Origin of the sequence: Phytohabitans maris (genome assembly GCF_031085175.1) — a bacterium.
Taxonomy (GTDB): domain Bacteria; phylum Actinomycetota; class Actinomycetes; order Mycobacteriales; family Micromonosporaceae; genus Phytohabitans; species Phytohabitans maris.
This window is the reverse complement of record NZ_JAVHUY010000003.1, coordinates 1-57,671: the sequence shown is the minus strand read 5'-3', so window position 1 is coordinate 57,671 and position 57,671 is coordinate 1. Positions and strand designations below refer to the sequence as shown.

The 57,671-nt window shown below is 75.5% G+C and carries 51 protein-coding genes (1 of these 51 running past the window's edge); 42 read left to right on the top strand and 9 right to left on the bottom strand.

Translation table 11 applies throughout. The annotated features are described in order from the left end of the window. The 6 genes from RB614_RS03640 to RB614_RS03615 all read left to right on the top strand — a co-directional run. Positions 1-434: the end of a non-ribosomal peptide synthetase gene (locus RB614_RS03640; protein WP_308710884.1), read on the top strand. The gene continues 2,338 nt to the left of window position 1, outside the view; only the last 434 of its 2,772 coding nucleotides appear in the window; its start codon lies beyond the left edge, outside the window; it ends in the stop codon at positions 432-434. Between the two features lie 50 nt (positions 435-484). Beyond that, a complete protein-coding gene (locus tag RB614_RS03635; protein ID WP_308710883.1) occupies positions 485-817 on the top strand; it encodes an ArsR/SmtB family transcription factor in 333 nt (110 codons plus the stop codon). Further along, positions 817-3,105, top strand: coding sequence for a heavy metal translocating P-type ATPase (locus tag RB614_RS03630; protein WP_308710882.1), 2,289 nt, complete (start codon positions 817-819; stop codon positions 3,103-3,105). The genes RB614_RS03635 and RB614_RS03630 overlap by 1 nt, the downstream gene beginning before the upstream one ends. 122 nt (positions 3,106-3,227) lie before the next feature. Then, positions 3,228-3,983 (top strand): 3-hydroxybutyrate dehydrogenase, encoded by a 756-nt coding sequence (locus RB614_RS03625; RefSeq protein WP_308710881.1) that lies wholly within the window; start codon positions 3,228-3,230, stop codon positions 3,981-3,983. After that, a complete protein-coding gene (locus tag RB614_RS03620) occupies positions 3,980-4,840 on the top strand; it encodes an alpha/beta fold hydrolase (protein ID WP_308710880.1) in 861 nt (286 codons plus the stop codon). Before RB614_RS03625 ends, RB614_RS03620 begins: the two co-directional genes overlap by 4 nt. Next, positions 4,841-5,893 carry an alpha/beta fold hydrolase gene (locus tag RB614_RS03615; RefSeq protein WP_308710879.1) on the top strand — a complete coding sequence of 351 codons (1,053 nt, stop codon included), beginning with the start codon at positions 4,841-4,843 and terminating at the stop codon, positions 5,891-5,893. A 113-nt stretch (positions 5,894-6,006) separates the two neighbouring features. On the opposite strand, the gene RB614_RS03610 is transcribed toward RB614_RS03615, so the two are convergent. Continuing rightward, entirely contained in the window at positions 6,007-6,420 is a 414-nt protein-coding gene (locus tag RB614_RS03610) for a DUF2267 domain-containing protein (RefSeq protein WP_308710878.1), read from the bottom strand. A gap of 182 nt (positions 6,421-6,602) precedes the next feature. Between RB614_RS03610 and RB614_RS03605 the strand changes: the two genes are divergently transcribed. The 21 genes from RB614_RS03605 to RB614_RS03505 all read left to right on the top strand — a co-directional run bounded on the left by RB614_RS03605 (position 6,603) and on the right by RB614_RS03505 (position 29,235). Then, on the top strand, positions 6,603-7,598 hold the full coding sequence (locus RB614_RS03605; RefSeq protein ID WP_308710877.1) for an ABC transporter substrate-binding protein: 996 nt from the start codon (positions 6,603-6,605) through the stop codon (positions 7,596-7,598). Positions 7,599-7,638: 40 nt separating this feature from the next. After that, positions 7,639-8,499: an ABC transporter permease gene (locus RB614_RS03600; protein ID WP_308710876.1), complete on the top strand. Its 861-nt coding sequence runs from the start codon at positions 7,639-7,641 to the stop codon at positions 8,497-8,499. Continuing rightward, entirely contained in the window at positions 8,492-9,301 is an 810-nt protein-coding gene (locus RB614_RS03595; protein ID WP_308710875.1) for an ABC transporter ATP-binding protein, read from the top strand. Before RB614_RS03600 ends, RB614_RS03595 begins: the two co-directional genes overlap by 8 nt. Beyond that, positions 9,298-10,392, top strand: coding sequence for a zinc-dependent alcohol dehydrogenase (locus RB614_RS03590; RefSeq protein ID WP_308710874.1), 1,095 nt, complete (start codon positions 9,298-9,300; stop codon positions 10,390-10,392). The genes RB614_RS03595 and RB614_RS03590 overlap by 4 nt, the downstream gene beginning before the upstream one ends. A 3-nt stretch (positions 10,393-10,395) precedes the next feature. Further along, the gene (locus RB614_RS03585) at positions 10,396-11,748 is read left to right on the top strand and encodes a Rieske 2Fe-2S domain-containing protein (RefSeq protein WP_308710873.1); all 1,353 of its coding nucleotides are present in this window, start codon (positions 10,396-10,398) and stop codon (positions 11,746-11,748) included. A gap of 2 nt (positions 11,749-11,750) precedes the next feature. Next, on the top strand, positions 11,751-12,011 hold the full coding sequence (locus tag RB614_RS03580; RefSeq protein WP_308710872.1) for a hypothetical protein: 261 nt from the start codon (positions 11,751-11,753) through the stop codon (positions 12,009-12,011). Positions 12,012-12,168: 157 nt separating this feature from the next. Further along, positions 12,169-12,894 carry a glycosyltransferase family 2 protein gene (locus RB614_RS03575; protein ID WP_428982920.1) on the top strand — a complete coding sequence of 242 codons (726 nt, stop codon included), beginning with the start codon at positions 12,169-12,171 and terminating at the stop codon, positions 12,892-12,894. A 2-nt stretch (positions 12,895-12,896) separates the two neighbouring features. Beyond that, positions 12,897-14,186, top strand: coding sequence for a lipopolysaccharide biosynthesis protein (locus RB614_RS03570; protein WP_308710870.1), 1,290 nt, complete (start codon positions 12,897-12,899; stop codon positions 14,184-14,186). Continuing rightward, positions 14,183-15,115, top strand: coding sequence for a glycosyltransferase family 2 protein (locus RB614_RS03565; RefSeq protein ID WP_308710869.1), 933 nt, complete (start codon positions 14,183-14,185; stop codon positions 15,113-15,115). The genes RB614_RS03570 and RB614_RS03565 overlap by 4 nt, the downstream gene beginning before the upstream one ends. Further along, entirely contained in the window at positions 15,105-17,456 is a 2,352-nt protein-coding gene (locus RB614_RS03560; RefSeq protein ID WP_308710868.1) for a glycosyltransferase family 2 protein, read from the top strand. Before RB614_RS03565 ends, RB614_RS03560 begins: the two co-directional genes overlap by 11 nt. After that, positions 17,411-19,657 (top strand): hypothetical protein, encoded by a 2,247-nt coding sequence (locus RB614_RS03555; protein WP_308710867.1) that lies wholly within the window; start codon positions 17,411-17,413, stop codon positions 19,655-19,657. The genes RB614_RS03560 and RB614_RS03555 overlap by 46 nt, the downstream gene beginning before the upstream one ends. Beyond that, positions 19,658-19,957, top strand: a complete 300-nt coding sequence (locus RB614_RS03550) for a hypothetical protein (RefSeq protein WP_308710866.1) — start codon at positions 19,658-19,660, stop codon at positions 19,955-19,957. It abuts the gene before it with no gap. Further along, positions 19,954-20,757, top strand: a complete 804-nt coding sequence (locus RB614_RS03545) for a glycoside hydrolase family 16 protein (RefSeq protein WP_308710865.1) — start codon at positions 19,954-19,956, stop codon at positions 20,755-20,757. The genes RB614_RS03550 and RB614_RS03545 overlap by 4 nt, the downstream gene beginning before the upstream one ends. Before the next feature lie 192 nt (positions 20,758-20,949). Next, a complete protein-coding gene (locus tag RB614_RS03540) occupies positions 20,950-23,019 on the top strand; it encodes a YncE family protein (protein WP_308710864.1) in 2,070 nt (689 codons plus the stop codon). Position 23,020: 1 nt separating this feature from the next. After that, positions 23,021-24,166, top strand: a complete 1,146-nt coding sequence (locus RB614_RS03535) for a COG1470 family protein (protein ID WP_308710863.1) — start codon at positions 23,021-23,023, stop codon at positions 24,164-24,166. Then, positions 24,159-25,145, top strand: coding sequence for an iron-siderophore ABC transporter substrate-binding protein (locus tag RB614_RS03530; RefSeq protein ID WP_308710862.1), 987 nt, complete (start codon positions 24,159-24,161; stop codon positions 25,143-25,145). Before RB614_RS03535 ends, RB614_RS03530 begins: the two co-directional genes overlap by 8 nt. Further along, complete coding sequence (locus tag RB614_RS03525; RefSeq protein ID WP_308710861.1) at positions 25,142-26,251, top strand: hypothetical protein; 1,110 nt, start codon at positions 25,142-25,144, stop codon at positions 26,249-26,251. The genes RB614_RS03530 and RB614_RS03525 overlap by 4 nt, the downstream gene beginning before the upstream one ends. Before the next feature lie 3 nt (positions 26,252-26,254). Further along, positions 26,255-26,977, top strand: a complete 723-nt coding sequence (locus tag RB614_RS03520; protein ID WP_308710860.1) for a hypothetical protein — start codon at positions 26,255-26,257, stop codon at positions 26,975-26,977. 50 nt (positions 26,978-27,027) lie between these two features. Then, positions 27,028-27,996 (top strand): FecCD family ABC transporter permease, encoded by a 969-nt coding sequence (locus RB614_RS03515; RefSeq protein WP_308711147.1) that lies wholly within the window; start codon positions 27,028-27,030, stop codon positions 27,994-27,996. Then, positions 27,993-29,021 (top strand): FecCD family ABC transporter permease, encoded by a 1,029-nt coding sequence (locus RB614_RS03510; RefSeq protein WP_308710859.1) that lies wholly within the window; start codon positions 27,993-27,995, stop codon positions 29,019-29,021. Before RB614_RS03515 ends, RB614_RS03510 begins: the two co-directional genes overlap by 4 nt. Before the next feature lie 7 nt (positions 29,022-29,028). Further along, positions 29,029-29,235 (top strand): hypothetical protein, encoded by a 207-nt coding sequence (locus RB614_RS03505; protein ID WP_308710858.1) that lies wholly within the window; start codon positions 29,029-29,031, stop codon positions 29,233-29,235. A gap of 394 nt (positions 29,236-29,629) precedes the next feature. Here RB614_RS03505 and RB614_RS03500 read toward each other — a convergent pair whose 3' ends face one another. Then, entirely contained in the window at positions 29,630-30,310 is a 681-nt protein-coding gene (locus RB614_RS03500) for a FadR/GntR family transcriptional regulator (RefSeq protein WP_308710857.1), read from the bottom strand. Between the two features lie 34 nt (positions 30,311-30,344). Then, positions 30,345-32,870, bottom strand: a complete 2,526-nt coding sequence (locus RB614_RS03495; protein ID WP_308710856.1) for an alpha/beta fold hydrolase — start codon at positions 32,868-32,870, stop codon at positions 30,345-30,347. A gap of 112 nt (positions 32,871-32,982) precedes the next feature. Here RB614_RS03495 and RB614_RS03490 point away from each other — a divergent pair, with 112 nt between their 5' ends. From RB614_RS03490 to RB614_RS03450, 9 genes are all read left to right on the top strand, one after another. Next, a complete protein-coding gene (locus RB614_RS03490) occupies positions 32,983-33,978 on the top strand; it encodes a glycosyltransferase family 2 protein (RefSeq protein WP_308710855.1) in 996 nt (331 codons plus the stop codon). After that, positions 33,975-35,351, top strand: a complete 1,377-nt coding sequence (locus RB614_RS03485) for an amidohydrolase (protein WP_308710854.1) — start codon at positions 33,975-33,977, stop codon at positions 35,349-35,351. The genes RB614_RS03490 and RB614_RS03485 overlap by 4 nt, the downstream gene beginning before the upstream one ends. Then, positions 35,339-36,607, top strand: a complete 1,269-nt coding sequence (gene fes, locus RB614_RS03480; protein WP_308710853.1) for an enterochelin esterase — start codon at positions 35,339-35,341, stop codon at positions 36,605-36,607. Before RB614_RS03485 ends, fes begins: the two co-directional genes overlap by 13 nt. Before the next feature lie 123 nt (positions 36,608-36,730). Beyond that, on the top strand, positions 36,731-37,498 hold the full coding sequence (locus RB614_RS03475; protein ID WP_308710852.1) for an SDR family oxidoreductase: 768 nt from the start codon (positions 36,731-36,733) through the stop codon (positions 37,496-37,498). Then, entirely contained in the window at positions 37,495-38,622 is a 1,128-nt protein-coding gene (locus RB614_RS03470; protein WP_308710851.1) for an isochorismate synthase, read from the top strand. Before RB614_RS03475 ends, RB614_RS03470 begins: the two co-directional genes overlap by 4 nt. Further along, positions 38,619-40,277 (top strand): (2,3-dihydroxybenzoyl)adenylate synthase, encoded by a 1,659-nt coding sequence (locus tag RB614_RS03465; RefSeq protein ID WP_308710850.1) that lies wholly within the window; start codon positions 38,619-38,621, stop codon positions 40,275-40,277. Before RB614_RS03470 ends, RB614_RS03465 begins: the two co-directional genes overlap by 4 nt. Beyond that, entirely contained in the window at positions 40,274-41,194 is a 921-nt protein-coding gene (locus tag RB614_RS03460) for an isochorismatase family protein (protein WP_308710849.1), read from the top strand. The genes RB614_RS03465 and RB614_RS03460 overlap by 4 nt, the downstream gene beginning before the upstream one ends. Next, the gene (locus tag RB614_RS03455; protein WP_308710848.1) at positions 41,191-45,030 is read left to right on the top strand and encodes an amino acid adenylation domain-containing protein; all 3,840 of its coding nucleotides are present in this window, start codon (positions 41,191-41,193) and stop codon (positions 45,028-45,030) included. The genes RB614_RS03460 and RB614_RS03455 overlap by 4 nt, the downstream gene beginning before the upstream one ends. 7 nt (positions 45,031-45,037) lie before the next feature. Beyond that, positions 45,038-45,322, top strand: coding sequence for an iron dependent repressor, metal binding and dimerization domain protein (locus RB614_RS03450; RefSeq protein ID WP_428982919.1), 285 nt, complete (start codon positions 45,038-45,040; stop codon positions 45,320-45,322). A 160-nt stretch (positions 45,323-45,482) separates the two neighbouring features. Here the strand turns inward: RB614_RS03450 and RB614_RS03445 are convergent, their stop codons facing one another. The 5 genes from RB614_RS03445 to RB614_RS03425 all read right to left on the bottom strand — a co-directional run bounded on the left by RB614_RS03445 (position 45,483) and on the right by RB614_RS03425 (position 49,886). Beyond that, positions 45,483-45,947, bottom strand: a complete 465-nt coding sequence (locus RB614_RS03445) for a hypothetical protein (RefSeq protein WP_308710847.1) — start codon at positions 45,945-45,947, stop codon at positions 45,483-45,485. Positions 45,948-45,974: 27 nt separating this feature from the next. Further along, entirely contained in the window at positions 45,975-47,402 is a 1,428-nt protein-coding gene (locus tag RB614_RS03440) for an amidase (RefSeq protein ID WP_308710846.1), read from the bottom strand. After that, entirely contained in the window at positions 47,387-47,593 is a 207-nt protein-coding gene (locus RB614_RS03435; protein ID WP_308710845.1) for a hypothetical protein, read from the bottom strand. Before RB614_RS03435 ends, RB614_RS03440 begins: the two co-directional genes overlap by 16 nt. Positions 47,594-47,596: 3 nt before the next feature. After that, on the bottom strand, positions 47,597-49,084 hold the full coding sequence (locus tag RB614_RS03430) for a hypothetical protein (RefSeq protein ID WP_308710844.1): 1,488 nt from the start codon (positions 49,082-49,084) through the stop codon (positions 47,597-47,599). Between the two features lie 97 nt (positions 49,085-49,181). Further along, entirely contained in the window at positions 49,182-49,886 is a 705-nt protein-coding gene (locus RB614_RS03425; RefSeq protein WP_308710843.1) for a GntR family transcriptional regulator, read from the bottom strand. A gap of 205 nt (positions 49,887-50,091) precedes the next feature. Between RB614_RS03425 and RB614_RS03420 the strand changes: the two genes are divergently transcribed. The 6 genes from RB614_RS03420 to RB614_RS03395 are packed head-to-tail and all read left to right on the top strand — an operon-like array spanning position 50,092 to position 55,802. Then, positions 50,092-51,150, top strand: coding sequence for an ABC transporter substrate-binding protein (locus tag RB614_RS03420; RefSeq protein WP_308710842.1), 1,059 nt, complete (start codon positions 50,092-50,094; stop codon positions 51,148-51,150). After that, a complete protein-coding gene (locus RB614_RS03415) occupies positions 51,147-52,007 on the top strand; it encodes an ABC transporter permease (RefSeq protein ID WP_308710841.1) in 861 nt (286 codons plus the stop codon). The genes RB614_RS03420 and RB614_RS03415 overlap by 4 nt, the downstream gene beginning before the upstream one ends. Next, positions 52,007-52,852: an ABC transporter permease gene (locus RB614_RS03410; protein ID WP_308710840.1), complete on the top strand. Its 846-nt coding sequence runs from the start codon at positions 52,007-52,009 to the stop codon at positions 52,850-52,852. Before RB614_RS03415 ends, RB614_RS03410 begins: the two co-directional genes overlap by 1 nt. Next, positions 52,849-53,901, top strand: coding sequence for an ABC transporter ATP-binding protein (locus RB614_RS03405; RefSeq protein WP_308710839.1), 1,053 nt, complete (start codon positions 52,849-52,851; stop codon positions 53,899-53,901). Before RB614_RS03410 ends, RB614_RS03405 begins: the two co-directional genes overlap by 4 nt. A 41-nt stretch (positions 53,902-53,942) precedes the next feature. Beyond that, complete coding sequence (locus tag RB614_RS03400) at positions 53,943-54,710, top strand: amidohydrolase family protein (RefSeq protein ID WP_308710838.1); 768 nt, start codon at positions 53,943-53,945, stop codon at positions 54,708-54,710. A 39-nt stretch (positions 54,711-54,749) separates the two neighbouring features. Beyond that, on the top strand, positions 54,750-55,802 hold the full coding sequence (locus RB614_RS03395) for a succinylglutamate desuccinylase/aspartoacylase family protein (RefSeq protein WP_308710837.1): 1,053 nt from the start codon (positions 54,750-54,752) through the stop codon (positions 55,800-55,802). Here the strand turns inward: RB614_RS03395 and RB614_RS03390 are convergent. Then, positions 55,733-57,671 (bottom strand): IS1182 family transposase (locus RB614_RS03390; RefSeq protein WP_308710836.1); only part of this gene is annotated, 1,939 nt, incomplete at its 5' end. The two genes, RB614_RS03395 and RB614_RS03390, sit on opposite strands and share 70 nt — an antisense overlap.

Sequence of the window (57,671 nt, the reverse complement as noted above, 5' to 3'; positions counted from 1 at the left end):
GCTTCGAGCTCCCCGTGTCGTACGCCGCCGGGCACGACGAGCGGGGCCGCCCGCTGGCCGGCGGCTACCGCCTGCGTACCGCCGTGGCCGGCAGCGGCCTCTGGTCCACCGCCGGCGACCTGGCCCAGCTCGCGGTCGAGGTACGCCGCGCCCAGCACGGCGAGTCCGCGCTGCTCTCCGCGGCGTCCGCGCGGGTCATGCTGACCGAGGCGCACCCGGGCAGCTTCTACGGCCTCGGCACGGTCGTCGACTACACCCGCCCGGACCCGGAGGTCGGCCACAACGGCGAGACACCGGGGTACCGCGCGATGACCGCGATCCGGCTGGGCTCCGGCGCCGGCTGCGTGGTGCTGACCAACGGCGAGTCCGGCAAGGAGCTGCACAAGGTCGTCGCCGCCTCGCTGGGGGGTGTGGCCGCCGCTCCCGCCGCGTAGGCGTTCAGTACATCTTGTGCTGTATTCAGGATCCGCTGTACCGTGCCCGGGTGGAGACGATCGCGTACGGGCAGGTGCTGGCCCGGTTCGGGCACGCCCTGTCGGATCCGACCCGGGCGCGGCTGCTGCTCGCGCTCCGTGAGGCCCCGGCCCATCCGGCCGACCTGGCCGATCTGCTCGGCGTGTCCCGGCAGACGGTCTCCAACCACCTGGCCTGCCTGCGCGGCTGCGGCCTGGTCGTGGCGGTGCCGCAGGGCCGGCGCACCCGCTACGAGCTGGCCGACCAGCGGCTCGGGCACGCGCTCGGCGACCTGCTGAGCCTGGTGCTCACCGTCGACCCGGCCTGCCCGCCCGGCGGGGCGGACGTCGAGGTGGGACTCTGATGGGCGCCGACTGCTGCGGCGACGAGGCCACCACCGCCGAGCCGCCGGCGGACGCCGGGCACGACCAGGAGCGGGGCCGCTGGTGGCAGGTCCGCGAGCTGCGGCTGGCCGCGGCCGCCGCGCTCCTGCTCGCCGCCGGATGGGCCGTGGGCCGGGCCGGGGCCGGCACCGCCGCGACCGTGCTGGAGCTCGTCTCGGCCGGGGCGGGCGCCTCGTCGTTCGTGCCGGGGGCGGTGCGGCGGCTGCTGCGCGGCCGGATCGGTGTGGCCACCCTGATGACGATCGCCGCGGTCGGCGCGGTCGTGCTTGGCAAGGTCGGCGAGGCGGCGATGCTCGGCGTGCTGTTTTCGATCGCCGAAGGGCTGGAGGGGTACGCGGTCGCCCGCACCCGCCGCGGCCTGCGGGCCCTGCTCGACCTGGTGCCGCGCACCGCGACCGTGCTGCGCGGCGGGGTCGAGCTGGCAGTCGACCCGAGCCGGTTGCGGGTCGGCGACGTGCTGGTGCTGCGACCGGGGGAGCGGGCCGCGACCGACGGCGTGCTGCGCTCCGGCGGCACGGTGCTCGACCTCTCCGCGATCACCGGCGAGTCGATGCCGGTCGAGGCCGGCCCCGGCGACGCGGTCCACGCGGGGGCGATCAACGGCGGCGGCGTGGTGGAGATGCGGGTCACCGCGGTCGCGGCGGACAGCTCCCTGGCCCGGATCGTGCACCAGGTCGAGCAGGCGCAGGAGCGCAAGGGCGCCGGCCAGCGGCTGGCCGACCGGATCGCCCGCCCGCTGGTTCCCGGGATCATGCTGCTGGCCGCGGTGATCGCGGTGGCCGGGAGCCTGCTGGACGACCCGCGGGTGTGGCTGGAGCGGGTGCTGATCGTGCTGGTCGCGGCGTCGCCGTGCGCGCTGGCGATCGCGGTGCCGCTGACCGTCGTCGCCGCGGTCGGCGCGGCCAGCCGCACCGGCGCGCTGGTCAAGGGGGGCCTGGCGGTGGAGCGGCTGGGCCGGGTCCGGGTGGTCGCCCTGGACAAGACCGGCACGCTGACCCGCAACCGGCCCCGCGTGGTCGAGGTCGTCCCCGCCGCCGGCAGCGGCCGGGAGGAGGTGTTGGGCGTCGCCGCCGCGCTGGAGGCACGCAGCGAGCACCCCCTGGCCAGGGCGATCCTCGCCGAGGTCGGCAGGCCGGCCCCCGCCGCGCAGGTGCGGGCCGTCGCCGGCTCCGGGCTCACCGGAACGGTCGGCGGGACACCGGCGCGGCTGGGCCGCCCCGGCTTCGTCGACGCCGGCGGGCTGGACGGCGAGGTGCGGCGGCTGCAGGCGGCCGGCGCCACGGTGGTCGTGGTCGAGCGGGCCGGCCGGCCGCTCGGCGTCCTCGCGGTCCGCGACGAGCCGCGCCCCGAGGCCGCCGGCGCGGTCGCCGCCCTGCGCGATCTCGGGGTGTCGGTGGCGATGCTCACCGGCGACAACCCGCGGACCGCGCACGCCCTCGCCGCCCAGGCGGGCATCGACGCCGTCCACGCCGACCTGCGCCCGTCCGACAAGGCCGCGCTCGTGGCCCGGCTGCGCCCGGCCGGGGCCGGGATCGCGATGGTCGGCGACGGCATCAACGACGCGCCCGCGCTGGCCACCGCCGACGTCGGTATCGCCATGGGCGCGATGGGCACCGACGTGGCCATCGAGACCGCCGACGTCGCGCTCATGGGCGAAGACCTGCGCCACCTGCCGCAGCTGCTCGGCCACGCCCGCCGGGCCCGCTGGATCATGCTGCAGAACGTCGGCCTGTCCCTGCTCATCATCGGCACGCTGATCCCGCTCGCCGCCACCGGCCTGCTCGGCCTGGCCACCGTCGTGCTCGTGCACGAGCTCGCCGAGGTGGTCGTCATCGCCAACGCCGTCCGCGCGGCCCGTACCGTCCCGCTACCGCTGCACGAGACGCGGTACGCGGCCGCCCTCGCGCACTGCCGGCTCGCGCTGGAGCTGCACGAGAAGACCCGCGACCGGCGCGGCCAGGCCAACGCCTGGCACAGCATCGGGTACGCCCACTTCCAGCTCGGGCAGCACCCGGACGCGATCGCCTGCTACCAGCACGCCCTCACCGGGTACCGGGACGTGGGCGACCGCTTCCACGAGGCGGACACCCTGATCCACCTCGGCGACGCGCAGCTCCCGCTGGACCCGGGCGCGGCCCGGACCAGCTGGCAGCGGGCCGGCGCCATCCTGGCCGCGCTCGGCCACCCCGACATCGACCAGGTCACCGCCCGGCTGGCCAGCACCGCCGCACCGGCCCGCCCCGCCTGAGGTTCGTCCAGCCCCGGGCCGTCGGTACCGGCAGGTCTGGCGTGGCGGCGGTGGCCGAGGTGGAGCCGCCAGCTCGGCCCCGTGTTCCACCTCGTCGGCCGCCGCCGCCGTAGGATCCGGTCATGGCGCAGGTTGATCTTTCCGGGCGGGTCGCGCTGGTGACCGGGGCGGCGTCCGGCATCGGGGCCGCGTGTGCCCGGGCCCTGTCCGCGGCCGGCGCGCGGGTGGTGCTCGTGGACCGGGACGAGCGGGTACACGGCGTCGCGGCCGACCTCGGCGGGGCGAGCGAGGGGCGGGTGGTGGACCTGACCGACCTGCCGCGCCTCGCCGAGCTGGAGGTCTGCGCGGACATCCTGGTCAACAACGCGGGCGTCCAGCACGTGGCGCCGGTCGAGGAGTTTCCGCCGGAGATGTTCCACCGCATGCTCACGCTGATGGTGGAGGCGCCGTTCCTGCTCGTCCGGCGGCTGCTGCCGGGCATGTACGAGCGGGGCTGGGGGCGGATCGTGCACATCTCCTCGGTGCACGGGCTGCGCGCCTCGGCGTACAAGAGCGCGTACGTGACGGCCAAGCACGGCGTGGAAGGGCTATCCAAGGTGCTCGCGCTGGAGGGCGGCCCGCGCGGCGTCACCTCCAACACGGTCTGCCCGGCGTACGTGCGCACGCCGCTGGTGGAGAACCAGATCGCGGCGCAGGCGGCCACGCACGGCATCCCGGAGTCCGAGGTGGTGGAGAAGATCATGCTGACCGAGCCGGCGATCAAGCGGCTGATCGAGCCGGCCGAGGTCGCCGAGGCCGTGCTGTACCTCTGCTCCGGCGCCGCCTCGTTCGTCAACGGCACCTCGCTGGTGCTCGACGGCGGCTGGACCGCCCGGTGACCGGGTACCGCCGGATCTCGGTCCCGGCCGACGGCGGTGACCTGACCGTCGGGCTGTGGGGCGACGGCGGTCCGGTGCTCCTGGCCGTGCACGGCATCACCGCGTCCCACCTGGCCTGGGCGGTGGTGGCCGAGCGGCTCGCCGGCGCCGGCACGCTCGCCGCGGTGGACCTGCGCGGCCGGGGCGGCAGCGCGCAGCTGCCCGGGCCGTACGGCCTGGCGCGGCACGCGGCGGACTGCGTGGCGGTGCTGGACGCGCTCGGCGTGCCGAGCACGGTCGTCTGTGGACACTCGATGGGCGGGTTCGTGGCACTGGTGCTCGCCGACCGGTACCCCGACCGGGTCACCCGGCTGGTGCTGGTGGACGGCGGCCCGCCGCTGCCGCCACCGCCGGGAGGTACGCCGGAGGAGCAGCTGGACGTCGCGCTCGGGGCGGCCGCCCGGCGGCTCTCCATGCGGTTCGCCGACCGCGCCGCGTACCGCGAGTTCTGGCGGGCGCATCCGGCGTTCCGCACCTGGTCCGCCGCGATCGAGTCCTATGTGGACTACGACCTGACCGGGGTGGAGCCCGAGCTGCGCAGCCGCGTCTCGGCCGAGGCGATGCGGCAGGACTACCTCGACCTGAGTGCCGGCGAGGCGCCGGCGCGGGCGTGGCGGCGGCTGCGCCGTCCCGCCGTCTTCCTCCGCGCCGAGCGCGGCATGTTCGACGAGCCGACGCCCCTGTACCCCGAACCGGAGGCGATCGCGGCCCGGATCCCGCTCCGCACGGTCCCCGGCACCAACCACTACACCATCGTCCTCGACGACCCGGGCGCCGCCGAGATCGCCGCCGCCCTCGCAGACCCTGGAGCACACTGAATGTCCACATTGCTGCCCGGCCTCACCGCCCAGCGGGTACCCACCGTGCGCCTGACCGTCAACGTCCTGGAAGTCGACGGCCGCAGCGGCCCGCCCGTGCTGTTCGTGCACGGCAACGTCTCGTCCAGCCCGTTCTGGCAGCCGACCATGCTGGCGCTGCCCGAGCGGTACCGGCCGCTCGCGCTGGACCTGCGCGGCTTCGGCGACACGGACCCGGCGCCGGTGGACGCCACCCGCGGGCTGGGCGACTTCGCCGACGACCTGGCCGCGCTGGTCGAGGCCCTCGACCTGCCACCGGTGCACCTGGTGGGCTGGAGCATGGGCGGTGGCGTGGTCATGCGGTACCTGCTCGACCAGCCGGCCCGGGTGGCCTCGCTGACCCTGGTCAACCCCGTCTCGCCGTACGGCTTCGGCGGCACCCGCGGCCTCGACGGCGAGCTGGTCGCGCCGGACGGGGCGGGCTCCGGCGGCGGCACGGCCAACCCGGAGTTCGTCAGCCGGCTGGCCCGCGGCGACCGCGGCGACGACTCCCCGCTCTCGCCCCGCCAGGTGCTGCTCGCGCACTACGTCAAGCCGCCGCTGGTACCCGACCTGACCGACGCCTACGTCGAGTCGATGCTGTCCACTGTGGTCGGCGACGACAACTACCCGGGTACCGGCGGGTCCAGCGACAGCTGGCCGGGCATCGCGCCGGGCGACCGGGGCGTGCTCAACACGATGGCCCCGACCCACCTGCGGCTGGACGGCCTGCCCGGGGTGGACCCCAAGCCGCCCGTGCTCTGGATCCGCGGCGCCGATGACGTCATCGTCTCCGACACCTCGCTGTACGACCTGGCCTACCTGGGCTCGATCGGCGCGGTACCGGGCTGGCCGGGTGCGGACACCTGCCCGCCGCAGCCGATGGTCGGGCAGACCCGGGCGGTGCTCGACCGGTACGCGGACGCCGGTGGCCGGTACCGCGAGGTGGTGCTGGCGGACGCGGCGCACTCCCCGCACCTGGACCGGCCGGACGAGTTCCTGGCCGCGCTGGTCGACCACCTGGACACCGTCTGAACCAGGCGCCCGCCGACCCACCGGCGTCCGATCCGCCGGTGAAGCCCTGATCCTGGCGGTCGCCGCGGCCGGAGGAGCGCCGCGGCGACCGTGGTGACACGTACCGGTGCGGGTCAGCCGTGCATCTGTCCGGTGCTGCCGGCCACGACCAGGGACTGCACGTCGTCGGGCAGGGCCTCGACGACCTTGCCCATGACCGTGCCCTGGGTGGCCTCGTCGACGACCTCGCACACCGCCCGCGCCGCGAACGCCGCCTGGGGCCCGTCGAAGCCGGACCTGCTGGAGACCCGCGCCACGAACTCGTCCCGGTCGAAGCGTTCGCCGCTGCCGTAGCCGCCGTACACCTCGGTGCGGCGCAGGTGCTCGCCGACCTCGGTCGGCAACTGGGCCGCCAGGTTGTCCGCCAAGCCCTCCGGGATGCGCTCGCCCAGCGTCTCCAGCACCGAACGGGTGGCCCGCTCGGCCTCGCCGCGGCTGGACAGGCGAGCCCGTGCCTGTATCTGACCGATGAAGTGGTCGTGTTGCATGGTGTTCTCACCTCCGCGGATGGGATGGGCTCAACCCATCGGGTACCCAGCCGAACGCCACCTACCCATCGCGCCGCCGGCCCCGGTCCCGGTCGTGGCCTAAAGATCACTTACCCATTGCGCAAACATCTGACCATGGTTAGCCTGCCCTAAGTAAATCGGGTGGGGCAGGGGGCCTGGCGATGAGAAGTTGTGTCCGGCGCGGGATCGCCGCGGCCGCCGCGATCGTCCTGCTGGCGGTGGTGGGCGGCTGTGCGGGGCGGGACGCGCCCGGCGGCGCCGGGCCGGCGGGGCGGTGGTCGCTGGCGTTCGCCGACGGGGCGGCCAAGTCGTCGATGGCGAGCGCGGTCTTCCTGTACGGGCTGGAGAAGGGGATCTTCGACCGGCACGGGCTCGACGTCGAGATGACGTACGTGACGCCGGCCGCGGCCCAGGCCGCGCTGCTCGCCGGCGACGTCGACGTGGCCTTCGACGGCGACGAGCTCATGCGCGCGGTCGGGGCGGCCGGCCGTGGCAAGGTCTTCATGACCTCCGGCGGGATGCCGTTCGCGATCTTCTCGGACGAGCCGCTGACCGTGCCCGGCCTGCGCGGCAGGACCATCTCGTCGACGACGCCCGGCTCGTCGTTCTCCAGCGCCCTGACGAAGACCCTCCGGGACGCCGGCCTCGACCCGGCGAAGGACGTCAAGATCGTGTACCTGCAAACGGTGGCCGCGCAGTACGCGGCGCTCAAGGCGGGGACGGTGGACGCGGTGCTGCTCTCGCCCCCCACCACGGTCAAGGCGCGCCAGGAGGGGCTGCACAAGGTCGCGGACATCGCCGACAAGACCGCACCCGCCGTGTTCGCGGTGACCGAGGGGTACCTCGACGCGAACCGCCCGGCGGTGCTCGCGTTCGTGAAGGCGATGGCGGAGGCGACCCGGACCGCCCGGGACGACCCGCAGGGGCTGGCGGACTCGTTCCTGAAGGCCAACCCCGACCTGGACGCGGCGCTGGTGCCCAGCAGCTTCGAGGAGGCCGCACCGCGCTGGGAGGTGAGCCCGTACCCGGAGGACTGGGCCCGGACCATCATGGCGGCGAGCCCGGACGAGAAGGTCCGCTCGGTCCCGCTGGCCGACTTCCTGGACCCCTCGCTCGTCGCCGAGGCGGGTGCCCTCGCGGCGCGGGTGGCGGCATGAGCGCGCGGCGCGGCGGAGCGCGAGCGCTCCGGGGGGCGGCGTGACCGCGCCGCCGGCGGTCAACGGCCACACCGTCCACAATGGCCTGAAACCCGGCGCGATACCCGGCCGGGCGCGGGTCTCCCGGCGCGGCGGGCGGATCCGGCGGCGCGGGCTCTGGCTCGGCGCGCTCGGCGTCGCCGTCACGCTGGCCGCCTGGGAGCTCTGCGCCGCGTACGGGCTGGTGGACCAGATGCTCGCCAGCCGGCCGAGCCAGATCCTGGTGGCCGGCCGCGACTACTTCACCACCGGCACCGGCCGGCGCGACCTGCTGGTCAGCGGCACCGAGTTCCTGGCCGGCTTCGGGCTGGCGCTCGTGGTCGGGCTCGGGTTCGGGCTGGCGGTCGGGTGGTGGCGGTGGCTGGACCAGCTGACTGAGCCGCTGGTCAGCTTCGCGTACGCCAGCCCGCGGATCGCGCTGGTACCGCTGCTGGTGGTCTGGTTCGGCATCGGGCTGGGGTCGAAGGTCGCGGTGGTGTTCATCTCCGCCGTCTTCCCGATCGTCCTGAGCACCCGGACCGGCGTGCGGACCGCCGACCGCGCGCTGCTGACCCTCGCCCGGGCGTTCGACGCGAACCGGCGGCAGATCTTCCGCACGGTCATCCTCCCGGGCGCGGTGCCGTCCATCGTGACCGGTGTCCGGCTGGCGATCGGCGTGGGACTCGTCGGGATGGTGGTGGGCGAGCTGATCGCGTCGAGCGAAGGGCTGGGCTACACGATCCTGTACGCCGGCAACACGTTCCAGACGCCGCTGATGTTCGTCGCCCTCTTCGTCGTCTCCGGCGCCGGCGTGCTCATGACGGCCGCGGTGCGGGCGGCGGAGCGCCGGCTCGACCGGTGGAGGCCGGACGGCCATGCCTGAGCTGCGCCTCGACCACCTCACCATCGACTACCCGGCCCGGGACCGCGGACCGGCGTACCGGGCCGTCGGCGGGGTCTCGTTGACCGTGGCGCCGGGGGAGTTCGTCAGCGTCGTCGGGCCGAGCGGGTGCGGCAAGACGTCGCTGCTGCACGCCGTCGCCGGCCTGGTACCGGCCGCCGCCGGCACGGTCAGCTTCGGCGGTACGCCGATCCGCGGCCCGGGGCCGGAACGCGCGGTGGTCTTCCAGCACGCCTCGCTGCTGCCCTGGCGCACCGTGCTCGGCAACGTCGCGTACGGCCTGGAGCTGCGCCGGGTGCCGCGGCGGGAGGCGCGCGCCCGGGCCCGGGCGATGGTCGAGCTGGTCGGGCTCGGCGACGCCGCGAGCCGCTACCCGCACGAGCTCTCCGGCGGGATGCAGCAGCGGGTCAACCTCGCCCGCGCGCTCGCCCCGGAGCCGGCGGTGCTGCTGATGGACGAGCCGTTCGCCGCCCTGGACGCGCAGACCCGGGACGCGATGCAGGCCGAGCTGCTGCGGATCTGGGCGGCGAGCCGCACCTCGGTGCTCTTCGTCACCCACCACATCGAGGAGGCGGTGTTTCTCGGCGACCGGGTGGTGGTCCTCTCACCCGGGCCGGGTGCCACCGTACGGGAGTGCGTGCCGGTGCCGTTCGACCGGCCGCGGGACACCGCGCTGCGGCGCACACCCGGGTTCGTGGCGCTGGCCGACCACGTCTGGTCCACATTGGCCGGCGCCCGCGACCGGAAGGCGCCGCACGAGCGAGCGAACCTGGAGACGCGGTGAACGCGGAGTGCCTCGCCGCCGTCAAGGTCGCACCCTCCACGATGGAGCTTCGCCGGCTGCCGCTGCCCGACGTACGCCGGGCCGGCGGCCTGCTGCGGGTCGAGGCGTCCGGGGTCTGCGGCGCCGACGTGTCCTGGTACGCCTCCGGCGCCCTGCCCAGCCCGGAGCCGGTCATCCTCGGCCACCACGTGGTCGGCACGGTCGAGGCGATCTCCGAGCCGGCCGCGGCGGCGCTCGGCCTCGCCCCCGGCGACCGGGTGCTGGTCGAGGAGTACCTGCCCTGCGGGACCTGCGTGCCCTGCCGCGCCGGCGAGCCCCGGCTCTGCCCGGCCTCCGCCCCGACCGGCGACACGCTCCGGGTCGGCTCCACGCCGGTCAGCGTCGGGCCGGGCCTGTGGGGCGGCTACAGCCAGTACCTCTACCTCGCCGAGCGGGCCATGACCCACCGGCTCCCGCCGGACCTGCCGACCCAGCTCGCCACGCTGGTCTTCCCGCTCGCCAACGGCATCACCTGGGTGCGCGCGGCCGGCGCCGGCCCGGGGGACTGCGTGGTCGTCGTCGGCCCGGGCCAGATGGGACTGTCCTGTGTGGTCGCCGCCCGCGCGGCCGGCGCCGCCCACGTCGCGGTCCTCGGCCGGGCCGGCGACGAGGCCCGGCTCGCGCTCGCCGAGCGTCTCGGCGCCCACCACGCCACCACCGACCCGGGCGAGCTTCGGCGGGCGGTTGCCGACGCCACCGGCGGGCGGATGGCGGCGGCGGTCGTGGACACCGCGTCCGGTGCCGCCGAGACCATCGACCTCGCCGCCGACCTGCTCGGCTTCGGCGGGACGCTCGCGCTCGCGCAGTGGCCGGCCGGCCGCACCGGCCTCGACCTGCCGGGCCTGGCCCGCAAGCGGCTGACCGTCACCACCGTCCGCGGGCGGGACGGTGCGGCGATCCCGGCCGCGATCGACCTCGCCGCCGAGGAGGCCGCCCGGTTCGCGCCGCTGTGCAGCGGGATCGTCGACCTCGCCGGCGTACACGACGTGCTCGCCGCGCTCGGCTCCGCCGCCGGCCGGGCCGACCTCATCCACGTCAGCGTGCGGGGGTAGCCGATGCTCAGCGCCGAGAAGAACGAGATGCTGACCGCCTCCGCCCGGGACACCCCGATGGGCGCCATGTACCGGCGGCACTGGATCCCGGTCGCGCGCTCGGAGGACGTGCCGCTCTCCGGCGGCCCGCCGATCCGGCTCCGGCTGCTCGGCGAGGACCTGGTGCTCTTCCGGGCCGGCGACGGGCGGCTCGGGCTGCTCTCCGAGTGGTGCCCGCACCGCGGCGCCTCCCTCTACTTCGGACGCAACGAGCGCGCCGACTCGCCGACCGGGCCGGGGCTGCGCTGCGTGTACCACGGGTGGAAGTTCGCCGTCGACGGGTCCTGTGTGGACATGCCGAACGAGCCGGAGGACTCGACGTTCCGCGACCGGGTGCGGGCCCGCGCCGCGTACCCCTGCGTCGAGCTCGCCGGGGTCGTCTGGGCGTACCTGGGGGAGCCGGAGCTGCGGCCGGACCCGCCGCGGCTGCCCTGGACGGTCCTGCCGGACGACCACGTGTACGCGTCGGTGCGGCTCCAGCTCTGCAACTCGATCCAGGCGTTCGAGGGGGCCGTGGACGCCAGCCATGTCGGCATCCTGCACAGCGACATCGGGCTCTGGGACGCCGGCGACGAGTTCAAGCGGGTACGCGGTGGCATCGCGGTGGACAAGGCGCCGCGGTTCTACGTCGAGCAGACCGACTTCGGGCTGACCATCGGCGCGCGGCGGCGGATGGCGGGCGGGCAGGCGTACTGGCGCTTCACCCAGGTCGTCCTCCCCTGGTACGTGGTGCTGAGCAAGGAGCCGGGCGCGCCGGGCTCCGGGCACGCCTGGGTGCCGGTGGACGAGCACCGCACGTACACGTGGACGTTCAGCTTCCGCGACGACCGCCCGCTCGACGCGCAGGAGGTGGCGCGCTGGCGGGCCGGCGGCGGCCTGCACGCCCCGCTGGTGCCGGGCACGCTCACGCCGACCATGAACCGCGGCAACGACTACCTGATCAACCGGGACCTGCAGGCGAGCGCGTCGATGACCGGCATCTCCAACGTCGGCATGCAGGACGCCGCGGTGCAGGAGAACATGGGGCCGCACATGCCCGGCACGGTCGCCGAGCTCGGGTCGCGGATGGACCGCGGCAGCGAGCGGCTCGGCTCGGCCGACGCGGGTGTGGTCGCCACCCGGCGGGTGCTGCTGGCGGCCGCGGCGGCGCTGGACAAGGACGCCACGATCCGGCCGCCCGGCGTGCTTTCCGAGGACCAGGCGCAGGCGCGCCCGTACCCGTCGATGCTCGTCCCGGAGGAGACCGGCTGGCACGAGGTGCGCGGCCGGGCCGAGGCGGAGTCGGCCGGGCGGGCCGCGCCCCCGGCGGGGGAGTGACGGTGGACGCCCGGCCGGCCGGGCACACGATCGAGATCGTCTCGCTGCCCGCACCCGGTGGCTGGATCCGGCGGGTCTCCGTCCTCGGCGTACCGGAGTGCACAGTGGACTCGACGGCCCTGGACGTGTCGGCGGACGTCGGGCGGGTGCTCGCGCTCCTCGCCGAGCGGCTCGCCGCCGGCGCCCGCCCGGCGCCCGGCACCGCCCGGGGACTCCGTCCCGACCTGGACGTCGTGGCCCGCCTGTACCGATCGGGTGGTTGATCTCTCTCCTGTCGATCATTGCCCTGCCCACGGGGCATCTACTAAGGTCAGCCTTACCTTTATCAGATGTCTGATGACCGTCCGGGGACCGGTCGTAGGAACGGAGTCGTCTGTGGGGTCCAGCCGCCACCGCACGCGCGAACCCCGGGTCACGGTCGTGATCCCGGCCCTAAACGAGGCGCGCAACCTCGCCCAGGTGCTGCCGTCGCTGCCGCCGGTGCACGAGGTGATCGTCGTCGACGGGTACTCGCCGGACGACACGCACCGCACCGTCCGCCGGGTGCTGCCCACGGCCCGGCTGATCTGCCAGACCCGGTACGGCAAGGGCAACGCGCTCGTCTGCGGCTTCGCCGCCGCGACCGGCGACGTGATCGTCATGTTCGACGCGGACGGCAGCGCCGATCCCACCGAGATCCCCCGGTTCGTGGCGGCGCTGCGCGACGGCGCCGACTTCGCCAAGGGCAGCCGTACCCGCCCGGGCGGCGGCAGCGACGACCTGACCCGCCTGCGCGACCTCGGCAACCGCGGGCTGACGTTCCTGACCAACCTGCTGTTCCGGACCCGCTACAGCGACCTCTGCTACGGCTACAACGCGTTCTGGGCCGACGTCCTGCCACACCTGCGCCTGCCCGAGCCGGACCCGCCGGGCACCGCGGTCTGGGGCGACGGCTTCGAGATCGAGACGGTCCTCAACTGCCGGGTCGCCGCCGCCCGCCTGGCCGTGCGCGAGGTGCCCAGCCACGAGCGGCGGCGGATCCACGGGGTCAGCAACCTGCACGCGGTACGGGACGGCGTGCGGGTGCTGCGCACGATCCTCGCCGAGTGGCGCTGGCGCCGGTCCGCGGCGGGGCAGGGCGACCGCTCCTACCAGCTCGCCGGTTGACGATGGCGGCGGTACCCCTGGCGACCCGGCGCCCGCCCGGTCCCGGCATGGCGGCCAGCGCGGTCACGCTGATGGCGTCCTCCGTGGCCACCGGCGTGCTCGGCATCTGCTACTGGGTGGTGGCCGGCCGGCTCTACCCGACCGCGGAGGTCGGCCGCGCCTCGGCGGTCATCTCCACCGCCACCGTGCTCAGCTCGCTGGCCTGCCTCTCCCTGGGCGGCAGCTACCAGCGCTTCCTGCCGGCCGCGGGCAGCCACACCCGCGCGCTCGTCGTGGGCGGCTTCCTGCTCAGCGGTACGGTCGCGGTCGTCCTCGGCGCCGGCTTCGTGCTGCTCGGGGTCGGCCGCGGCGAGCTGCTCGACCGCGCGCCGGAGCGGCTGCTCTTCCCGGCGCTGGTGCTGGTGCTCACCGTGTACGCCCTGCTCGACCCGATCCTGACCGGGCTGCGCCGGGCCCGCCTGGTGGCGTTGAAGAACACGTCGCTGTCGGTGCTGAAGATCCTGCCGCTGCCGCTGCTGGCGTACACGGCGACCGACCTGGCCCTGGCCGGATCCTGGTTCGTGCTCACCGCGGCGGTCTCCGCGGCGGTGGTGGCCTGGCTGCTCCGCGCCGGCCTCGCGGCCAGCCGGGACGTCGCGCCCGCGCTCCCGCCGGTGCGGCAGATCTGGGCGTTCCAGGGCGCGTCGTTCGCCATGTTCCTGGTGATGACGGTGACCCCGCTCTGCCTGCCGCTGGTGGTGCTGGCCCGGCTCGGTCCGGAGTCGTCGGCCTACTACAACCTCGTCGCCGCGCTCGGCGTGGCGGCCAGCATGCTGCGCAGCAACGTCATCGCGTCCTACGTCACCGAGGCCTCCGCGCCGGGCGCCCCGCGCGCCGCGCTCACCCGGCGGATGGCGGTGCTGATGGCGGTGGTCGGCGCGCTCTGCGCGGTCGGCCTCGCCGCCGGCGGCCCGCTGCTGCTGTGGCTGGTCGGCCACGACTACCTCGCCGCCGGCGCGCCCCTGGTGCTGCTGCTCGCGGGGGAGACGGTCTTCGCCACGCTCACCGCCACCTACGCCGCGCTGGCCCAGGTGCGGCGGCGGCTGCGGCTGCTGCTGCTCGTCCAGGCGGCCGTCGTGGCGGTCACCGTCGGCGGCGCCACCGGCCTGGTGTCGGTCGTGGGGCTCGCCGGCGTCGGCCTGGCCGGCCTGGCCGCGCAGGCGGTGGGCGCGGCGACCGTGGCGGTGCCGCTGATCCGCGAGTACCGCCGGACGACCGCGCCGGCGACCGAGCAGATGGAGGTGGGGAGATGACGCCGCGGGTGAGCGTCCTGATGCCGGTGTACAACGCGGCCGACCACATCGCGGCCGCGATCGGCAGCGTGCTGCGCCAGACGTACCAGGACCTGGAGCTGCTGGTGGTGGACGACGGCTCCACCGACCGTACCGAGGCGGTGGTCGCCGCCATCACCGACCCGCGGCTGCGGGTGCTGCCCCGGCCGCGCGGCGGGATCGTCGCCGCCCTGAACGCCGGTATCGGCGCGGCCCGGGGCGAGCTGCTGGCCCGGATGGACGCGGACGACATCATGAGCCCGGACCGGCTGGCCCGCCAGGTCGCGTACCTCGACCGGCACCCGCGCGTGGTGGCCTGCGGCACGGACTACGAGCTCTTCGGCTCGATGTCCGGCCGGGTGCGGATGCCGCGTACGCCGGCGGCGTGCCGGGCCCGGCTGTTGTTCGGCACCTGCGTCGCGCACAGCTCCGCCATCATCCGGCTCGGCACGCTGCGCGCGGCCGGGATCGGCTACCGCCCCGAGTACGCGTACGCGGAGGACTACCGGCTCTTCACCGAGCTGAGCCGGCACGGCGACCTGGCCAACCTGCCGTACGTCGGCCTGCGGTACCGGGTCGGCGAGGTCCAGGTCAGCGCGACCCGGCAGGTCGAGCAGCGGGCCGTGACGCTGCGGATCATGCGGGAGAACCTGGCCGCGCTGGGCATCTCCACAGTGGACGGCGACGCGCTGGCGCGGATGATCTGGCTGGACCGGCGCGGCCCGGCCGCCGCCCTCTCCTACCTGTACCGGGAGGCGCCCCGGCTGGTCGGCGTCGCGGGCCGGGCCGCCGGCGCGCACGGCGTACGGACGGCGGCGCGGCTGGTCCGGGAGCGGCTGAACACCGCCCTGCGCCCCCGCACCCCGGCCCAGCCGGCCGAGCAGCCGGTCGGAGCCGACGATGCCCGGTAGCGCCGGACCGGCCGCCGCACCCGCGGTGGCGCCGGACACCGTACCCGGTACCGGACCGGTCGCCGTCGTGATGTGCGCCTACACCGCCGACCGGCTCGCCGGGATCCGCGCGGCCGCGGCGGCGGTGGCCGGCCAGCTCGAGCCCGGCGACGAGCTCGTCGTCGTGGTCGACCACAACGACGACCTGCGCCGCCTCCTCGCCGCCGAGCTGCCCCGGGCGACCGTGGTCGCCAGCGCCGGCGAGCCTGGCCTCTCCGCCGCCCGCAACACGGGGGCCGGCCGGTCGACCGCCCCGGTCGTGGTGTTTCTGGACGACGACGCGCTGCCCCGCCCGGGCTGGCTCGCGGCCTGGCGGCGGGTCTTCGCCGACCCCTCCGTGATGATGGCCGGCGGCGCGGTCCGCCCCGACTGGGCCCCGAGGGCTGGCAGGCGCCGGTCCGGGGAGCGCGGCGACGAGGTCGGCGTGCGCCGGCTCGCCGGGGCCTCGGCGAGCGAAGCGAGCGCGGCCAGCTCAGCCGCGGGGCGGGCGCCCCGGTGGTTTCCGGAGGAGTTCGGCTGGGTGGTCGGCTGCGACTACCGGGGGATCGCGCCGTCCGGGTCCGCGATCCGCAACCCGATCGGCGCCAACATGGCGATCCGGCGGTCGGCGCTCGACCGGGTCGGCCCGTTCACCACCCGGCTCGGCCGGCTCGGCGCGGTACCGGCCGGCTGCGAGGAGACCGAGCTCGGCATCCGGGTCGGCCGGGCGTACGGCCCCGGCGCGGTGGTGCGCACCGGTGTGCCCACTGTGGACCACCGGGTGCCGGCGCCGCGCGCCACGGCCGGCTACTTCCTGTCCCGCTGCCGGCACGAGGGGCGGTCCAAGGCGATCCTGGCCGGCGCCGCCGGGCGCGCCGCGGCGCTGTCGACCGAGCGCCGGTACGTGCTGCGCACCCTCCCCGCCGGCGTGCTGCGCCATGCCGCCGCGCTGCTCCGGGCGGACCCCGCCGGCCCGGCGCGGGCGGCGATGGTGGCGGCCGGGCTGGCGGCGACGGCCTGGGGATACCTCACCGCCCGGCGTGGCGCGCCGGACCTGCCGGTCGCGGTGGCCGAGGTGGAGCTGGCCGGTACCGCCGGCGGGCCGCTCGCCGCCCCACCGGCTCCGGCGAGCGTCCTGGTCCGGCTGCGCGGCCTCCCGGCCGGCCGGGTGCTGCTGGACGACCCGGCGGTACCGCTGGAGCGGGCCGTCGAGCGGGAGCTCGGCCCGGCGCTCCGCCCGCACCTGGAGCGGGCCGGCGTCACGCTGCCACCCGGCGCCGGGCCGGCCGCGCTGGTGGCCGCCGCGCGCGCCTGCCCGCCCGGCACCGCGCCGGCCGGCGCCGAGCCGCTCGTCACGGTGGTGCTCTGTACCCTCGGCGCCGAGCCGCGGCTGCGCGATGCGGTCGCCGCCGTGCTCGCGCAGAGCCACTCCAATGTGGACGTCGTCGTCGTGGACAACGCGCCCGCCTCGGGCGGCACCGCGCGGCTGCTGTCCGGTGTGGACGACCCGCGGCTGCGGATCCTCGCCGAGCCCCGGCGCGGCCTGTCCTGGGCCCGCAACACCGGTCTCGCCGCGGCGCGCGGGGCGGTCGTGGCGTTCACCGACGACGACGCGCTCCCCGACACCCACTGGGTCGCCGAGCTGCTCCGCGCGTTCGGCGGCTCGCCGCGGGTCGGCTGCGTCACCGGGCTGGTCACGCCGGCCCGGCTGGAGACCCGGTGGGAGCGGTACTTCGAGGAGCACGGCGGCTTCGACAAGGGGTACGTGGCCAAGGCGTGGTGCGTGGGGGAGCTGCCGGAGGCGGTGGCGGGTACCGCGTCCGCGGGGGAGCGGGGGCCGCTGTTCCCGTACGCCGGCGGCAACTACGGCTCCGGCAACAACATGGCGTTCCGGACCGAGGTGCTGCGCGCCGCCGGCGGCTTCGACCCCGCCCTCGGCGCGGGCAGCCCGGCCCGTGGCGGCGAGGATCTGGACGCCTTCCGGGCGGTGCTGGTCGCCGGCCACGTCATCCGGTACACGCCGAGCGCGCTGGTGCGGCACTTCCACCGGGCGAGCGGCCCGGCCCTGCGCCGCCAGCTGTACGGCTACGGCACCGGCTTCACCGCGGTCGTGGCCAAGCAGCTGGCCGACCCGCGCAGCGCGTGGCGGATGGCCCGGGGGATGCCCCGCGCGCTGCGGGTGGTGGCCGACCCCCGCTCGCCCAAGTACGCCGGGCGGTCCCGCGGCTTTCCCGCCACGCTCGGCGCGGCCGAGCTGCTCGGCTACCTCGCCGGCCCGTGGCTGCTGCTGCGTGGCCGGTGGCGGGCCCGGCGGGCGGCGTGATGGCCGGGCGCCGCTTCGACCTCGGCGCGGTCGCACTGGCCGGGGTGCTCGCGGTACTGGTACCCACGCTCACCATGCTCGACGCGGCGGTGCCGGGACGGGCGCTGGCCGCGGTCGCCTTCGTCGTGGCGGTCCCGGGCGTGCCGCTGGCGTACGCCCTGCGCCTGCCGCACCGCCTCGTCACGGTGGTGCTCGCGCTCTGCCTGTCGGTCGCGGCGGCGCTGCTCGGCGGGGCGGTGGCCGCGCTGCTGGGGCGCTGGGACCCGTTCACGGCGGTGACCGTGACCGCCGCGGTCGGGCTGGTGGCCACGCCGTTCGCGGTCGCCGCGATCCAGTCCACGCCGGTCCCGCCGCCCGACCCGGCACCGGCCGCGCCGCGGGCCGCCCGGATCTGGGGGCTCGGCGCGGTCGCGCTGGCGCTCTGCCTGTGGTGGGTCGCCACCCGGCAGGTGGACGCCGGCGCCGCCGGGGCGGTCGGGCTGGTGGCGGTCGCCCCGCCCGCGTACTGGCTGGCGCTGCTCGTCCTCGCCGGCGTGCTCGCCTGGGCGCTGCTGCGGCCGGTCCTCGACCACGTGGTGCTCGCCGCCGCCTGCGCCGCCGCCGCGGTCTGCTGCTACCTGCTGGTGAACGTCGCCGACGGCGCGGCCGGCCCCGGCACCACCTGGGTGCACGTCGGCTTCGTCGACTTCGTCTCGCGCACCGGCGAGCTGGCCACCGGAGCCGACGCGCGGTTCAGCTGGCCGGGCTTCCTCGCCGGTACCGCCCAGCTCGTGGCCACCGCGGGCCTGGCCGACGCGGCGCCGCTGGCGCTGCCCGCACCGGCGTTCTTCGCCGCGCTCGCGCTGCCCGCGCTGTGGCTGGTCGGCCGGCTGCTGACCGGCAGCCCGCGGGTGGCCTGGCTCGGTGCCGTGCTCTACCTGGCGTTCAACTGGTACCAGCAGGACTACCTCTCCGCGCAGGCGGTCGGCTTCGTCCTCTACACCGGCGTGCTCGCGGTCCTGCTCTGGGCGTTCATGGCCGCCGACGTGCCGCCGCTGCCGGGTCCGCGCTGGCGGGCCTGGCTGCGCGCGCCCCGCCGCGTCCCGGGCCGCCCGCGCGCCGGACCGGGTGCCGGCGAGCCCGGCCCCGAGGGGCGTGCGGTGTCCGGCGCCACGGTCGTCGGGCTGGAGGCGGCGTTGACGCTGGTCATCGCCGCCCTCGTCGTGAGCCACCAGCTCACGCCGGTCGCGCTGGTCGCCGCGCTGCTCTGCTTCACGCTGACCGGCGCCACCCGGCTGCGCACCCTCTGGGTCGCCGCCGCCGCGATGTTCGTCGGCTGGTTCTCCTACGGCGCCACCGGCTTCTGGACCGGCCATATCGAGGACCTCTTCGGCGACCTGGGACGGGTCCGGGGCAACGTCTCGACCGGCGTCGGGGAGCGGCTCGTCGGCGACCCGCTCTACCAGCAGATGCAGTACAGCCGGATCGGCTGGACCGGGCTGCTCTGCCTCGCCGCCGCGGCCGGCTGGCTGATCGTGCGCCGCCGCCGGGGCGCCGTGCTCGCCGCCGGCCTGGCCGCCGCGCCGGCCGTCCTGATGGCGGTCCAGTCGTACGGCGGGGAGGTGGTGATCCGCTGCGCGCTCTACGCCAGCCCGGTGCTCGCGCCGCTCGCCGCGGTCGCCGTGTCCACTGTGGGCAGTGCGCTCACCCGCGCCCCGTGGCGGTTGCGGCCGGCGCTGCGCTTCGCCGCCGCCGCGACCCTCGTGGCCGCGGCGCTCGCCACGCTGACCGCCACGCGCGGGCTGAACGCCTCGTTCGAGCACGTCACCGCCGGCCAGGTGGAGCGGGCCCGGGCGGTGCTCGCGGCTGCCCCGGACGGCGGGCGGGTCGGCACCGTCGAGGCGGTCGGCCCGCTGCCGCTGGCCCGGTTCGGGCAGGTGTCCGCGGTCGCGATGCCGCCGCCGGGCTGCCCGGGCGAGGTGGCGGACTGCCTGCTGGAGCAGGTCGGCGCGGACGGCTCGGCCGGGCCCGAGTACGTGTACGTGACCGGCACCCAGGAGAAGTCCGGGCAGCTGCGGTCGGGGCTGCCCGCCGGCTGGACCGACCGGATCGTGGACACGCTGCTGCGCACCGGCGGCTACCGCGTGGTCGTCCGGTCCGCCGAGGTGACCGTCCTGGAACGCGTGCCCGCGCCCGGCCGCGGGGCGGAAGGAGGGTCCTGAGTGGACGACGTGGAACGGCTGCTCCCCTCGCCGGCGTTCGCCGCGCTCGTCGCCGTGGTGGTCGTGCTCTGCCTGGCCACCGCCGCGCTCCGGGAGGCGTGGCTGGGCGAGGACTCCACAGTGGACCCGGTAGTGGCCGGGGTACGGGTCCGGCGCGCGGCGCGGCTCCGCCGGGCACTGCTGAGCTGGGCCCGCACCCTCACGGCGGTGCTCCTGGCGCTCTCGGCGACCGCCCTCGTGGTGCTGACGATCGTCCGGATCGCGGTGCTCGCCGAGGGGCAGGGAGGGCCGCCGGGATGAGGCGCCGGGTCGTACCGCTGCTGCTGGCGGCGCTGCTCGCCAGCTGCACCGCGGCACCGGCGGCGCCCCAGCGGCCGGCCGCGCCGGGGTGGCCGACGGTCTCCGGCGTCGCGCCGCCCACCGGCGACCTGCCCGGCTGGGACCTGCGCTTCACCGACGACTTCGGCCGTACGGACCTGGGCTCCGACTACTCGACGTACTCCGGGCGGCCGGGCGGCGACCCGTACTCGGTCTGGCATCCCGACCACGTCGACCTGCGCGACGGGATACTCGCGCTGGACGGCTACCGGCGCGACGGGGTGTGGACCACCGGCGGCGTCTCGAACTGGCCGGTCAGTCAGGTGTACGGCCGCTGGGAGGTCCGGTTCCGGGCGCAGGCCAGCGACGAGATCACGTACCACTTCCTGCTCTGGCCGCGCAGCGACCGCTGGCCACCGGAGATCGACTTCGCCGAGGACTTCGGCGGCGACCGGTCCGGGCTGGCCGCGTTCCTGCACTACCTGGAGGGTGGGGAGCGGCGGCGGATCCAGCGGGACCTGTCCGCTGTGGACTTCACCGGGTGGCACACGGTCGGCGTCGAGTGGCTTCCCGGCCGGGTGCGGTACCTGGTCGACGGCGAGGTCTGGGCCACCATCGAGTCCCCCGGCGTGCCGGCCGAACCGATGTGGCTGGCCCTGCAGGCCCAGGCCGGCGGCTGCCAGCGCAAGCGGGACTTCGGGTTTCCGGACTGCCCGGTGGCCGGCGTGCCGGAGCGCGCGTCGGTCGCCGTGGACTGGGTGGCGGTCTACGCCCGCGCCTGAACACCTCCGCCCCGGGGCTGGCGACCGCCGGTCCGAGGAGCGAAGCGACGAGGGCGGCGTGAGCTGGCCGCCCGGGGCAGCCAGCGAGCCCAGTCGGACCTGCCCGTTCCGGTCTTGCCTTGCCCATCAGACAATGGTTAGCCTGACCTAAGTTTATGAAGATCGGCACCCGAGGAAGTCGAGGACTTTGCCGTGCTGCTCCAACTGAGCCCGTCGCGGGCCGTACGCCGCGTCGCCGCGACCGCCGCCGCCGTGCTGGTGGTGACCGCGGTCGCGGTGCGGACCGGCGACCCCGCGTACGCCGACGACTACACGAGCCCCGTCGATCCCACCGTCACCTACTCCGTCCCGTCGCAGGTCGAGGTCGGCGAGCCCATCGTGGTCTCCGGCAACGGATGGAAGACCGCCAGCGGCGGCGCGGGGTCGATCATCGCGGTCAAGCTCGACGACGGCGCGGTCTCCACCACCCGCGACGTCACCCACCCGGTCACCGGCGAGGTGCAGGCCAACAAGACGATCTACGCGATCGCCCAGGCCGACGGGAACGGCGCGTGGACCGCCGAGGTCCCGTTCCCCACCTCCGCCAACTCCGACGCCACCTGGGCCGCCGGCCAGACGCACAGCATCCGGTTCCTCACCGGCAGCCTGCTCACCGGCGACGCACCCCGCTCGCTCGGCGCCGAGTTCACGCTGGTCGAGCCGGGCGACCCGGGTGATCCAGGTGACCCCGGCGATCCCGGCGATCCGGGCGACCCTGGTGATCCGGGCGACCCCGGCGAGTGGGCCTTCGACGTGCGGCACAAGGACCTCGGCGAGGGCCAGTACCAGATCGCCTACTCGGCCCGCAACGACGTGTTCTGGGTGACCCAGGCCGGCCCGCCGCCGGTGACCACCTCGCGGCTGCTCCGGGTCGACCCCGACACCCTCCAGATCCTGAACTCCTACTGGGTGCCGTGGGACGAGCCGACCTCCACAGTGGAGGCGGTCTTCGGCCTCGACGTGGACGACGAGCACAACACCGTCTGGACCACCTCGACCCGGCTCAACCGGGTCGCCGTCTACGACCAGGCCACCGGCGAGCACCTGAAGAGCTTCGACAACGTCGACCACGGCCGCGAGGTCGAGGTCGACCAGGAGCGCGGCACCGTCTACGTCTCGGCCGTCAACGGCAAGTACATCGCCACGTTCGACGCGGACACGATGGAACGCGGCCCGGACATCCCGGTCGACGGCCAGCCGATGGGGCTGGACCTCGACGCGGCGGCCGGAAAGCTCTACACCAGCACGCTCGACACCGACAAGCTCGCCGTGGTCGACGTCGCCAGCCGCCAGGTCACGTACCACGCCCTGCCCGGCGCCGACCGCTCCTCCAACGTGGCCGTCTTCCCCCAGCGCAACCGGGTCTACGCCGCCAACCAGGACTCCGGCGACGTGACCGTGCTGGACGCCGGCACCGGCGCGCACGTGGCGTCGATACCGACCGGCAACGGCGCGCTCGCGCTCGACGTCGATCCGGAGACCGGGCTGCTCTACGTGGCCAACTTCTTCGCCAACACCGTCAGCGTCGTCGACACCGCGACCAACGCCGTCGTGCACACCGTCGAGGAGACCGCCCGCAACCCCAACGACGTCGAGGTGGTCGACGGCGCCGCGTACGTGGTCGACAAGGCGACGTTCGGCGGCGGGGCGCACGACGGGATCACCAGGATCGTGCCGACCGAGGTGCCCGACCCGGGCGACCCCGGTGACCCGGGCGAGCCGGGCGGGACCGAGGGCGCGATCACCGTACGCGCCGAGGTGCCGGACGGGCTCACCGGCCGGCTGACGCTCACCGTCGACCCCGGTGCGGCGGTGACGCTCGCGCGGCAGGAGGCCCTGGACCGGATCGCGTTCACCGGCCCGATCCCGCCGGTGACGGTGGTCGACGCCCGCTCCATCGAGGCGGCCGCCGGCGGCGGCTGGGCGGTCTCCGCGCAGAGCGGCCCGTTCACGTCGAGCGCCGGGCAGGTCGGCGCCGACCACCTCGGCTGGGCGCCGTCGGTACTGACCCCGCGGGACGGCGTCACGGCCGGCCCGGCGGTCGCCGGTGCGCTCGCCGGCGGACCCGGTCTCGGTACCGCGGCCACGATGGCGACCGCCAACAACGCCGGCCGGGTCGGCAGCACGCGGGTCGGCGCGGACCTCACGCTCGCCGTGCCGCTGGACACCGACCCCGGCGCCTACACCGCCACGCTGACCGTGTCGCTCTTCCCGACCGACTGACATGACACGCGGTCGACCCCCCCGCCGGGGCACGCGCCTGCCCGCGCGTGCCCCCGGCCCTGTTTGCAGGATCCTTGCCGGGCTGCGCCGGGCCCAGGCGACGACCGGCGGCGTCGGGCGTAAGGGCCTGGCGGCCCTCGCCGGCGCGGCGCTGCTCGTGGCCGGGCCGGCTCCGGCGTACGCGGCGCCGGGTGGCGACGTCACCTGGGCGGTCCAGCCGTCCACAGCGGACGGTCCGGACCGGCGGGTGTCGTTCCGGTACGAGCTGGCTCCGGGCGCGGCGGTCGGCGACCACGTCACGGTCACCAACCTCAGCGACGGCCCGGCCACGTTCCGGCTGTACGCCAGCGACGGCGTCACCACCGCGGCCGGCGTCTTCGACCTGCTGCCCGGCGGCGAGAAGCCGCGCGACGGCGGGTCCTGGATCCGGCTCGCCCAGTCCGAGGTCACCCTCGCGGCGAAGGCGCGGCACACCGTCCCGTTCACCATCACCGTCCCGGACAACGCCACACCCGGCGACCACCCCACCGGCATCGTCGCCGCGGTCGGCGGCAGCGCCGCGGACGGCCAGGTCGCCGTGGAACGGCGGGTCGGCGCCCGGGTCCACCTGCGGGTCGCCGGCGACCTGAAGCCGGTGCTGGTGCCGACCGACCCGGACGTCGACTTCGCCGGCGGCTGGGGCAGCGACGGCACGGGCACCGCGCACGTCGCGTTCGACGTGGAGAACACCGGCAACGTCCGGCTCCAGGGCGGGGCGATGGTCGAGCTGAGCGCGCCGTTCGGGGTCTGGTCCCGGCGCTTCGACGTCGGGGCGGTACCCGAACTGCTGCCCGGCGCCCGCTTCCGGGTCGAGCTGACCGTGGAGGACGTACCGGCGCTCGTGGTCCTCACCGCCAAGGCCCGGGTCGCTCCCCGCGCGGTCGGCGAGGACGTGGTGCCGGTGGGCCTGACCGGCACGGACGCCCGCGGCCGGTCCTGGGCGATGCCGTGGTTCTGGACGCTGGTGCTGCTGGCCGCCGTCGCCGCGGTCACGCTCGCCGTGCAGACCCGCGGACGCTGGCGCCGCCGCCTCGCGGTCGCCGTCGAGCAGGCCCGCGAACAGGGCCGGCGCGACGCCCGGGACACCGTGGACGCGGTCGATGGCTAGGCTTCCCGCGCTCCTCGCGGTCCTGCTCGCCGGCCTGGCCGCCGCGGCCTGCACGGCGACCCCGGACCCGACCGCCGCCGGCGGCACGCGGGTCGTCACCGACATCGAGGGCACCCGGGTCACCGTGCCGGAGCGGCCGGAACGGGTGGTGACGCTCAGCGAGCCGACCCTCGACGGGACGCTCGCGCTCGGCGTCACGCCGGTCGGCACCACGACCGGGCGCGGCCAGTCCGGCGTGCCGAACTACCTGGCCGGCCGGGCCGGCGGCATCCCGCTGCTCGGCAGCGTCGCCCAGCCCAACTTCGAGGCGATCGGCAAGGCCCGGCCCGACCTCATCCTGGTCGACGGCACCTCCGTCAACAACAACCCGCCGGTGATCGCGCTGCTGCGCAAGATAGCCCCGACCGTGTACGCCGGGTACGCCGGCGGCGACTGGCGGGCCACCTTCGGGTACGTGGCCGAGGCGCTGAACCGGGCCGACCGGGGACGCGAGATCCTCGCCGGGTACGACACGCGGGTCTCCACAGTGCACGGACGGCTCGGCCCGCGGCTGGCGGAGACGTACTCGGTGGTGCGCTGGCAGGGCTCCTCCGCCTCGCTGATCCTCAAGGAGCTCCCGGCCGGCCTCGCCCTCACCGACCTGGGCCTGCGCCGCCCACCCGGCCAGGACCGGACCGGGCGCGGGCACAGCGAGCCGGTGTCGCTGGAGAACCTCGCCGAGATCGACGCCGACTGGATGTTCTTCGGCACGCTCGGCGGCTCCTCGGTCGGCAACCCGGAAGCCGGCGGCGGCGCCGGTGTCGACGCGGCCCGCGCGGCGCTGACGGAGGCGCGGGCGGTGCCCGGCTTCACCGCGCTCAAGGCGTACCGGGCCGGCCGGATCGTGCCCGTGGACGGTTCACTGTGGACCTCCACGGGCGGGCCGCTGCTCATGAACCTGATCGTCGACGACGTGGAGAGGGCGCTGACCGGCTCATGACAACCACCACACCAGGTTCGCGCCGGCTCCGGCTCGCGTTCGCCGCGTTCGCCGCGTTGGCGGGCGCTGTCGCGCTGGCCCCGCCGGCCGCCGCGCAGCCGGCGGCGACTCCCACCGCGACGCCGGCCCCGACCCCGTCCACTGTGGAGCCCGCGAGCACTCCGGCGCCGACCGCTTCTCCGGCGCCGACCGCTTCTCCGGCGTCGACCGCTTCGCCTGCGCCGACCGCGGAGGCGGCGTCGACCGCGGAGGCGGCGCGGGCGGCCGCGGCCGAGTGTCCGGCGGTGACCACCGAACTGGCCGCCTCCGCCCGGGTCGGCGGCACCATCCGGCTCAGCGGCGCCGGCTGGTGCCACCCGAGCGGCGGCGGCTCGGCCATCGCCGTGAAGATCAACGATGGGGCGTACAGCCACCTGCCGGGGCAGGGGCCGAACGCCAACCTCACCGTCTGGCAGGTCGTCCAGGCCGGCGCCGACGGCACGTTCGCGGCCGACGTCCAGCTGCCGACCGGGTCCAACTCGGCACCGGCGTTCACTCCGGGCTCGTACACGCTGCGGCTGCTCACCGGATCGCTCAAGGCCGGCGACACGATCCGCTCGGTGGAGACGACGCCCTTCACGGTCACCGCCGCGGGTGGCGGCGATCCGGGCGGAGAGGAGCCCGGCCGCCCCACGGACGTGCCCGACCCGTACGACGCCGACGAGGACCTGACCGAGGCCGCGCGCGGCGGCATCTCGGTGACCCGGGACGGCGCCACGCTGCGGGTCACGGTGCCGTCGGCGGCGGCGGGGGACTGGGTCTTCCTGTACGCCTACGCCGGCTCCTCGCCCCGCCCGCTCGGCTGGTCCACACTCGACGGTGGGCGGACCGCCACCGCGTCGCTGTCCGGTGTGGACGTCACCGAGGGCACGCACAAGCTGGCGGTGCTCGACCGCGCCGGCGAGCTGCTCGGCTGGGACGACTTCACCATCGCGGCCGGCGAGCAGCTGCCCCGCACCGGCCCGGAGACGTACCGCGCGGTCCTGATCGGCGGCCTGTTCCTGCTGGCCGGCTGCGTGGTGGTGGCGTCCACCCGGCGACGCCTGTTTCGCGCGGGGGAGGGCTGACGGGTGCGGACCACCATCGCGGCGGCCGTAGGACTCGCCTTCGCGCTCGCCGTACCCGCTGCCGCGGCCGCGATCCCGCCCGGCGGCGCCAGCGCGGACACGCCCGGTACGAGCGCCTCGGTCTCGCCGCGCACGCTCGCGGCCGGCGACCGGATCTCGTTCACGGTCGGGGGCTTCCCGCGCGGCGAGACGGTCAACATCAAGATCGACGACGGCGAGTTCTGCGCCGAGGCGGCGGTGCACGGCGCCTGCGTCGTACACGCGCAGAAGATCCGCTCCGACGGCACCGCCTCGGGCAGCTTCCTGGTCCCGGAGGACCTGGCGCCGGGCGGGCACTGGCTGCGCTTCCTCGCCACCGAACAGATCCTCGACGCCGGCGGCAACCAGCAGGGCGTCAAGGGGTACACCCGGCGGGGTGGCGCCGACTTCACGGTGGTCCGCGCCGGCGGGAACGCCGCGCGCACGACGGCGGCCGCGCCCCGCCCCTCGACCGCGCCGACCAGCGCGCTGCCGGCGACCCCACCGTCCACTGTGGCCCCCGCGCCCGCCGGGTCGGCGTCCCCCACCGGCGCACCGGCGAGCGGCGTCGTGGTCACCCGCAGCGCCGGTACCGGCGAGGGCGGCGACGTCGCGCTCTGGGCGATCCTCGGCGCGGCACTCGTCACGGCGGCCGGTGGCACGGTCGGCCACCTGATCCGGCGCCGGCGGCCACCCGGCCCGGGATGACCGCCGCCCCACCCCGTGCGCGGAGCCGGCGGCGCCGCCGGGCACTGGTGATGCTGGCCGCGTTCGGGCTGCTGGCGGTCGCCGTGGCGGCGAGCCTGTCGGTCGGGTCGCGGCCGGTGCCGCTGGACGAGGTGTGGCGGGCGCTCGCCGACCCGGACGGCTCGGTCGCCACCTCGATCGTGCGCGGCCAGCGGCTCCCGCGTACCCTCCTGGCGCTCGAGGTCGGCGCCGCGCTCGGCGTCGCCGGCGCGGTGATGCAGGCGCTGACCCGCAACCCGCTCGCCGACCCGGGCATCCTCGGCGTGAACGCCGGCGCCAGCCTCGCCGTGGTGGCCGCGGTCGCGCTGAGCGGGTTCGTCGGGATCTGGTTCTACCTCTGGTTCGCGTTCGCCGGGGCGGCGATCGCCGCGGTCGCGGTCTACCTGCTCGGCACCGTCGCGGGCGCCTTCGCCACGCCCGCCCGGCTGGCGCTCGGCGGGGTCGCGGTCAGCGCCGCGGCCGGCTCGCTGGTGCAGACCGTGATCCTGACCGACCAGCGGGCGTTCAACGAGTTCCGGTTCTGGGCGGCCGGTTCGCTGGAGGGGCGGCGCTGGGGGATCCTGCTCGCCGTCACCCCGTTCGTGGTGGTGGGCCTGCTGCTCGCGGCCGCGGTCGCGCCGGCCCTCAACGCGCTCGCCCTCGGCGCCGACGCGGGTGCGGCGCTCGGCGCGCGGCCCCGGCTCACCGCGGGTGGGGCGATGGCCGCGGTGACGCTGCTCTGCGGCGCCGCTACCGCCGCGGCCGGCCCGATCGGCTTCGTCGGGCTCGGCGTACCGCTGCTGGCCCGCGCCCTCGTCGGACCGGACCAGCGGTGGGTCGGCCCGGTCACCCTGCTGTACGCCCCGGTGCTCGTGCTCCTCGCGGACGTGGCCGGCCGCCGGTTCGTACCCGGCGCCGAGGTGCAGGTCGGCATCGTCACCGCCGTGGTCGGCGGCCCGGTCTTCGTCGCGATCGTCCGCCGCCGCCGGGTGGCGACATGAGTGTCGCGCGGCTGGGCCGGCTCTCGGTGCGGGTGCGGCGGCGCTCGGTGGCGGTCGTCGCCGTCCTGCTCGCGGTCACCGCCGCGGTCGGCGTGGCGGCGGTCCTCTCCGGCGAGTACACCTCGACGCCGGCCCAGGCCCTCGACGCCCTGCTCGGCCGCGGCGACGTGCTGGCGCAGGTCTTCGTCCGCGAGGTACGGCTGCCCCGGGCGCTCGCCGCGGTCGTGGTCGGCGCGGCCCTGGGCGCGTCCGGGGCGATCTTCCAGGCCATCTCCGGCAACCCGCTGGGGAGCCCGGACATCATCGGGTTCACGGTCGGCGCGGCGACCGGCGCGGTGACCACGATCGTCCTCTTCGGAGGGACGCCGGCACAGGTCGCGGTGGGCGCGCTGGCCGGCGGGTCCGCCACGGCCGCGCTGGTGTACCTGCTCGCCCGCCGGGACGGGGGCGTGGCCGGCCCGCGGCTCGTGCTGGTCGGGGTCGGCGTGGGCGCGGTGCTCTCGGCGGTCAACTCGCTGCTGCTCGTCCGCTCGTCGCTGGCCGCCGCGCAGACCGCCGCCGTGTGGCTGGCCGGCTCGCTCAACGCGATGTCCTGGGCCACCGTCACCGTGGCCGGGAGCGCCGGCGTACTGCTGTGCGTCCTGGCCACGCTGCTGTCCCGGCCGCTCGGGCTGCTCGTGATGGGCGACGAGCTCGCCGGCGGCCTCGGCATCCGGCCGCAGGGCGTACGCGCCGCGAGCATCGGGGTCGGCGTCGCCCTGGTCTCGCTGGCCACGGCCATCGCGGGACCGATCGCGTTCGTCGCGCTGGCCGCGCCCCAGCTGGCCCGGCGGCTGACCCGATCCCCGGGCCCGGCGGTTACCGCGTCGATGGCCATGGGCGCGGCCCTCGTGCTCTGCTGCGACCAGGTGGCCCAGCGCCTGTTCGCGCCGGTGCAGCTCCCGGTCGGCGTGGTCACCGGCTCGCTCGGCGGCGCCTACATGATCTGGCTGCTCACCCGCGAGGTGCGGCAGCGCCGCCGGTGACAGAACTGTGCTCGGCCTCTTCGGCGGTCACCGGGGCAGCGGCGAGCCCCTTCCCCTCGGAAGCTGGCCCAACTGGTGGGCCGGCCTCATCCAGCTCGTCTGCGGCCTGCTCGTCGGCGCCGGCCCGTGGTCACTCGACGAACGGCTGCGCCCGCGCCGCTCCGGCACCGCCCGTCCGCTCGCCGCACCGGCCGCCCAGCGACCGGACGCCTGACGGCCCGCGCCGGTCCCGGTCCACAACAGAGATTCGAGCTACCGCGGCGCCCGCGGTGTCCGGACCGTCGCGCGGGTGCATTCCCGCGGCTTCACCCTCCGCGCTCCACAACCCGCGGCGCCTTCCGCCGAGGGGCAGCCGGCGCGGCGGACGGACCGCACGACGATCCGGTTCGAGATCAGCCCAAGGCCCGACGCCGATCAAGGGGCGCACGGACCTCGACCCCGAGTTCACGGCTCAACAGCGGACCGTCCCAGCAGATCGTGGTACGGATCCGCCCGCCCGGGGGCAACTGCGTACCACGATCTCGACGGCCGCCCTAGGGTGAGGGCGCGGGCACGCACCTCGAGAAGGCGCGCTCAAGACCGTTACCGGCCCAGGCGGTCCGGGTGCGTCAGGCGGCGGGGGTGGGCTCGGGGACGCTGGCGAGGGCGAAGTCGCGGTCGGCGTGGGCGGCGGCCGCCGCGCGCGCGGCGTCGGGGTCGCCGGCGACGATCGCGTCGAAGATGCTGCGGTGGTCGTACGCGCGCTCGTCGCGGGTGCCGGGTCGCAGGTGGCCGCTGCCCATCGCGTACCGCATGGCGACGATCGCGCACTGGTAGAACTCGGCGAGCACCGGGTTGCCCGCCGCGGCGAACATGTCGGCGTGGAACGAGCCGGGCGAAGGCAGCCCGGACGCCGGGTCGGTCACCGGCGCGCTGCCCGCCTCCAGGGAACGGCGCATCCGCTCCAGGTCTTCGTCGGTGCGGTTGCCGGCGGCGAGGCCGGCCGCCTCCACCTCCAGCGCGCGGCGCAGGCCGAGCACCGCGGAGACGGGCTGGCGCAGCAGGTATTCGCTCAGCACCGCGTTGACCGGGCTGCGCGCGCGGACGAACGTGCCGATGCCCGCGACGCTCTCCAGCATGCCCGTGTTGGCGAGCGCGCGAGTGGCCTCGCGGATGGTGCTGCGCCCGACCTCGAGCGTCTCCGCCAGCTTGGCCTCGGTGGGGATGCGGGAGTTGAGCGACCACTTCCCGTCCCGGATCTGCTGCTGCATCCACTCCGCCACGACCTGGGACCGCGAGCTCCTCGTCATCGCCAGCGAACCCGTGGTGCCGCACCGTGCTGGTTCATGTCGTCCACGTTACGCGAAGGGCGGACAGCTCGGCGCTGAGCCGGTCCACGATCGGTTGCAGGAACGGCGGCCGCAGGATCGAAGAGTGGCCACCGGCGATCGGGATGACCTCGTGCGGCCCGGTCAGCACCCGGTCCCACCAGGCCGGCTGGTCCGGGTTGTCCTCGGCGGTGAACAGCAGCGTACGGCCGTTCCAGGTGGTCAGCCGGTGCCGGTTGACCATCCGCAGGCTCTGCTCCCAGAAGACCGCCTCGCGGACCTCGGCCGGGTAGCGGCGGATGCCGGCCGCGGCCAGCCGGGCGTGCATGAGCAGCCGCCGGCGCAGCGGGGGCGGTGCGGGCGCCGGCGGTGCGGGGGTACCGCTCTCCCGCCGTGCCGGGCCGGCCACGTCCTCGGGCAGGATGGTGTCGAGCAGGACGACCAGCGGCACGTCCGCGCCGGCGGCGGTGAGCGCGGCCGCCGTCTCCAGCGCCAGCATGCCGCCGAACGAGTGTCCGACCAGGACGTACGGCCCGCGCGGCGCGACCTTGCGGAGCGTTCCCAGGTGCCGGCGGACCACCCCGGCGAGGCTCCAGTCGAGCCGGCCGCGGGCCTCGAAGCCGCTGGCCTGGAAGCCGACCACCGGCACGTCCACGCGCAGGGCCGTGGCCAGGGGCAGCAGGGAGAGCGCGGCCGCCCCGCCGCCGGCGTACGCGAAGAGCGCCGGTGCCGGCCCGGCGGAGGCGCGGAGGGTGACCGCGGTCGGCGGCAGGTCCCCGCGGCGGGTGCCACCGTCCACCAGGCGGGCCAGCTCGGCGATGGTCGGTGCGGCGGTGAGGCCGGCGGAGGTGACGGCGGTACCGGTCGCGCGGCGGGTGGCGACCATCATCCGTTCGACCGCGAGCGAGTCGGCGCCGAGCTCCCAGAAGTCGGCGTTCGCCGGCACGTCGGCGAGGCCGAGCACGCCGCGCCAGATCTCGGCGAGCAGCTTCTCGGTCGGGGTGGCCGGCGGTACCGGCCGGCGGTCCGGCACCGGCGGCAGCGCGGGTCTGTCCACTTTGCCGCGTTCGTTGCGGGGCAGCTCGGTCAGGAGCACGATCCGCGCCGGCACCATCCAGGACGGGAGCCGCTCGCGCAGCGCCCGCCGGACGGAGGCCGGCGTGACGGCCCGTTCCCGGGTCACCGGCACGACGTGGGCTACGAGGGTGGACCGTACCGCGCCGGTCTCGTCGGTCGCCGGCACGGCGGTGACCACGGCCTCCCGCACGTCGGGGGAGTCCAGCAGCGCCGCCTCCACCTCGGCCGGTTCGACCAGGTAGCCGCCGACCTTGACCGCGGCGTCGGCGCGGCCGGCCAGGTGGAGCAGCCCGTCGCCGTCCCACCGGCCGAGGTCGCCGCCGCGGTACGTGGTCGTGCCGTCGGCGTTGCGCCGGAAGCGTTTCGCGGTCGCCTCGGGGTCGGCGTGGTAGCCCGACGAGATGTGGCGCGAGGTGACCGCCACCTCGCCGGTGACGCCGGGCGGGACCGGGCGGCCGTCCTCGTCGACCACCTCGACGTCCCGCAGCGGCGCGGGCCGCCCCACCGGCAGGATCCCGGGCGGTACCGGTGCGGCGGCGGGCAGCGCCAGGTAGGCCAGGGTGCCGATCTCGGAGGCGCCGGACCAGCCGACGTACGTCGAGTCCGGCCCCATCCGCTCCCGCAGCCGCTCCACGAGGGACGCGTGGATCGCCTCGCCGCAGGTGGTGAAGTGGCGCAGGCCGGCGAGCAGGTCTGCGGCGCCGGGCGCGTCCAGGATGGAGCGGAGCAGGGCCGGTGTGGCGTACACCGCGCTGACCCGCTGCTCGCGCAGCCAGCCCGCCATGCCGGCGAGGCCGAGCACCCGCGGGTCGTACACGTGCGCGCTGGCCCCGGTGAGCAGCGCCGTGAACAGCACGTCGAGCCCGCCGCCGAAGCTGAGCGGCAGCACCAGCGCGTGCCGGTCCGCGGTGTCCAGCTCCATCGCCACCCGGTACGCGTACGCCTGGCCGAGCCAGCTGCGGTGGCTGTGCACGACGCCCTTGGGCCGGCCGGTCGAGCCGGAGGTGAAGAGCAGCACCGCCGGGTCGTCCAGGCCGCCGTCCGGCAGCGGCTCACCCGTCGCGGGCAGCGCGGCGAGCGCCGCCACGTCGAGGCGGTGGGCGCCGCTGGCGGCGAGGATCCGCGCGGAGCGCGGGCTGGGCAGCATCGGGTCGAGCAGGACCGCGGCGCGCCCGGAGAGGACGACCGCGACGACGGCGGCCGCGCAGTCGGCGGTGGGTTCGACGTCGATCGCGACCGGCGCCCCGGCCGGTACCGCGTGCAGGGCGCCCGCCCAGCGTTCGGCCGTGCCGAGCAGCTCGCCGTACGTGTACCCGGCACCGGGGGAGGCGAGCGCGGGCGCGCCGGGCGTGACCCGGGCGAGGTACCGCAGGCGGTGGCCGATCGAGGTCCACTCGCCCGGCACCTCCAGCGCCCGCACGCCGGATCCGGTCGCCGGGTCCGTCAGCCGCAGATCCACGCCCACAACCGCCTCCTTGATCAACCAGCTATGATGAAAGGCATTTTAGGGTAACCTAACTATCATCTGACAACAGGCGGGTTTGCCGAGAGCGCGGCCGCCGGAGGGTGGGGTGCTCATGGAGCCGGTCGCGCCTGGCTCGGTGTCGGTGGTGATCCCGGTGCACGACAACGCCGGTACCGTGGCGGCCTGCCTCCGCTCGGTGGCGGCGCAGACGCTCCGTCCCGCCGAGCTCATCCTGGTCGACGACCGTGGCCGGGACGGCGCGGTCGCCGTCGCCCGGCGGACCCTCGCCGGGCTCGACCTGCCGCACCGGGTGATCGCCCACGAGCGCAACCGCGGGGCGGGCGCCGCCCGCAACACCGGGCTCGCCCGCGCCACCGGCACCTGGGTCTGGTTCCTGGACAGCGACGACGAGGCGGATCCGCGGTTCCTGGCCCGGATGGTCGAGGCGGGCACGGCGTACGGCGCCGGGATCGTCGCCTGCCGCACCCGCCGGGTCGGCCCGGACGGGACACCGCGCGAGGTGGACGAACCGCCGTGGGAACGCGCGGTCGTCGCCGGCCCGGAGGCGGCGCGGCTGCTGCTGCGCAACCGGGTGCGGGCGTACCCCTGCAACAAGCTCTTCCGGCGGACTGCGCTGCCCGCCGGCGTGTGGGACGAGGGGCGCGCCTACGAGGACTTCCTGCCCACGCTCCGGCTGCTGCTGGACGCGCCCCGGGTGGCGCTGGTGGACGAGCCGCTGTACCGGTACACGGCCAACCCGGTCTCGGTCTCCGCGCGCTTCGGCCGGCACACGTTCGACCTGCTCGCCGTCGCCGAGGACGTGCGCGCCGAGCTGGCCCGCCGCGGCCTCGCCCGGGCCTGGCGCGCGGAGCACCTCGGCTACCGGTACCTCAACGTGGTGCTGCCGCTGGCGAACATGGCGCTCCGCGCCGAGCACCGGGGCCACGCCGACCGGGACACCCGGGCCGCCGTCGCCGCCGCCCGCGGCCGTACCCGGATGGTGGATCTCGCCGCCCTCGCCGTGGCCGGATGGCTGCGCGCGGCCGTCGCCGGCGGCGTGCTGAAGCTCTCCCCGGGCCTCTACTCGCGCGTGCTGGCCAGCCGATGAGCGCCGATCCGCTGGACGGACCGGCCGCCGGCCTCAAGGAGTCGCTCGCGGCCGCCATCGACCGCGACGCCGTGCACCTGGCCGCCGTCGGCGACGACATCTTCGCCCACCCCGAGCTCGCCTACCACGAGTTCCGGACCGCCGACCTGGTCGCCCGCGAGCTGCGCGGGCTCGGCCTGCCGGTCGAGGAGGGGCTGGCCCGCACCGGTGTCCGGGCCCGGCTGCGCGGCGCCCGCCCGGGACCGGTGGTGTGCGTGCTGGCCGAGCTGGACGCGCTGCACGCGCCCGACCATCCGGCCGCCGACCCGGGCACCGGCGCCGCCCACGCCTGCGGCCACAACGCGCAGGTGGCCCACCTCGTCGGGGTGGCCCGGGCGCTGACCGAGCGGGCCGCCGCCGGCCGGCTCGCCGGCGAGGTGGTGTTCTTCGCGGTACCGGCCGAGGAGTACAGCGAGATCGGCCGGCCGGGCGTGCCGGACGTGGAGTTCCCCGGCGGCAAGCAGGAGCTGATCCGCCTCGGTTGCTTCGACGGCGTCGGGCTGGCGCTGATGGCGCACGCCACCGGCACACCCGATCCGGAGCCGGGTGGCGGCGAACCGGCGCCCGCCCTGGGGATGGCGTGGCACTACACCGGTTTCGCCACCCGGCGGGCCCGGTTTCGCGGCCGGTCGGCGCACGCCTCCTCGGCACCGGGGCACGGGGTCGACTCGCTCAGCGCGGCCCGGGTCGCCCTGCACGCCATCGACGCCCAGCGCGAGGCGTTCGCCGCGGACGTACGCGTGCACCCGGTCCTGCGCGCGCAGCCCGGCTCGCTCAACGTGATCGCCGAACAGACCACTGTGGACATCCTGATCCGGGGCCGGACCTCGCAGTCGATCGCCGACGCGGAACGGCGGGTGGACCGTTCGCTGCGGGCCGGCGCGCTCGCCGTCGGCGCCGCGGTCGAGCTCAGCTCGGCACCCGGGTTCCTGCCCCTGGACGTCGACCGCACGCTCGGCGGGCTCTTCCGCCGCAACGCGCTGACCCTGGCCGGCGCGGCCGGCTGGGCCGAGCACGACTTCTCCGCCGCCTCGACCGACGCCGGCGACCTCAGTCACCTGATGCCGGTCATGCACGCGACCCACGGCGGCTGCGCCGGCGTCAACCACTCCGCGCGGTTTCGGGTCGTGGACCCGGTGCGGGCGTACGTGCAGCCGGCCAAGGCGATCGCCTGGACCGTCGTCGACCTGCTGCACGGCGACGCGGCCACCGCGCGGGCCGCGATCGCCGGACACCGGCCGCGGCACACCCGGACCGGGTACGTCGACGCGGTGCGGGCCACCGCCCGGCACGCCCACTGCGCCGAGGACGCGGGGGAGCCGTGGCGGTCCTGACCATCCGGCCGCCCGCGGGTACCGCGGTGCCGCCGCACACCCCGCGGCCGTACCCGCTGGAGGTCGTCCCGAGCCCCCGGGTCCGCGCGCTCGCCGCGGCGCTCGCGGGCGCGGCCGGGCCGGGCGCGGTGGAGGCGTTCTGGGTCGAGGCCGCCCGGCGCGGAACCCCGCTCGTGGAGGACGACGGCGGCGGCGGGTACGTGGTGACGTTCCTCTGGCGGGACCCCGGCGCCGCCGCCGTCGTGCTGCACGCGAACCGGCTCACCGACTTCCGCGACCTCGCGCAGAGCCTCATGCGGCGGCTGCCCGGCACCGACGTGTGGCACCTGAGCTACCGCATGCCGGGCACCTGGCGGGCCAGCTACCGGATCGGCCCGCTCGCCGAGCCGCTCCCGCCGGCCGGACCGGACACCCCGCCCGACCGGGCCGCCTGGCGGGCACTGCGCGCGGCGGCCCGGACCGACCCGCTCAACCGCTCGCCGCTGCGCGAACGCCCCGGCGGGCCGGCGCTGTCGGTGGTGGCGCTCCCGGACGCGCCCGCGCAGCCCTGGCTGGCCCGCCGCCCCGGCGTACCGCGCGGCACGGTCACCGTCCACGAGGTACGCGGGCGGGTGGTCCGCGCCTACCTGCCGCCCGGCGACGGCCACCGCGAGCTGCCGGTCGTGGTGCTCCTCGACGGCGAGGTGTGGAGCGGCGACGGCGGCTTGGCGTCCACGATGGACAATCTGGTGCACGGCGGCCGGGTACCGCCCAGCGCGGTGCTGGCGGTCGACTCCGGCGACGTACCCACCCGCACGCGCGACCTGGGCTGCGATCCCGGCTTCGCCGCGTTCCTCGCCGGCGACCTGCTCACCTGGGCGGGCGCGCGGTGGCCGCTGACCCGCGACCCGGGCCGCACCGTCGTGGCCGGGCAGAGCCTCGGCGGGCTCACCGCCGCGTACACCGCCCTCTGCGCGGCCGAGCGTTTCGGCGCGGCGCTGTGCCAGTCCCCGTCGCTGTGGTTTCCCGGCGGGGAGGCCGCCGAGTGGCTCACCGGCCGGTACGCCGCGGCGCCGAGGCTGCCCGTCCGCTGGTACCTGGAGGTGGGTGCCCGCGAGTGGGACCTGGTCGCCCCGGTCCGGCGGTTTCGCGACGTGCTGTCCGGTCGGGGCTACCCGCTGAGCTACGCGGAGTACGACGGCGGCCACGACATCGCCTGCTGGCGCGGCGGCCTCGCCGAAGGTCTGATCGCGCTCCTCGGCCGCGCCCGCCCGTGATCGAAGCTCCCCTCATGCCGCTAGAACGGCGTGGGGGGAGCTTCGATCACGGGCGTAGTCGTTCCGGCCACTTTTCCACGCCACGGCTTGCTAAGGCTCGCCTAACTATTGTCTGATGACTGGGTGGCCCACGATGTTGCACTGGTGACCGGCGCTGCCGGCGGCATCGGTCAGGCGGTCGCGAGCGCGCTGGCCCGGCAGGGGAGCGCGGTTGGCCTGCTCGACCTGCCCGGCAGCGGCCTCGACGGCGTCGCCGCCGGGCTGGAGTGGAACGGGCGGACCGGGGTCGCCGTCGAGGCCGACGTGCGCCGCCCGGACGAGGTCGCCGCCGCCGTCCGGAGCGTGGAGGCGCGGCTCGGCGCCATCACCCAGCTCGCCTGCGTCGCCGGCGTGCTCCGCCCGGGCGGCGTGCTGTCCACCACCGACGCCGACTGGGCCGAGCAGTTCGCGGTCAACAGCACCGGCGTCTTCCACTGCCTGCGCGCCGTCGGCCGGCTGATGGCCGGCCGACGGGCCGGCGCCATCGTCGTCGTCACCTCCAACGCCGCCGTGGTCCCCCGGCAGAACATGCTCGGGTACGCCGCGTCGAAGGCCGCCTCCACGGCCCTCACCCGCTGCGCCGGCCTGGAGCTCGCCGGGTACGGCGTCCGGTGCAACACGATCCTGCCCGGCTCCACCGACACGCCGATGCAGCGCGCGCTCTGGCCCGACCCGGTCACCGGCACCCGTGCCGCGCTCGACGGCGACCCGGGGGCGTACCGGGTCGGCGTACCCCTGCGCCGGATCGCCGCGCCCGACGACGTCGCCGAGATGGCCGCGTTCCTGCTGTCGGAGCGGGCCCGGCACGTCACCCTCCAGACCGTCGCGGTGGACGGGGGTGCCTCGCTGTGACCGCCCCGTACGCGGCCTTCGCCACCGCCGGCCGTACCCTCGCCGCCGGCCCCGGCTCGCGCCGGCTCCCCGCCGGCCGCTCCGGCGACGCCGGGTGGGCCGACGCCGTGCTGTCCACACTGGCCCGGAGCCCCGGGGTGGCGTACGCGATCGGCGCGCTCGGCTTCCGCCCGGACGCGCCCGCCACCGCACTCCTCGCCGACCCCTCCCGGTCCACTGTGGAGCCCTGCGGGCCGGTGCGGTACGCCTGGTCCGCCCCGACCGAGGTGCCGCCCCGCGCGGGGTACGCGGACGCGGTGCGGACCGCCGTCGACCGGCTCGCCACCGACCCCGCGCTCAGCAAGGTCGTGCTCGGCCGCTGGCTGGAGCTGACCTGCGCCGGCGACCCGGAGCCGGCACACCTGCTCGCCGCCCTGGCCGCCCGCCACCCGTCCGCATACGTCTTCGGCGTACCGCTGGAGCGCGGCGCCGGCTACCTGCTCGGCGCGAGCCCCGAGCTGCTGGTCGGGCGGCGCGGCCGGCGGGTGCGCTCCACACCGCTGGCCGGGTCGATCCCGCGCGCGGCCGACCCGGTCGAGGACCGGATCCGCGCCGACCTGCTCCGCGACTCGGCCAAGGACCGGCACGAGCACGCGCTCGTCGTCGACGCCGTCGCCGAGGCCCTCGGCCCGCTCTGCCGGCGGCTGGACGTGCCGGCCCGCCCGGCCCTGGTCCGCACCGACACCATGTGGCACCTGGCCAGCCCGGTCGCCGGCGAGCTGCGCGAGGTCGGCCCGGCCACCAGCGCGCTCCGGCTGGCCCAGCTGCTGCACCCGACACCGGCCGTCTGCGGCACGCCCCGCGACGCCGCGTACCGGCTGATCGAGGAGCTGGAGCCGGCCGACCGCGGCCCGCTCACCGGCGCGGTCGGGTGGCTGGACGCCGCCGGCGACGGCGACTGGGCGGTGACGATCCGCGCCGGCCTGCTGCACGGGCGGGAGCTGCGCCTCTTCGCCGGCGCCGGCATCGTACCCGGCTCCGACCCCGGCGCCGAGGTGGCCGAGACCGGCGCGAAGCTGGCGACCATGCTCGCCGCCGTCGGCGCCGCCGCCCCGCGCCCGGCCGAAGCGGCGGTGGTGGCATGAGACCGCCGCCGCGCACCGATCCCGCGCCGGTCACCGGGTGGCCGGCCGAGTTCGCCGCCCGCTACCGGGCGCTGCGCTACTGGCGGGACGAGACGTTCGGTGCGTTCCTGGCCACCCGCGCCGACCGGCACGCCACCCGGACCGCCGTCGTGGGCCCGTCACTGCACACCGGACGGTGGACCCGGCTCACCTACGCCGAGTTGGACCGGGCGGCCGGCGCCGTGCACGCCCGGCTGCGCGCCGCGGGAGTCCGGCCCCGCGACCGGGTCCTGCTCCAGCTGCCCAACTGCGTCGAGTACGCCACGTACCTGTTCGGCGTCCTCCGCTCCGGGGCCTGGCCGGTGTTCACGCTGCCCGGGCACCGCGAGGCGGAGCTGACCGACTTCTGCCGCATCGCCGACGCCGCCGCGCACATCCTGGGCGGACCGGGGCCGCGCGGCGCCGACCCGCGGGCGACCGCCCAGCGGGTGGCCGGGCGGCTGCGCGCCACCGGCCACGTCCCGCCGCTCGTGGTCGACGCCGGCGCCGCCCTCCCCGAGCCGGCCACCGCGCCGCCGCCGGCCGAGACCGGTGCCGAGGAGGTCGCGTTCCTGCAGCTCTCCGGCGGCACCACCGGCACCCCGAAGCTGATCCCGCGCACGCCCGCCGACTACCTGTACTCGGTGCGCGAGTCGGCCCGGATCTGCGGTGTCGGGCCGGAGACCGTGATGCTCGTGACCCTGCCGGCGGCGCACAACTTCCCGATGAGCTCGCCCGGCATCCTCGGCGTGCTGCACGCCGGCGGCACCGTGGTCATGGCCCCGGACCCCAGCCCGCCGACCGCGTTCGGGCTGATCGAGTCCGAACGGGTCACGATGACCTCGGTCGTGCCGCCGGTGCTCCAGGCCTGGCTGCCCGCCGCCCGCCGGACCGGCCACGACCTGGGCAGCCTCGACGTCGTCCAGGTCGGCGGCGCCCGGCTGGCGGACGCGGTCGCCGCCCGGGTCGGCCCGGACCTCGGCGCCCGGCTGCAGCAGGTCTTCGGGATGGCCGAGGGCCTGGTCAACTACACCCGGCTGGACGAACCGGACGACCTCGTGACCGGCACCCAGGGGCGGCCGATCAGCCCGGACGACGAGATCCGCGTGGTCGACGGCGACGGCCGGGACGTACCGCCGGGCACCGAAGGGCTGCTGCTCACCCGCGGGCCGTACACGATCCGCGGCTACTACCGGGCCGGGGCGGCGGGGTTCACCCCGGACGGCTTCTACCGCACCGGCGACCTGGTCCGCCGGCTCCCCTCCGGGCACCTCGTCGTCACCGGACGGGCCAAGGACCAGATCAACCGGGGCGGCGAGAAGATCGCGGCCGAGGAGGTCGAAGGGCACCTGCTGGCCCACCCGCGGCTGCGCGACGCGGCCGTCGTCGCGATGCCGGACCGCTTCCTCGGCGAGCGGGTCTGCGCCTTCGTCATCCCGGACGGCCCGCCCGCGCCGAGCGCCGCCGAGCTGCGCCGCCACCTGGACGAGCGGGGGATCGCCGGGTACAAGGTGCCGGACCGGTTCGAGATCGTCGCCGAGTTCCCGGTCTCCGCGGTCGGCAAGACCAGCCGCCGCGACCTGCGCCGCGCCCTGACCGACCTGCTGCGCGCGAACACCGAACGGAGCCCCCGATGAGCCTGCCCGCGCCCGCCGACTACCCGCCGCCGTCCACATCGGAGCTTCCGGTGAGCCGGGCCCCGTGGGAGCTCTCCGGCGGCCGGGCCGCGCTGCTCGTACACGACATGCAGCGGTACTTCGCCCGGGTGTACCGGCCGGGCAGCGCCGCGCTGGAACGGGCGGTGTCGTCGATCGCGTCGCTGCTGCACGCGGCCCGCCGGCACGGCGTACCGGTCGTCTACACCGCGCAGTCCGGCGACCAGGACCCCGCCGAGCGCGGCCTCCAGGCCGACCTGTGGGGGCCGGGACTGCGCGCCGACCCGACCGACACCGAGATCCTCGCCCCGCTCGCGCCCCGCCCCGGCGAGCTGGTCCTGGCCAAGCACCGGTACAGCGCGTTCGCCCGGACCGACCTGGCCCGGTGGCTCGCCGACCAGGGCCGCGACCAGCTCGTCATCACCGGCGTCTACGCCCAGTACGGGGTGCTCGCCACCGCGCTGGACGCGTTCTGCCGGGACATCGCCCCGTTCGTCGTCGCGGACGCGGTCGCCGCGTTCGACCGCCCCGGACACCTGCGCGCCCTGGAACAGGCGGCGGACAGCTGCGCGGTCGTCACCACCGCCGCCGCGGTCCGCGCCGCCCTCGCCCTCCCGCGGCAGCCGCCCGGCGCGCCGGAGCCGGGCGGCGCGGACGAGGTACTGCGCGGGGCACTCGCCGAGCTGCTCGACGGCGACGAGGAGGTCGAGGCCGCGCTCGCCGAACCGGACCGGGACCTCTTCGCGCTCGGCCTGGACTCGGTCCGCGCCATGGCACTGCTCGCCGCGCTGGAGGAGCGCGGGGTCGCGGTCGACTTCGGCGACTTCATCGGCGCCGGCACGGTCGGCTTCCTGCGCGAGCGGATCGCCGCCACGCCCGGCGCCGCTCCACCGGGATGACCGGCTGGCTGCCGCTGACCTCGGCGGCCCGCGGCCTGTACTTCGCGCACCAGCTCGACCCGGGCAGCGCCGCCTACTCCACGGCCGAGGTGGTGGAGATCTCCGGACCGCTCGACCCGGCCGCGCTGGGCGCGGCGATCCGCCGGGCGTACCTGGACTTCGAGCAGCTCCGGGTCGAGCTGCGGCTCGGCCCGGACGGCCCGGAGCAGCGGGTACGACCGGAGCCGCCGGCCGCGCTGCGGCTGGTCGACCTGCGCGGCGCCCCCGACCCGTACGCGGAAGCCGACCGGAGGATCCGCGCCGACCTGGCCCGGCCGCTCGACCTCGACACCGGCGACCTGGTCCGGACCGCGCTGTTTCAGGTCGGGCCGGACCGGGCGCTCTGGTACCACTGCGCGCACCACGTCCTGCTCGACGGGTACGGCTACGCCCAGCTCGCCCGCCGGGTGGCCGCCTGGTACGGCGCCGGCACCGGCGGCCCGCCGCCCGCGCCGGTCACCGCCACGCTCGCCGACGTCGTGGCCGAGGACCGGGCCCGGGAGGTCGACGACGGCGAGTTCTGGGCGGCCCGCCTCACCGGTACCGGACTGTCCACACTGGCCGGTCGGCTCGCCGCCCCGGCGCCGGCCGCGATCCGGGCCGCCCTCGACCTGCCACCCGGCACGCTCGACGCGCTGCTCGCCGGCGCCGGACGGCACGGCTGCGCCTGGACCGACCTGGCCACCGCCGCCTGCGCCGGGTACCTCGGGCGGATGGCCGGCCTCGACGAGGTGCGCCTCGGGCTGCCGTCGATGAACCGGGTCGCGCCCGGCCGCGGGGTCCCGGCCGCCGCCCGTACCGTCTGCACCGCGATGAACGTGCTGCCGGTGGCGGCCCGGGTCGGCGCGGCGACGGTCGGCGAGCTGACCGCCCGGGTACGCGCCGAGGCGGCGGCGGTCCGCGCGCACCCGTACACCCGGCAGGAGGACCTCGCCCGCCGGCTGCGCCGGGCCGGCGGCGGCCAGCTGTTCGGGCCCCAGGTCAACCTGCTCCCGTTCGACCCGCGGCTGGCGTTCGGCGCGGCGACCGGCGTGGTCCGCAACGTCACCGCCGGGCCGGTCGAGGACATGACCTGGTGCCTGCGGGGCGTACCGGGGCAGGGGCGGCCGGTCCGGCTCGAGGTGGACGCCAACCCGCGCCTGTACCCGGAGGGCGACGCCCGCGACCACGCCGAGCGGCTGGCCGCCTGGCTGGCGACCTTCGCCCGCGCCGACCCGGCCGAGCCGGTGGCAGGGCTGCCGCTGGCGACCGCGGCCGACCGGCGGCGGGTGCTGGTCGACTTCGCCGGGCCGGTGGTGCGCCGGCCGGCCCGGACCCTGCTCGCCGCGTTCCGGGAGCAGTGCGCGCGCACCCCGGACGCGCCGGCCCTGCGGTACGACGGCGCCGAGCTGACCTACGCCGAGCTCGACGAGCGGGCCGCCCGGCTCGCCTCCGCCCTGCGCGGGCAGGGGGTGCGTCCCGGTGACGTGGTCGGCGTCGGGCTGCCGCGCGGCTTCGACCTCTTCGTCGCCGTGTACGCGCTGCTCCACCTCGGCGCGGTGTACCTGCCCGCCGACCCGGACCTGCCGCCCCGGCGGATCGACGGCATGCTCGCCGACGCCGGGAGCCGCTGGCTGCTGACCGACCTCGACGCCGAGCCGGCCGGCCCGACCCCGGCCACCACCGGGTCCGATGTGGACCCCGACGGCATCGCCTACGTCCTGTTCACCTCCGGGTCGACCGGCCGGCCCAAGGGCGCGCGGATCAGCCACCGGGCCATCGACAACCGGCTCGCCTGGATGCAGGAGCACTTCCGGCTCCGCCCCGGCGAGCGGGTGCTGCACAAGACGCCGATCTCCTTCGACGTCTCGATCTGGGAGCTCTACTGGCCGCTGCGGGTCGGCGGCTGCGTCGTCATCGCCCGGCCCGGCGGGCACCGCGACCCCGGCTACCTGGCCCGGCTCATCGCGGACGAGCGGATCAGCACCGTCCACTTCGTACCGTCGATGCTCCGGGCGTTCTGCGCCGACCCGGCCAGCGTACGGGTCGCCGAGCGTGGCGCGCTGACCCGGCTGGTGTGCAGCGGTGAGGCGCTCACCGCCGACCTCGCCCGCACCGCCGCGACCCGGCTCGGCGTGGCACCGACCAACCTGTACGGCCCCACGGAGGCCGCGGTCGACGTGACGTACTGGGACTGCGCCCCGGACCGGGACGGCGAGACGGTGCCGATCGGCCGTCCAGTGTGGAACACCCGGGCGTACGTGCTGGACGACCGGGGCCGGCCGGTGCCGCCGGGCGCGCGGGGCGAGCTCCACCTGGCCGGGGTGCAACTCGCCGACGGCTACGCGGGCCGGGACGACCTCACCGCCGAACGCTTCCCGGCCGACCCGTTCGTCCCCGGCGAGCGCATGTACCGCACCGGCGACCTGGCGAGCTGGCGCGGCGACGGGGCGCTGCTCTACCACGGCCGGGCCGACGACCAGCTGAAGATCCGCGGCCAGCGGCTGGAGCCGGGCGAGGTCGAGGCGGTGCTCGGCGCGGTACCGGACGCCGGGCAGGTCGCCGCGGTCGGGGTCACGGGGTCCGAAGAGGAGACCCGGCTCGTCGCGTACCTGACCGGTACCGCCCCGGTCGACGCGCTCCGCGCCGCCGCCCGCGAGGCGCTGCCGGAGGCGATGCGCCCCGCCGCGTACGTCCACGTCGCCGACCTGCCGCTCACGGCGAGCGGCAAGGTCGACCGGCGCGCCCTCGCCGCGCGCGGGATGCCGGCCGCGGCACCGACGGCCGGTGCCGCCCCCACCGACGTGTGGCAGCAGCAGATCGGCGAGCTGATGGCCGCCGTGCTCGGCGCCGCCGCCCCGCTCCCGGCGGACGCGGACTTCTTCGACGCCGGCGGCGACTCGCTGCTCGCGCTGCGGCTGATGGACCGGGTCGAGGCGGTCCTCGGCCGGCGGCCGGCCCTGGTGGACGTCTTCGCCGCACCGACCCCGGCCGGGCTCGCCCGCGCCGTCGCCGGACCCGACCGGGCCGGCCGCGACCTCGCCGAGGTGCTGCCGCTGCGCGACGGCGACGGGCCGCCGCTGTTCCTGCTGCCCCCGGCCGGCGGGCTCGGCTGGTGCTACGCCCCGCTGCTGCGGACGCTGCCGCCGGGGCTGCCCGTGGTCGCCGTCCAGTCCACCGCCTTCGAACAGCCCGCGGCCGCGCTGCCCTCCACATTGGACGACCTCGCCGCCGGGTACCTGTCCGCGATCCGCTCGGTGGTCGGCGACGCCCCGTTCCACGTCGGTGGCTGGTCGATCGGCGGCATGGCGGCGCACGCGGTGGCCGCCGCGGCCGGTGCCGGCGGGCAGCGGGTCGGGGTGGTCGCGCTGCTCGACGCGTACCCGGCCGACCAGTGGCGCCACCTCGGCGAGCCGACCCGCGCCGAGGCGCTGCGCGGGATCCTGCGGATGGCCGGCGCCGAGCACCTGGTCGCCGAGGACGCCGCCCTCGACGACGAGGCGGTACGGCGGGCGCTGCGGGCCGGCGCGAGCCCGATGGCGGCCCTGCCCCCGGCGGTGCTCGCCGCGAGCATCCGCTGCGTCGTGCACGGCACGATGCTGGTACGCACGGGGCGGCACCGGCCGTTCGCCGGTGACCTGCTGCTCTTCCGGGCGGCGGCACCGCGCCCGGAGCGGTGGCTGGACCCGGCCGGCTGGACCGCGTACGCCCGGCGGGTCGAGGTCGTCGACCTGGCGGCGACCCACCCGGACCTGGTCCGCGCCCCGGCCGTGGACCGGATCGGCGCGCTCCTCGCCGGACGCCTGCGGCCGCGGTGAGGCGTCCATGGGGCATCCGATCGACGCCGCCGGCGCGTACCTGCGGATCCTGCTGGAGCTGCTCGCCGAGCTGATGCTGGTCGAGGTGGTCGGGGTCGGCTTCGCGGAGGCGCACGCGGAGGCGTCCGGCCGGCAGCACGTGCTGACCGACGCCGCCGAGCGCCGGATCTACGAGCTGCTGGGCCGCCCCGCCCGCTCGCCCTACGGCAACCCGGTACACGGCCTCGACGCGCTGGGCGTGGCCCCGCCCGACCCGGGCGCCGGCCGGCCGGCGGCGCCACCGTGCGGGTGAGCCGTGACCTGGCGCGCCGGGTCTTCGTGTCGGCGGACGCGCGGCCGTCCGCGGCGCGGCGCCTGACCCGGGGCCGGCGCCCGCTGACCGTTCCGGGTGGCCGTGAGCCCAGCCCAGACCGCGCGGCCCGTGCCGCCGGGCCGGCGCCCGCCGACCGGTCTCAGGTCGCGGCGAGCGTGAGGAAGCCGAGCCCGGTGGCGGCGAGCAGGGCGCCCAGGCCGATGACGAGGGTGGTGATCTGCCAGGCCTGGTACGCGCCGAGCAGCGAGCCGCGCAGCGTCTGCCCCATGAACGCGGTCTGCCGCAGCCGGGCCAGCCGCTCGTCGGAGCGGCCGGTGGCCTGCCACTCGTCCACGACCTGCGAGTACGTCCGCCCCGCGGTGGCCTGCGCGACGTGCTGCCCGATGAGGTCCGCGAACGCCTGGGCCTGCGTGCCGGTGGTCACCCGGACGCCGGCGTACCGGGCGAGGCCGGCGGGCAGCTCGCCGCCTTCGTCCGGGAAGACGATCTTCTGGTCGGCCAGCTCGGCCCGGATGGTACGGCGTCCGGTGACACCGCGGGCGATCATGATCGGGCCGGCGACGAGCAGCGCGGCGCCGACGACGCCGAGAAGTAGTGAGGTCACGGCGGTAGCCTGCCCGGGTCGGGTTTCTCAGGTCAGTGCTGAACGTCCCGATTCGCCGGGACCGCCGGCCGCCCCGGCCCGCGAGCGCGCCTGGTAGGCGTCCGCGATCCGCAGGCACTCCGCCTCGCGCCACGGCGGCGTGGCGATCTGGAGCGACACGGGCAGGCCCCGCTCGTCGGCGCCGCAGGGCACCACGACGGCCGGGTTTCCGGCCACGTTGAAGACGGAGGTGGTACGGGCCACGAGCGCGGTGAGCGGGTACTCCACACCGTCCACAGTGGTGGTGTCCTGGTCGAGCAGCGGGGCGGTGACCACCGAGCCGGGGGTGGCCAGCGCGTCCACCGTGGCGAAGACGGCGGCGAGCTCCTCCTGCACGGCACGGCGCAGCCGCAGCGCGCGCAGGTAGTCGGGGGCGGCGACGAGCTGGCCTTCGAGCAGCAGGGTGCGAAAGCCGTCGCCGAACTCGTCGATCCGGTCCAGGTACCCCTCGTGCAGGGAGGCGGCCTCGGCGGGGACGATGAGGTGCTTGAGCGCGTCCGGGTTGATCCGGCGCAGCAGCGGCAGCGCGACCGGTACCAGCGTCGCCCCGGCGGCGGCCAGGACCTCGCGGGCGGCGGCCACCGCGACGGCGACCGCCGGCTCGCAGACCTCCTCGAACCAGTTCTCCGGCACGCCGACCCGCACCCCGGTCAGGTCCTGGTCGAAGCGGGCGGCGTAGTCGGCGTCGACCGGCGCGTCGGCGCTGTACGGGTCGAGCGGGTCGTGCCCGGCGATCGCGTTGAGCGCCAGGGCCGCGTCCCGCGCCGAGCGGGTGATCGGGCCGAGGTGGCCGAGCGTCCAGGAGCAGGAGACGGCGCCGCGGCGGGAGACCCGGCCGTACGTGGGCTTGAGGCCGACCGCGCCGCACCAGGCGGCCGGTACCCGGATCGAGCCGCCCGCGTCGCTGCCGATCGCGAGCGGGAGCTGGCCGGCGCCGACCGACGCGCACGGGCCGGAGGAGGAGCCGCCGGAGTTGCGGGCGAGGTCGAACGGGTTGCGGGTCCGGCCGTTCTTGCCGGCCTCGAGCTCGTACGTGGCGAGCTTGGCGACCAGGACCGCGCCCGCGTCGACGAGCCGCCGGTGCACCTCGGCGTCCCGCTCCGGCACGTGTCCTTTGTGGAGCGCCGAGCCGTACTCGGTGCGTACCCCGGCGGTGTCGATGGTGTCCTTGAGCCCGTAGGGGATCCCTTCCAGCGGCCGGGCGGTGCCGTCGCGCCAGCGCCGGGTGGCCTCGTCGGCGGCGGCGCGGGCGGCGCCGGCGAGCAGGTTGACCACCGCGCCGAGCGCCGGCTCGGTGGCGTCGATGACGGCCAGGCACTCCTCGACCGCGTCGCGCGGCGTGACGGTGCCGGCGGCGTACCCGGCGAGCAGGTCGGCGACGCCGGGCAGCCGCCGCCCGGTCAGCGCGGTCGGCACGGCCGCAGCCAGGTCTCGGCGTGGGCCGGCAGCGGCGGCTCGGCGGTCGGGTCGAGCGGTATCGACCGGACCCGCTCCCGGTCGGCGGCCTTGCCGGCCCAGGAGCGGACCGCCCGCTCCACGGCCGCCGGCGCCGCGCCCGGCACCCGGCTCCGCATCCAGTCCGCGGTGGGTTCACTGTGGACGGTCATGGCTCACTCCCCGCCGTACCGCTGGGTCAGGTGTGCCCGGTAGGGCTCCGCGGAGAGCGGGCCGCCGGTGGCCCGGACGACCAGCTCGGCCAGCGTGTACGTGCGGCCGGGCGCGTGCACGTGCCGGCGCAGCCAGCCGAGCACCGGCGTGACGTCCCGGGCGGCGAGCGCGGCGGCCACCTCGACGCCGGCGTCCCGCATCGCGCCCCAGAGCTGGGCGGAGACCAGGTTGCCGATGACGTACGAGGTGAACAGCCCCATGTACCGGTGGCACCAGTGCGGGTCCTGCAGGCACCCCTCGCGGTCGCTCGGCACCGGCTGGCCGAAGTAGCGCTCGGCCCGCTCGTTCCAGAGCTCCGGCACGTCGAAGACGTCGAGCCGGCCGGCGAGCAGCGCGCACTCGATCTCCCAGCGCAGCGCGATGTGCAGGTTGAAGCTCAGCTCGTCGGTGCCGGTGCGGATCAGCGAGGTCGGCCCGTGCACCGCGGCCCGGTGCAGCGTCTCCGGCCCGAAGCCGGGCGGCGGGTCGGTGAGGTGGGGCAGGAGCAGGTCGTACGCCCAGGCGGCGAACTCGGGGGTGCGGCCGACGATGTTCTCCCAGAACTTCGCCTGCGACTCGTGCACGTACGGCATGACGCCCCGCGCCGCGGCCGTGCCCCACAGCTCGGCGGAGATGCCCTGCTCGTACAGGGCGTGGCCGAGCTCGTGGATGGCGGCCTTGAGCAGGTCGGGGAAGGGTACGTCGTCGCGGAGCGTGAAGCGCACGTCGCGCGGCCCGGACGGGCTGGTGAACGGGTGCGGCGAGATGGCCAGCCCGCCGCGGCTCCAGTCGTACCCGACCCGCTCGGCGAGGTCGTGCGCGAACGCGAAGACGGCCGGCCGGTCGAGCACCGGCATCGGGTCCGGCGGCCGGGCGTGGACCGCTTCCTGCCGGCGCTCGTTGAGCGGGATCACGGTCTCCACGACCGCGTCGAGCAGCGCCTGCGTCTCCCGCCAGGACAGCGCCGGCTCGTACAGCGACAGCAGCGCGTCCATCGGGTGCTCGTCGTAGCCGATCGCGTCGGCGAGCCGGAGGTTGATGTCGACGAGCTTGCGCAGCCACGGCGCGAAGGCGGCCCAGTCGGCGTCGCGCCGGGCGTCCCGCCACACCACGAACGCCTCCGACGCGACCACCTGGAACTCGGTCAGCGCCTGCACCGGCCGGCGCAGCTCGGTCTCGTGGTCGCGGCGGGCGACCCGGGCGATCGCCCAGGTGGCGAAGTCGCGCTCCGGGTCGGGCGCGGTGGCCTCGACGGCGGCGACCAGCTCGCCGAGGCGCGGGTCGCCGGTGCGCTCGCGGATCCGCCGCTCCATCAGCCCGATCTGCCGCGCCCGGTCGGCGGTCGCCTGGTCGGGCAGGTAGGACTGCTGGTCGAAGCGGAGGTGGTCGAAGACGCGCCGGTAGTCCTCGGTCTCGGCGAGGTACGCGCGCAGCTCGTCGATCTCCGTCATGCGCCTGGGTGCTCCTCCCTGTGCGGGCCGGCTCCGGCGGGCGTCAGAACCCGCTGCCGGCTCCGGCGGGCCTCACGGTCCGCGACCGTGACGGTGGTCAGGACCAGGCCGGCGTACCGGGCCTGGCCGGGGTGGTGGCGGCGGTGCCGGGCCGGAAGGCCGCGACCGCCTGCTCACCTGTCTTGATCATGAACTCGCTGACCAGGCGCTCGACCGCCGACGTGTCGCCGTCGACCGCGGCCTGGGTGACCCGGACGTAGAACGTCATGGCGAGCGCGATGTGCTGCGGGTCGTCGCGGAGCACCTGCGGGATCGAGTGCAGCCGGGTGCGCAGCGACCGGACGAGGTCGAGCGCGGTGCGGTTGCTCGACGGCCGGTACAGCGTCTCCCGGAACTCCCAGCAGGTGGTGAGCATCTCGTCGACGCGGTTGGCGTTGCGCAGCGCGATGATCTGGTCGAGCAGCCCGCGCAGGCGGTCCTTGTCGGCGTCGGTCAGCCGCGGCACCGCCGACCGGCAGATGAGCGCCTCGATGTGCGCGCGCAGCTCGTACACCTCGCTGATCGTGTCGCGGGACATCCCGTTGACCACCGCGCCGACCCGCGGCACGAGCCGGACCAGCCCCCGCTCGCCGAGCACGCGCAGCGCCTCCCGGACCGGGCCGCGGCTGACCCCCAGCTCCGCGGCGATCTCCGTCTCGCGCAGCCGGGCGCCGTCGGGCCACCGCTCGGCGACGATGCCGCGGGCGATCCAGTCGGCGACGGCGGCCGGCAGGGTCGGCACGTCGGTCCAGTTCTCCGCCATTTTGGACATTACTCTGCGTTCACCTTCTGTAGATCGTTCATTGTCAACAGTATGACGATGCAACGATGTTGTGTCGAGGTAACGAGTGCGTTTCGGTTGTTTGTGCTCGTCAGAGGCTTGCTGTCGACTATTGACACCTGATCGGGGAGGTGTCAACAATCTACCAACCCAACGACAACTTCACTCTTTGACGCGAGGAGGAGCGATGGCAACTACGCTCAGTCGGCGCGGCTTGCTCTCCTTGGGCGTGGGCATAGGCGCGGGCACCCTGCTGGCCGCGTGCGGCGGCGAGGACTCTCCCGAGGCCGCCAACACCCGCATCGTCGCCCGGTGCTGGGGCGGCGTCTGGGAGACCGCGTTGCAGAAGATCTGCCCCGGCTTCACCGAGGCGACCGGCGTGGAGGTGCTCAACGACCCCGGCAGCGACACCGTGCCGCTGCTCCAGCAGAAGCCCGGGCAGTACGACCTGGCCTGGCTGATCGGCAACGAGGCGGCCCGCGGCCTCACCTCCGACGTCCTCGAGCCGATCGACACGTCCCGGATCGAAAAGTGGGACTCGATCGTCACGCGGCTCTCCGACGGGCAGACCAAGGACGGCAAGGTCAGCGGCGTCCCGATCAGCTACACCGCGTCCGGCATCCTCTACAAGACGGACAAGGTGCCCTTCAAGATCACGTCCTGGGAGGACCTCTGGCGGCCCGAGCTCAAGGGCCAGGTCGCCCTGCAGAACGCGCCCTCCATCGGCGGGCTCTTCCTGATCTTCACCGGGGCCCGGATCTTCGGCAGCGGCCCGACCGACTACGAGGCCGGCTGGAAGGCGCTGGAGCGGCTCAAGGACAACGTCCAGTTCCTCTTCAACACCAGCACGGACGGGGTCAACAAGCTCGCCGCCGGCAGCGTCGCCGCGGTCGTCACCATCGCCGACCAGGGCATCCCGCTCAAGAGCCGGGGCGTCGAGACCGTGGTGCCGGCCGAGGGCTCCACCTGGAGCGTGCAGAACGTCACGATCCCCGCCGCCTCCACCCGCAAGGACCAGGCGTACGAGTTCATCAACTACATGCTCAAGGACGAGACCCAGGTCGAGTGGGCCCGGGAGGGCAAGGCGGCGCCCGCCTCCACCACCGTGACGCTCCCCTCGGAGGTCTCCGCCAACCTCGTCGAGACCCCGCAGATCGCGCAGAGCCTCTGGCCGATCGACTGGTACGAGTTCGGCCAGAACATCACCGAGTGGACCACCCGCTGGCAGAGGATCTTCGGCTCGTGACGGTGGCGACCGCGGCGCGCGGGGAGGAGAGGGCGCGGACCGGGTGGCTCCTCTCCGCCCCGCTGCTGCTGTTCACCGCGTTCATGTTCCTGTACCCGGCGATCAGCGTGATCCGGACCAGCGTGGCCGGCCGCGAGGAGGTCAACGCCGGCGGCTTCACGCTCTCCCACTACACCGACTTCTTCACCGACGAGCTGTACCTCAAGGCGCTCAGCAACACGCTGCTGATCGCCGTGCTCACCGTCCTGATCACCGGCGTGCTCGGCCTGGTCTACGCGTACCAGCTCACGATGCGCCCGGGGCTGCGCCAGCTCCAGCTCGCGCTGCTGCTCACCCCGCTGCTGGTCAACGGCGTGGTCCGCATCTTCGGCCTGCAGCTCGGCCTCATCTCCGTCAACGACCTGCTGATGTGGGCCAACCTCGTCGACTCCCCGCTCGGGCTGAACTACTCGTTCACCGGCATCGTCATCGCGCTGGTCATGTTCCAGTTCCCGTTCATGGCGATGGCCGTGTACGCCAGCCTGTCCAGATTGGACACCACGCTGGTCGAGGCGGCGCAGACGCTCGGCGCGGGCCGGATGTCGGTACTGGCGCGGGTGGTCTTCCCCCTCGCCGTGCCCGGCCTGGTCGCCGGCGGCGTGCTCACCTTCGCCGCGGCGGCCGGCACCTTCATCGTCCCGGCGATGATGGGCGGCGGCCGGGTAAACACCGTGCCACAGATGATCTACACGTCGGTCAGCCAGTCCCAGCTCTGGGCGACCGCGTCGGCGTTCGCGGTGATCCTGGTCGTGGTCCTGGTCGTGCCGATCATGGTCGGCACGCACTTCGGCAACCGCGACACGGCGGGGGTGCGCTGATGACCGCCACCCTCGACGCGCCCGCCGCCCGGCGCCGACCCCGCCGGCGCGAGCGGCAGAAGATCTCGGTCTTCACGCTGGTGATCACCGTACTGCTGCTCCTGCCCCTCGTGGTCGTCGCGCTCGCCGCCGTCAACCCCGAACCCTACCTGCTGTTTCCGCCGGAGGACTTCTCGCTGCACTGGTTCAGCGCCGCCCTCGACTACCCGAGCTTTCGCACCTCGCTCGTGCTGAGCCTGCGGATCGCGCTGATCGTGGTCGTCGTCGGCCTGCTCATCACCGTGCCGGCGGCGGTCGCGGTCACCCGCGGCACCGGCCGGGTGCGCCGCTCGGTCCAGCTCGCGATGGCCACCCCTCTGGTCACGCCGGACATCCTGCTGGCGCTCGGCCTGCTCATCATGCTCACCCAGCTCTCCATGTCCAACAGCCTGGTCGGACTGGTCCTCGGGCACGTGCTGGTCGGCCTCCCCATCGCGCTCCAGGTGCTGGTCGCCGGGCTGGCCGGCATCGACCCCAACCTCGAGCACGCGGCCGCCACGCTCGGCGCCTCCCGGATCCGGGCGTTCCTCGCCGTCACGCTCCCCAACATGCTGCCGGCGATCGGCAGCGCGGCGCTGTTCCTGTTCATCTTCTCGTTCGACAACGTGTCGATCTCGCTGTTCCTGTCGGCGCCGGGGCAGACCACCCTGCCGATCACGCTCTTCCAGTACCTGGAGAACAACGCCGACCCGACCGTGGCCGCCATGTCCACGATCCTCGTCATCGTCGGCGTCGCGGTCGCCCTGCTCCTCGGGCGGCTCGGCGGCCTCGGGCAGCTCGCCGGCGGCGGAAGGAGGCGCCGGTGACCGGCACCGACTACCTGACCGTCTCGGGCGTCAGCAAGCAGTACCCGGGCGGTGGCGGGGTCGACGGCATCGACCTGACCCTGCCCCGCGGCGAGATGCTCGTGCTGCTCGGCCCCAGCGGATGCGGCAAGACCACCCTGCTGCGGGTCATCGCCGGCCTGCTCGCACCGGACGCCGGTGGCGTCCGGCTGGATGGGCGGGACATCACCGGGGTACCCACCCACCGGCGCAACATCTCGATGGTCTTCCAGACCTGGGCGCTCTTCCCGACCATGTCGGTCCGCGACAACGTCGGGTTCGGGCTGCGGATGCGCGGGGTACCTCGTGGACAGCGCCGGCAGCGGGTCGATGAGGCGCTGGCGCTGGTGGGGCTCGCCGACTTCGCCGACCGCCGGCCCCGGCAGCTCTCCGGCGGCCAGCAGCAGCGGGTCGCGCTGGCCCGGGCGATCGTCACCCAGCCCGCCGTGCTGCTGCTGGACGAGCCGCTGAGCAGCCTCGACCACCGCATCCGGGTACAGCTGCGCGGGCAGCTCAAGCGGCTGCAGCGCGAGCTCGGCCTCACCGGCGTGTACGTCACCCACGACCACACCGAGGCGCTCGCGCTCGGCGACCGGATCGCGGTCATCGACGCGGGCAAGGTGGTCGAGACCGGAACCCCGGTGGACGTGTTCAACCGGCCCCGCCGCCGGTACACGGCCGAGTTCCTCGCTCTGGCCAACGTCATCCCGGTGACGCCCGACGGCAGCGAGCTGCGCACCCCGTTCGGCGACGTGATCGAGGCCGAGCCCGGCGCCGGCGGCGGCGCCCCGGTCGTCGCGGTGGCCCTGCGCCCCGACGCGATCCGGATGGCCCCCGGCACCGGCGCACCGGGCAGCCACACGGGTGTGGTCCGCGCCGTCGAGTACCAGCCCGGCGGGGTCCTGCACGAGGTGCAGCTCCCGGACGGCACGAGCGTGCAGGTGGTGGTCGCGCCGGGGGAGGGCGCCGCCGTCGGCAGCGAGGTCGGTCTCGCCTTCGAGTGGAAGAAGGCCGTGCCGCTCATCGACTGACGCCCAGCTCTCCCGGGCGCCGGCACCACAGAAAGGGAACCATGAAGATCGATTTCCACGCCCATGTGTGGAACACCCAGCTCGACCAGGTCGGCGAGTTCGCCGAGCGGCTCACCGCGCTCGGCACCGACGCGGCGGTCGTCCTGCCCATCGCGCCGTACATGACCAACGAGTCCATCGCCGACCTGGTGAAGGCCGCGTCCGGCAAGGTGATCGGGTTCGCCTCGGTGGTCCCGTTCGCCGAGACCACCGGCATCCCGCGCGAGGATCCACTCACGACACTCGGGCACGCGGTCGAGACGCTCGGCCTGCGCGGCCTCAAGCTGCACCCGCTGATCCAGGGGTTCGCGCTCAACGACCCCGGCCTGGTACCCGTCGTCTCCGCCGCCGGCGACCTCGGCGTACCGGTGCTGGTCCACACCGGACCCGCCAACGGCCGCGCCGGGCGCCTCCAGAACGGGGAGATCAACCTCCTCGACGACCTGGCCATCATGTGCCCGAACACCGTGCTGATCGCCGGCCACGCCAACCCGCTCAGCGACGCGCCGTACCTGGCCCGCAAGCACAAGAACGTCTACCTGGAGACCTCCATCTCCTGGGCGCGGTGGGGCAAGCTGATCCCCGGCCTGGTCCGGCAGGTGATCGAGGACGCCGGGCCCGACAAGATCCTCTACGGCACCGACTTCTCCCTCGGACGCGACCAGCGGGTGACCGACACCAACGCCGTCATCGACGCGACCGGCCTGCCCGACGCCGACCTCGCGCTCGTCTACGGCGGCAACGCGGCCCGCCTGCTCAACCTGTCCTGACCCGCACCCACTGTCACCACGGAGAAGGAGCGACACCCCATGACGGACCCCACACCCATCCTCAAGGCCCCGGGCGAACTGCTCGACATCGACAAGGCCACCCGCGCCCAGTTCCGCATCCCGGTCGCCCGCCGGGCCTCCGGCGAAGATCTGGCGATCCGGGTACACGTCGCCAAGGGCGCCTCCGACGGCCCCACCCTCGGCCTGGTCGCCGCGGTGCACGGCGACGCGGTCTTCGGCAGCCACATCATCCGCCTGGCCATGGAGCGGCTCGACCTCGACAACCTGCGCGGGGCCGTGGTGGCCGTGCCGGTGGCCAACCCGGTCGCGTTCGAGTCCGGCACCCGGACCACCGGGCAGGGGTGGAACACCGACATGAACAACATGAACCGCGTCTTCCCCGGCTCCGCCGAGGGCTGGATCTCGCAGCAGATGGCCGCCGCCCTCTCCGAGAACGTGATCGGGCAGCTCAACGCCCTCCTCGACTACCACTGCGGCGCCAACACCTCCATCGACTACACCCTCATCGACGGCGACAAGACCAGGGACGCGCAGCGCAACGTCGACTTCAACCGGCTGATGGGCACCGACTTCATCTACACGCACGACGTCAACCCGTTCTCCGGCACCATCACCGGGTACGCCCGCAGCCTCGGTGTCCACTGTGTCGTCGCCGAGCAGGGCGGCAACCTCCTCCCGCCCGGCTTCGACGAGCTGTCGCTCACCCGGATCGACAACTTCCTCAAGGCCCTCGGCATGATCGACGGCGAGCCGGTGCTGCCCGACACCCAACTCGTGATGAGCGGCGGCCGTACCCTCCAGCGCATCCGCCACGGCGGCCTCTTCTACCCCGAGGTCGGCATCGAGGCGCTCGCCACGATCGTGCCCGGCGGCACCGTACTGTCCCGGGTCGTCGACCCGCACAGCTTCGAGGTGCTCCAGGAGATCCGCGCCCCGTACGAGAAGTCGGCCATCTTCCAGACCCGCCCCGCCTTCGGCCAGGTCAACCCCGGCGACTACGCCTACATCATCGGCGACGCCACCCGCGCCACCGAGATCGACCGCCTCACGAACTGGCGCTTCGACACCTGACCCACCCAGGCCCCGGCCCTTCTCAGCGCCGACGCCGGCCGGGACACCATGTGGGTCGCTGCCGCGCCGGACCGCGATCCGGCGGCCGGTGCGCGGACCGCGCGGCGTCCGCCTGGACCGGCTCGCCGCAGATCATGGTACGTAACCGCCCCTGCGTGACTCTGCTGGCGAATTGGTGTTAGGCGGCGAGGTCGTATTGGAGTTGGGCGAAGCGGCTGTGGCGGGTTGGGTGGAGTGGGTGGCCGGTGATCCCAGGCGTCGGCGCGGGCGATGTTGATGGCGGTGGCGGTGAGGAGGCTGTTTAGGTGGGTTTTGGGTTGTCCGGTGTAGCGGGTTCGGCGTAGTCGGTAGGCGCGGACGGCTTGGGAGATGGTGCCTTCGACGCCGGCGCGGGTGGCGTAGCGGCGCTGCCAGGTGGTGGTTTGTTGGTCGGTGCGGGCTTGGGTGAGGGCTTGTTGTTGTTCGCGGGGGGCGAGGCTGATGCTGCGCGCCCCTGAGGTGTTGCGGGTGCATTTGGGCCGGTCGGGGCAGGGCATGCAGTCGGTGCGGGAGAACAGCACGGTGGTCTTGCCGGGTTGGCTGGGGTGTTGTTTCCAGCTGATGCTGGTGGCGCCGGCTGGGCAGGTGGCCTGCTGCTGGTCCCAGTCGATGGTGAAGGTGGGCAGGGTGTGGCCGCCGTCGGTGTGGGCTTGCCAGGAGGCGTCGGGCAGGACCGGGCCGGTCAGGGTGATGCCGTGGTTACGGCGGGCGGTGATGAGTAGTTCGGCGTCGATGTAGCCGGCGTCGACCAGATGTTCGTCCGGGGTCAGGTCCCGGGCCGCCTGGGCTTGGTGGATCTGGTCGGTGACCTGCACGTCGCAGACGGTGGCGGCGGTGGTCAGCACGGCGGTGATCAGGTGCGGGTGGTCGTCGGTGCAGGTCTCGCAGAGGTGGACCTTGTAACCCTCCCAACCGTGCCCGCGTTTCATCCCGTACCGGGCGTCGGTGTCATACGCAGAGACGATCCTGTCGGCGGCGGGGGCTAACCCGTCCTCCTTCGGCTCACGCAGCCGCGCCCCGCGCTCGTCGCGGTAGAACTGCTGGATCCACACGGTCCGTAGGGTCTGCACGGCCGACAGTTCCGCCGCCCAGGCAGGCGCGTCCGGCCGGGACAACGCTCCGGCCAGCGTGTATCCATCCTCGGCGATGGTTTGTGTGAGGGTGACACGTTCGGTCTCGCTCTTGGGTAGCCGCCACTGGTCGATCCGGGGCCCGTACCGCTCATACCAATCGGTCGGCACCCAGCCCGCCAACCACGGCCCGGCCACCCCCGCGAGGGCCTCCAACGCCGCCCGCAGCGTCTCACCAACCAGTTCCAGGCGGTTCAACGACCGGACCGCGGCCAGCACATGCGTCGAGTCGCTGCGCTGACGACGGGCCCCGCCCAACATGCCCGCCTCGCGCAGGATGCCCAACACCCGATCGAAGATCAACCGTTCGGCGGCGTCCGCATCGACCAGCCGGGACCGGAACTCACTCAACACCGAGGCGTCGAACCCGGCATCGTCCAACTCCAGACCGAGCAGGTACTTCCAGTCGATCCGGCCCCGGACCATGTCAGCAGCCTGCCGATCGGTCAGGTTCTCCATGAACTGCAACACCGACACCAACGCCAGCCGCGCCGGCGACAGCCCGGGCCGACCCCGCACCGCGAACAACTCCCCAAACTCGCGATCATCAAAACGAACCCGCAGCTCATCACGCATCCGCAGGTACACATTCCCCCGCCGGAACGCAGCCCGAGCCAGCCGCGCGGTCTGCTCCGGAACCCCACGATCCTCACCAGGCCGCAGCGACACCACGCCACCATCCACAATCGACACCAGACCA

Bases quoted from the DNA above. Each gene is read 5' to 3' on its own strand.
- RB614_RS03630 (WP_308710882.1), top strand. From the start codon at position 817: ATGGGCGCCGACTGCTGCGGCGACGAGGCCACCACCGCCGAGCCGCCG.
- RB614_RS03625 (WP_308710881.1), top strand. From the start codon at position 3,228: ATGGCGCAGGTTGATCTTTCCGGGCGGGTCGCGCTGGTGACCGGGGCG.
- RB614_RS03615 (WP_308710879.1), top strand. From the start codon at position 4,841: ATGTCCACATTGCTGCCCGGCCTCACCGCCCAGCGGGTACCCACCGTG.
- RB614_RS03610 (WP_308710878.1), bottom strand. From the start codon at position 6,420: ATGCAACACGACCACTTCATCGGTCAGATACAGGCACGGGCTCGCCTG.
- RB614_RS03605 (WP_308710877.1), top strand. From the start codon at position 6,603: ATGAGAAGTTGTGTCCGGCGCGGGATCGCCGCGGCCGCCGCGATCGTC.
- RB614_RS03595 (WP_308710875.1), top strand. From the start codon at position 8,492: ATGCCTGAGCTGCGCCTCGACCACCTCACCATCGACTACCCGGCCCGG.
- RB614_RS03585 (WP_308710873.1), top strand. From the start codon at position 10,396: ATGCTCAGCGCCGAGAAGAACGAGATGCTGACCGCCTCCGCCCGGGAC.
- RB614_RS03570 (WP_308710870.1), top strand. From the start codon at position 12,897: ATGGCGGCGGTACCCCTGGCGACCCGGCGCCCGCCCGGTCCCGGCATG.
- RB614_RS03565 (WP_308710869.1), top strand. From the start codon at position 14,183: ATGACGCCGCGGGTGAGCGTCCTGATGCCGGTGTACAACGCGGCCGAC.
- RB614_RS03560 (WP_308710868.1), top strand. From the start codon at position 15,105: ATGCCCGGTAGCGCCGGACCGGCCGCCGCACCCGCGGTGGCGCCGGAC.
- RB614_RS03545 (WP_308710865.1), top strand. From the start codon at position 19,954: ATGAGGCGCCGGGTCGTACCGCTGCTGCTGGCGGCGCTGCTCGCCAGC.
- RB614_RS03535 (WP_308710863.1), top strand. From the start codon at position 23,021: ATGACACGCGGTCGACCCCCCCGCCGGGGCACGCGCCTGCCCGCGCGT.
- RB614_RS03530 (WP_308710862.1), top strand. From the start codon at position 24,159: ATGGCTAGGCTTCCCGCGCTCCTCGCGGTCCTGCTCGCCGGCCTGGCC.
- RB614_RS03525 (WP_308710861.1), top strand. From the start codon at position 25,142: ATGACAACCACCACACCAGGTTCGCGCCGGCTCCGGCTCGCGTTCGCC.
- RB614_RS03515 (WP_308711147.1), top strand. From the start codon at position 27,028: ATGCTGGCCGCGTTCGGGCTGCTGGCGGTCGCCGTGGCGGCGAGCCTG.
- RB614_RS03510 (WP_308710859.1), top strand. From the start codon at position 27,993: ATGAGTGTCGCGCGGCTGGGCCGGCTCTCGGTGCGGGTGCGGCGGCGC.
- RB614_RS03500 (WP_308710857.1), bottom strand. From the start codon at position 30,310: ATGACGAGGAGCTCGCGGTCCCAGGTCGTGGCGGAGTGGATGCAGCAG.
- RB614_RS03490 (WP_308710855.1), top strand. From the start codon at position 32,983: ATGGAGCCGGTCGCGCCTGGCTCGGTGTCGGTGGTGATCCCGGTGCAC.
- RB614_RS03485 (WP_308710854.1), top strand. From the start codon at position 33,975: ATGAGCGCCGATCCGCTGGACGGACCGGCCGCCGGCCTCAAGGAGTCG.
- RB614_RS03465 (WP_308710850.1), top strand. From the start codon at position 38,619: ATGAGACCGCCGCCGCGCACCGATCCCGCGCCGGTCACCGGGTGGCCG.
- RB614_RS03460 (WP_308710849.1), top strand. From the start codon at position 40,274: ATGAGCCTGCCCGCGCCCGCCGACTACCCGCCGCCGTCCACATCGGAG.
- RB614_RS03455 (WP_308710848.1), top strand. From the start codon at position 41,191: ATGACCGGCTGGCTGCCGCTGACCTCGGCGGCCCGCGGCCTGTACTTC.
- RB614_RS03450 (WP_428982919.1), top strand. From the start codon at position 45,038: ATGGGGCATCCGATCGACGCCGCCGGCGCGTACCTGCGGATCCTGCTG.
- RB614_RS03435 (WP_308710845.1), bottom strand. From the start codon at position 47,593: ATGACCGTCCACAGTGAACCCACCGCGGACTGGATGCGGAGCCGGGTG.
- RB614_RS03430 (WP_308710844.1), bottom strand. From the start codon at position 49,084: ATGACGGAGATCGACGAGCTGCGCGCGTACCTCGCCGAGACCGAGGAC.
- RB614_RS03425 (WP_308710843.1), bottom strand. From the start codon at position 49,886: ATGGCGGAGAACTGGACCGACGTGCCGACCCTGCCGGCCGCCGTCGCC.
- RB614_RS03420 (WP_308710842.1), top strand. From the start codon at position 50,092: ATGGCAACTACGCTCAGTCGGCGCGGCTTGCTCTCCTTGGGCGTGGGC.
- RB614_RS03410 (WP_308710840.1), top strand. From the start codon at position 52,007: ATGACCGCCACCCTCGACGCGCCCGCCGCCCGGCGCCGACCCCGCCGG.
- RB614_RS03400 (WP_308710838.1), top strand. From the start codon at position 53,943: ATGAAGATCGATTTCCACGCCCATGTGTGGAACACCCAGCTCGACCAG.
- RB614_RS03395 (WP_308710837.1), top strand. From the start codon at position 54,750: ATGACGGACCCCACACCCATCCTCAAGGCCCCGGGCGAACTGCTCGAC.